Origin of the sequence: Megasphaera micronuciformis F0359, from assembly GCF_000165735.1 — a bacterium.
GTDB classification, from domain to species: Bacteria; Bacillota; Negativicutes; order Veillonellales; family Megasphaeraceae; genus Megasphaera; species Megasphaera micronuciformis.
Genome location: NZ_GL538208.1, coordinates 684,074 through 741,744, shown reverse-complemented (window position 1 = coordinate 741,744; position 57,671 = coordinate 684,074). Strand labels below are relative to the sequence as shown.

52 protein-coding genes and 1 tRNA gene are annotated in these 57,671 nt (G+C 45.4%); 50 read left to right on the top strand and 3 right to left on the bottom strand.

What is annotated here, in order from left to right; translation table 11 throughout:
- Positions 1-452 precede the first annotated feature (452 nt).
- Complete coding sequence (locus HMPREF9429_RS07230; protein ID WP_040774098.1) at positions 453-1,694, top strand: inverse autotransporter beta domain-containing protein; 1,242 nt, start codon at positions 453-455, stop codon at positions 1,692-1,694.
- Positions 1,695-1,755: 61 nt separating this feature from the next.
- Here the strand turns inward: HMPREF9429_RS07230 and HMPREF9429_RS07225 are convergent.
- Both HMPREF9429_RS07225 and HMPREF9429_RS07220 read right to left on the bottom strand, forming a co-directional pair.
- Positions 1,756-1,839 (bottom strand) — tRNA-Leu (locus HMPREF9429_RS07225).
- Positions 1,840-1,887: 48 nt separating this feature from the next.
- The gene (locus HMPREF9429_RS07220; protein WP_006942752.1) at positions 1,888-2,640 is read right to left on the bottom strand and encodes an exodeoxyribonuclease III; all 753 of its coding nucleotides are present in this window, start codon (positions 2,638-2,640) and stop codon (positions 1,888-1,890) included.
- A gap of 140 nt (positions 2,641-2,780) precedes the next feature.
- On the opposite strand from HMPREF9429_RS07220, the gene HMPREF9429_RS07215 reads away from it, so the two are divergent.
- The 33 genes from HMPREF9429_RS07215 to recO all read left to right on the top strand — a co-directional run bounded on the left by HMPREF9429_RS07215 (position 2,781) and on the right by recO (position 36,009).
- Positions 2,781-4,415, top strand: a complete 1,635-nt coding sequence (locus HMPREF9429_RS07215) for a phosphoglucomutase (protein WP_040774389.1) — start codon at positions 2,781-2,783, stop codon at positions 4,413-4,415.
- A 129-nt stretch (positions 4,416-4,544) separates the two neighbouring features.
- Positions 4,545-5,582 carry an MraY family glycosyltransferase gene (locus HMPREF9429_RS07210; protein ID WP_006942746.1) on the top strand — a complete coding sequence of 346 codons (1,038 nt, stop codon included), beginning with the start codon at positions 4,545-4,547 and terminating at the stop codon, positions 5,580-5,582.
- A gap of 28 nt (positions 5,583-5,610) precedes the next feature.
- Positions 5,611-6,756 (top strand): non-hydrolyzing UDP-N-acetylglucosamine 2-epimerase, encoded by a 1,146-nt coding sequence (gene wecB, locus HMPREF9429_RS07205; protein WP_006942744.1) that lies wholly within the window; start codon positions 5,611-5,613, stop codon positions 6,754-6,756.
- A 232-nt stretch (positions 6,757-6,988) separates the two neighbouring features.
- Positions 6,989-7,249 carry an AtpZ/AtpI family protein gene (locus HMPREF9429_RS07200; protein ID WP_006942739.1) on the top strand — a complete coding sequence of 87 codons (261 nt, stop codon included), beginning with the start codon at positions 6,989-6,991 and terminating at the stop codon, positions 7,247-7,249.
- Positions 7,250-7,257: 8 nt separating this feature from the next.
- A complete protein-coding gene (locus tag HMPREF9429_RS07195) occupies positions 7,258-7,647 on the top strand; it encodes an ATP synthase subunit I (RefSeq protein ID WP_006942734.1) in 390 nt (129 codons plus the stop codon).
- A gap of 17 nt (positions 7,648-7,664) precedes the next feature.
- Complete coding sequence (gene atpB, locus HMPREF9429_RS07190) at positions 7,665-8,339, top strand: F0F1 ATP synthase subunit A (RefSeq protein WP_006942728.1); 675 nt, start codon at positions 7,665-7,667, stop codon at positions 8,337-8,339.
- Between the two features lie 30 nt (positions 8,340-8,369).
- Entirely contained in the window at positions 8,370-8,627 is a 258-nt protein-coding gene (atpE, locus tag HMPREF9429_RS07185) for a F0F1 ATP synthase subunit C (RefSeq protein WP_006942727.1), read from the top strand.
- 45 nt (positions 8,628-8,672) lie between these two features.
- Complete coding sequence (gene atpF, locus HMPREF9429_RS07180) at positions 8,673-9,167, top strand: F0F1 ATP synthase subunit B (protein WP_006942726.1); 495 nt, start codon at positions 8,673-8,675, stop codon at positions 9,165-9,167.
- Between the two features lie 6 nt (positions 9,168-9,173).
- The gene (atpH, locus tag HMPREF9429_RS07175; RefSeq protein ID WP_006942725.1) at positions 9,174-9,737 is read left to right on the top strand and encodes an ATP synthase F1 subunit delta; all 564 of its coding nucleotides are present in this window, start codon (positions 9,174-9,176) and stop codon (positions 9,735-9,737) included.
- Positions 9,738-9,739: 2 nt separating this feature from the next.
- Positions 9,740-11,275, top strand: a complete 1,536-nt coding sequence (gene atpA, locus HMPREF9429_RS07170) for a F0F1 ATP synthase subunit alpha (protein WP_006942722.1) — start codon at positions 9,740-9,742, stop codon at positions 11,273-11,275.
- Positions 11,276-11,278: 3 nt separating this feature from the next.
- The gene (atpG, locus tag HMPREF9429_RS07165; RefSeq protein ID WP_006942715.1) at positions 11,279-12,136 is read left to right on the top strand and encodes an ATP synthase F1 subunit gamma; all 858 of its coding nucleotides are present in this window, start codon (positions 11,279-11,281) and stop codon (positions 12,134-12,136) included.
- A gap of 35 nt (positions 12,137-12,171) precedes the next feature.
- A complete protein-coding gene (atpD, locus tag HMPREF9429_RS07160) occupies positions 12,172-13,590 on the top strand; it encodes a F0F1 ATP synthase subunit beta (RefSeq protein ID WP_006942714.1) in 1,419 nt (472 codons plus the stop codon).
- Positions 13,591-13,593: 3 nt separating this feature from the next.
- Positions 13,594-14,016, top strand: a complete 423-nt coding sequence (locus HMPREF9429_RS07155) for a F0F1 ATP synthase subunit epsilon (protein WP_006942713.1) — start codon at positions 13,594-13,596, stop codon at positions 14,014-14,016.
- Positions 14,017-14,271: 255 nt separating this feature from the next.
- The gene (locus tag HMPREF9429_RS07150) at positions 14,272-15,489 is read left to right on the top strand and encodes a MalY/PatB family protein (protein ID WP_006942712.1); all 1,218 of its coding nucleotides are present in this window, start codon (positions 14,272-14,274) and stop codon (positions 15,487-15,489) included.
- Between the two features lie 661 nt (positions 15,490-16,150).
- Complete coding sequence (gene miaB, locus HMPREF9429_RS07145) at positions 16,151-17,563, top strand: tRNA (N6-isopentenyl adenosine(37)-C2)-methylthiotransferase MiaB (RefSeq protein WP_083801180.1); 1,413 nt, start codon at positions 16,151-16,153, stop codon at positions 17,561-17,563.
- A complete protein-coding gene (mutS, locus tag HMPREF9429_RS07140) occupies positions 17,520-20,090 on the top strand; it encodes a DNA mismatch repair protein MutS (protein WP_006942710.1) in 2,571 nt (856 codons plus the stop codon). Before miaB ends, mutS begins: the two co-directional genes overlap by 44 nt.
- A complete protein-coding gene (mutL, locus tag HMPREF9429_RS07135; protein ID WP_006942709.1) occupies positions 20,087-21,970 on the top strand; it encodes a DNA mismatch repair endonuclease MutL in 1,884 nt (627 codons plus the stop codon). The genes mutS and mutL overlap by 4 nt, the downstream gene beginning before the upstream one ends.
- A gap of 1 nt (position 21,971) precedes the next feature.
- Positions 21,972-22,763: a class I SAM-dependent methyltransferase gene (locus tag HMPREF9429_RS07130; protein ID WP_232216655.1), complete on the top strand. Its 792-nt coding sequence runs from the start codon at positions 21,972-21,974 to the stop codon at positions 22,761-22,763.
- Positions 22,760-23,719, top strand: a complete 960-nt coding sequence (gene miaA, locus HMPREF9429_RS07125; RefSeq protein ID WP_006942707.1) for a tRNA (adenosine(37)-N6)-dimethylallyltransferase MiaA — start codon at positions 22,760-22,762, stop codon at positions 23,717-23,719. The genes HMPREF9429_RS07130 and miaA overlap by 4 nt, the downstream gene beginning before the upstream one ends.
- Before the next feature lies 1 nt (position 23,720).
- Entirely contained in the window at positions 23,721-24,968 is a 1,248-nt protein-coding gene (locus tag HMPREF9429_RS07120) for a methionine gamma-lyase family protein (RefSeq protein WP_006942698.1), read from the top strand.
- Positions 24,965-25,507 carry a ribonuclease M5 gene (gene rnmV, locus HMPREF9429_RS07115; RefSeq protein ID WP_006942697.1) on the top strand — a complete coding sequence of 181 codons (543 nt, stop codon included), beginning with the start codon at positions 24,965-24,967 and terminating at the stop codon, positions 25,505-25,507. The genes HMPREF9429_RS07120 and rnmV overlap by 4 nt, the downstream gene beginning before the upstream one ends.
- Before the next feature lie 2 nt (positions 25,508-25,509).
- Entirely contained in the window at positions 25,510-26,364 is an 855-nt protein-coding gene (rsmA, locus tag HMPREF9429_RS07110) for a 16S rRNA (adenine(1518)-N(6)/adenine(1519)-N(6))-dimethyltransferase RsmA (protein ID WP_040774096.1), read from the top strand.
- 50 nt (positions 26,365-26,414) lie between these two features.
- A complete protein-coding gene (locus tag HMPREF9429_RS08910; protein ID WP_006942689.1) occupies positions 26,415-26,960 on the top strand; it encodes a TlpA family protein disulfide reductase in 546 nt (181 codons plus the stop codon).
- A 79-nt stretch (positions 26,961-27,039) separates the two neighbouring features.
- Positions 27,040-27,603 carry an alkyl hydroperoxide reductase subunit C gene (gene ahpC, locus HMPREF9429_RS07100; RefSeq protein WP_006942686.1) on the top strand — a complete coding sequence of 188 codons (564 nt, stop codon included), beginning with the start codon at positions 27,040-27,042 and terminating at the stop codon, positions 27,601-27,603.
- Positions 27,604-27,713: 110 nt separating this feature from the next.
- A complete protein-coding gene (locus tag HMPREF9429_RS07095) occupies positions 27,714-28,385 on the top strand; it encodes a TVP38/TMEM64 family protein (RefSeq protein ID WP_006942684.1) in 672 nt (223 codons plus the stop codon).
- A gap of 120 nt (positions 28,386-28,505) precedes the next feature.
- Positions 28,506-30,236: a B12-binding domain-containing radical SAM protein gene (locus HMPREF9429_RS07090; RefSeq protein ID WP_006942683.1), complete on the top strand. Its 1,731-nt coding sequence runs from the start codon at positions 28,506-28,508 to the stop codon at positions 30,234-30,236.
- Between the two features lie 9 nt (positions 30,237-30,245).
- Positions 30,246-31,196 (top strand): TIGR01212 family radical SAM protein, encoded by a 951-nt coding sequence (locus HMPREF9429_RS07085; protein WP_006942682.1) that lies wholly within the window; start codon positions 30,246-30,248, stop codon positions 31,194-31,196.
- A gap of 10 nt (positions 31,197-31,206) precedes the next feature.
- Complete coding sequence (locus HMPREF9429_RS07080; RefSeq protein ID WP_198005704.1) at positions 31,207-32,172, top strand: PhoH family protein; 966 nt, start codon at positions 31,207-31,209, stop codon at positions 32,170-32,172.
- A 3-nt stretch (positions 32,173-32,175) separates the two neighbouring features.
- A complete protein-coding gene (gene ybeY, locus HMPREF9429_RS07075) occupies positions 32,176-32,649 on the top strand; it encodes an rRNA maturation RNase YbeY (RefSeq protein WP_006942680.1) in 474 nt (157 codons plus the stop codon).
- Positions 32,649-33,029, top strand: a complete 381-nt coding sequence (locus HMPREF9429_RS07070; protein ID WP_006942679.1) for a cytidine deaminase — start codon at positions 32,649-32,651, stop codon at positions 33,027-33,029. Before ybeY ends, HMPREF9429_RS07070 begins: the two co-directional genes overlap by 1 nt.
- Before the next feature lie 4 nt (positions 33,030-33,033).
- Positions 33,034-33,936, top strand: coding sequence for a GTPase Era (gene era / locus HMPREF9429_RS07065; RefSeq protein WP_006942678.1), 903 nt, complete (start codon positions 33,034-33,036; stop codon positions 33,934-33,936).
- An 8-nt stretch (positions 33,937-33,944) separates the two neighbouring features.
- Positions 33,945-35,291, top strand: coding sequence for a hemolysin family protein (locus HMPREF9429_RS07060; protein WP_006942677.1), 1,347 nt, complete (start codon positions 33,945-33,947; stop codon positions 35,289-35,291).
- Positions 35,278-36,009 (top strand): DNA repair protein RecO, encoded by a 732-nt coding sequence (recO, locus tag HMPREF9429_RS07055; protein ID WP_156780722.1) that lies wholly within the window; start codon positions 35,278-35,280, stop codon positions 36,007-36,009. The genes HMPREF9429_RS07060 and recO overlap by 14 nt, the downstream gene beginning before the upstream one ends.
- Here the strand turns inward: recO and HMPREF9429_RS07050 are convergent.
- Positions 35,949-36,485, bottom strand: coding sequence for a transposase (locus tag HMPREF9429_RS07050; protein ID WP_040774083.1), 537 nt, complete (start codon positions 36,483-36,485; stop codon positions 35,949-35,951). The two genes, recO and HMPREF9429_RS07050, sit on opposite strands and share 61 nt — an antisense overlap.
- Before the next feature lie 92 nt (positions 36,486-36,577).
- On the opposite strand from HMPREF9429_RS07050, the gene HMPREF9429_RS07045 reads away from it, so the two are divergent.
- From HMPREF9429_RS07045 to HMPREF9429_RS06970, 16 genes are all read left to right on the top strand, one after another.
- Entirely contained in the window at positions 36,578-37,912 is a 1,335-nt protein-coding gene (locus tag HMPREF9429_RS07045; protein WP_006942673.1) for an MATE family efflux transporter, read from the top strand.
- A 13-nt stretch (positions 37,913-37,925) separates the two neighbouring features.
- On the top strand, positions 37,926-38,471 hold the full coding sequence (yfcE, locus tag HMPREF9429_RS07040) for a phosphodiesterase (RefSeq protein WP_006942672.1): 546 nt from the start codon (positions 37,926-37,928) through the stop codon (positions 38,469-38,471).
- Between the two features lie 123 nt (positions 38,472-38,594).
- Positions 38,595-39,407, top strand: a complete 813-nt coding sequence (locus HMPREF9429_RS07035) for an amidohydrolase family protein (RefSeq protein ID WP_006942671.1) — start codon at positions 38,595-38,597, stop codon at positions 39,405-39,407.
- 35 nt (positions 39,408-39,442) lie between these two features.
- Entirely contained in the window at positions 39,443-40,525 is a 1,083-nt protein-coding gene (locus HMPREF9429_RS07030) for an efflux RND transporter periplasmic adaptor subunit (protein ID WP_040774081.1), read from the top strand.
- Positions 40,525-43,578 (top strand): efflux RND transporter permease subunit, encoded by a 3,054-nt coding sequence (locus HMPREF9429_RS07025; protein ID WP_006942668.1) that lies wholly within the window; start codon positions 40,525-40,527, stop codon positions 43,576-43,578. Before HMPREF9429_RS07030 ends, HMPREF9429_RS07025 begins: the two co-directional genes overlap by 1 nt.
- Before the next feature lie 148 nt (positions 43,579-43,726).
- Positions 43,727-44,767 (top strand): rod shape-determining protein, encoded by a 1,041-nt coding sequence (locus HMPREF9429_RS07020; RefSeq protein ID WP_006942667.1) that lies wholly within the window; start codon positions 43,727-43,729, stop codon positions 44,765-44,767.
- A complete protein-coding gene (mreC, locus tag HMPREF9429_RS07015) occupies positions 44,764-45,690 on the top strand; it encodes a rod shape-determining protein MreC (RefSeq protein ID WP_006942666.1) in 927 nt (308 codons plus the stop codon). Before HMPREF9429_RS07020 ends, mreC begins: the two co-directional genes overlap by 4 nt.
- Positions 45,687-46,196 (top strand): rod shape-determining protein MreD, encoded by a 510-nt coding sequence (mreD, locus tag HMPREF9429_RS07010; RefSeq protein WP_006942665.1) that lies wholly within the window; start codon positions 45,687-45,689, stop codon positions 46,194-46,196. The genes mreC and mreD overlap by 4 nt, the downstream gene beginning before the upstream one ends.
- A 16-nt stretch (positions 46,197-46,212) precedes the next feature.
- Positions 46,213-48,057, top strand: coding sequence for a penicillin-binding protein 2 (gene mrdA, locus HMPREF9429_RS07005; protein ID WP_006942664.1), 1,845 nt, complete (start codon positions 46,213-46,215; stop codon positions 48,055-48,057).
- 16 nt (positions 48,058-48,073) lie between these two features.
- Complete coding sequence (locus HMPREF9429_RS08905) at positions 48,074-49,168, top strand: AAA family ATPase (protein WP_006942662.1); 1,095 nt, start codon at positions 48,074-48,076, stop codon at positions 49,166-49,168.
- Between the two features lie 12 nt (positions 49,169-49,180).
- Positions 49,181-50,287 carry a rod shape-determining protein RodA gene (gene rodA, locus HMPREF9429_RS06995; RefSeq protein ID WP_006942658.1) on the top strand — a complete coding sequence of 369 codons (1,107 nt, stop codon included), beginning with the start codon at positions 49,181-49,183 and terminating at the stop codon, positions 50,285-50,287.
- A 12-nt stretch (positions 50,288-50,299) separates the two neighbouring features.
- On the top strand, positions 50,300-52,183 hold the full coding sequence (locus HMPREF9429_RS06990; RefSeq protein ID WP_006942650.1) for a TIGR03960 family B12-binding radical SAM protein: 1,884 nt from the start codon (positions 50,300-50,302) through the stop codon (positions 52,181-52,183).
- Complete coding sequence (locus HMPREF9429_RS06985; protein ID WP_006942649.1) at positions 52,158-52,865, top strand: TIGR03936 family radical SAM-associated protein; 708 nt, start codon at positions 52,158-52,160, stop codon at positions 52,863-52,865. The genes HMPREF9429_RS06990 and HMPREF9429_RS06985 overlap by 26 nt, the downstream gene beginning before the upstream one ends.
- Before the next feature lie 21 nt (positions 52,866-52,886).
- Positions 52,887-54,326 carry an Rne/Rng family ribonuclease gene (locus HMPREF9429_RS06980; protein WP_006942648.1) on the top strand — a complete coding sequence of 480 codons (1,440 nt, stop codon included), beginning with the start codon at positions 52,887-52,889 and terminating at the stop codon, positions 54,324-54,326.
- A 269-nt stretch (positions 54,327-54,595) separates the two neighbouring features.
- Positions 54,596-56,131, top strand: coding sequence for a glutamate:gamma-aminobutyrate antiporter (gene gadC, locus HMPREF9429_RS06975; protein ID WP_006942647.1), 1,536 nt, complete (start codon positions 54,596-54,598; stop codon positions 56,129-56,131).
- 59 nt (positions 56,132-56,190) lie between these two features.
- Positions 56,191-57,597, top strand: a complete 1,407-nt coding sequence (locus HMPREF9429_RS06970) for a glutamate decarboxylase (protein WP_006942646.1) — start codon at positions 56,191-56,193, stop codon at positions 57,595-57,597.
- The last annotated feature ends 74 nt before the right edge of the window (positions 57,598-57,671 follow it).

Below are 57,671 nucleotides of genomic sequence, written 5' to 3'. Positions count from 1 at the left end.
GATACGTAGCGATTAAGTCTATAACAAAAGATGAGATATAATACCGATTAATCACACATCTATCATATTAAATAAGAATACAATAGTCAACTAAAAAGCATATATAAACAAAAAGGCTCTATAATAAATGTTGGGGTCAGCATCGAACAGGTGCTGACATATTAAAGGGAAATTTATTACCCGTTCTTACCGTAAAACCGATGGTCGCTTCCACGCTCGTATCTTATTGTTGAGCAAAGAAAAGGGCGATGAACACGCGGGCGTTCATCGCCGAGAAAAACTAGTCGGTTAGTTAGCTGCCGACATTTGCAAAAGAGCCGGTTATTTTATGTGAAAATTATCATAACTGTATAGCTTTATTATGCATAATAGTGTTGACTGTACTTGAGTTTGTATATACAATAAGAATAAAATAGGGTTTTATTGTTAATATAATCGGGAGAAGATATACAGTGAAAAAAACTTTAATCATGAAAGCAGCCGTCTTGGGGACTATAGCCTGTTGTTCATTCAGTGGCCTTGGAATAGCGGCGAATATTCAAGAGACGAATGAGATAGGAGTTGGCCGGCCGACAATAGATGAAGCAAAACGGGAAGCTGTTCATTCGACGTGGATGGATCGCACTGATGTGGTTGTAGGTATCGGACCGAAATCTACTGAAGAAACAGCCGGACACAGGTGGCATAATTTTACTTATGATCGACCGTCTATTGTCACTTCGGATAAATCTAAATCCACTGAGTTAAATAAATTCTATATTGAGACCTTACAACCGCTCACTCATTATGATGAAAATTCCAAGAGCGTTGTCTTTGTGCAGGGCCGTATCGGTCGTAGCGGTGAGAAAATATCTTCTAATAAATTAAGTAACTATTGGATTCCGGCTATGCCGGCAGGTACCTTTACGATACATGAACATCAAAAAAACAAAATTGAATCCCTAGGCGTCACGGCGAATGTCGGTGTCGGGTATCGCCGTCTCAGCAAACATGAACATTCTTACGTGGGAGCGAATGCTTTTTATGACCACGCGTTCAAGAATGGCTACAAGCGTATTAGCGGCGGCATAGAATATGTTGCGGGATATAATGAAGTGTATGCCAATATATACCGTAACTTAGGGACTCATAACAGAAAGTATATAGGGTTACACGGTCGAAGCACTGTTTTAGGCGATCCTACAGGATTATATCCCTATGGCATGGATCCCGATACCAGTCTTTATGATTATGCTATAGTTGATTATGAAAATCATTGGAAACTGATAGAAAATGTTGCTGCAAGCGGCTTTGATATCGGCTATGCACGGACCTTTAAAAATGCTCGATGGGCTCGTGTTTATGCGGATTATTATAACTGGCGCGGCCGCTCTGCCGTACGGGTAGGCTATAGAAAATTGGATCGCAGAGAGGCCGTCAGAGGGATGAAATTCGGTGCGGAATTACATATTACCCCGCATCTCACTCTGAATGCAGGTTATCAGACGAATTCACTCCATTTGAACGGACCTTATGCGACCTTAACCTATACCATCGGTACATCCAAGTTTGCCTGGTTCGGCGGAAAACATAGTGACAATGTCATAACAACGGCTCGCTCCAAGATGCTTGATAAAGTACATCGCAGCGATCTGGTCGTCCATGATATTGTCGTGGAAGATTATGATCATGGTGTCGTCGATGTCGGTTTATAGATTCATAAGTTAACGAATTTGATAAAATGAAAAAGCTGTGCCTTATAGGGCACAGCTTTTTTGGTGCGAGTGGAGGGATTTGAACCCTCACGTCATAAGACGCCGGATCCTAAGTCCGGTGCGTCTGCCGTTCCGCCACACTCGCATGCCGGATTTTATTGTAACACGGCTGTTTTCACGGAGTCAAACTATACTATTCGATGACCAGACCTACAGGGCAGTGGTCACTGCCTTCAATATTCGTATAAATAAGAGCTTCTTTTAAGCGACTGTCTAAAGCGGACGAGGTAATGAAGTAGTCTATACGCCAACCGGAGTTGTTCTGTCTGGCTTTAAAACGATAAGACCACCAGGAGTAGACGCCTTCTTTGTCGGGATAGAAGTAGCGCCACGTATCCGTAAATCCGGCAGCGAGAAGTTCGGTCATTTTAGCTCGTTCTTCATCGGAGAAGCCTGCATTTTTGCGATTTGTCTTCGGATTTTTCAAATCTATTTCTTCGTGAGCCACATTTAAATCGCCACAGAAAATGACAGGTTTGGTTCGATTCAATTCGGTCACATAGTTGCGAAAGTCATCTTCCCAACGCATCCGATAATCCAGGCGAGCTAATTCACTTTGGCTGTTGGGGGTGTAACAGGTAATAAAATAGAAGTCTTCAAACTCTAAGGTAATAAGGCGTCCTTCATGGTCATGTTCATCAATATTCATACCGTAAGAGACGGAAAGCGGTTTTATACGCGTAAAAATTGCCGTGCCGCTATAGCCTTTTTTATCGGCATAATTCCAGTATTGTTCATATCCTGGCAGGTCCATTTCTATTTGACCGGCTTGTAGCTTCGTTTCCTGTAGACAGAAAATATCCGCATCCAGTTCTTTAAATATTTCGGGAAATCCCTTTTTCATAACGGCACGCAGCCCGTTGACGTTCCAGGAGATAAATTTCATAGTAGAGTCCTTTCTTTTACAGAACGGTGTGATTTGATATAATACCAAGTATATTTATATTACCATAAGATGTGGTGAATAGTAAGCCTTAAACGGCTTATATAACCGTGTCGAAACGAGATGAAAGGATTGTGGAAAGCGTGTCTGTACATCCCTTGGCGGGACAACGGGTGAGAGCCTGTGATTATCCCGATTTAGAAGAAATAAAAAAAGCTTATAATAAAACGATTCCCTGCATGGATGAACCGGCTCAACGGGTTTCCTTCGGCACATCGGGACATCGCGGTAAAGCTACGGACGGAAGCTTTACGGCTTTACACGTAGGCTCGGTTGTTCAGGCTATCTGCAATTTGCGTCAAAGCTTCGGAGCTTCCGGTCCCGTATTTGTAGGGGCGGATACGCACTATTTGTCCCAACTGGCTTATCAAACGACCTTGAATGTCTTGGCTTACAATAAGATTGCGGCCTGCACGGATTGCGAAGGCGATTTTGTACCGACACCGTCCGTATCGCGTGCCGTTCTTCGTTATAATGAAAAGCGTTCGGAAAAGCGGGGTGACGGTATTATCATAACGCCGTCTCATAATCCGCCGGACTGTGGCGGTATTAAGTACAATCCCGTAAGCGGCGGGCCGGCAGACAGTACGATTACAAAGGCCGTAGAAAAAGAAGCAAACCGCTTGCTGGAAACCGGGTATACTTTGCCGGAAGCGGAAAAACGCCGGGGGGGAAGTTGCATTCCTTATGACTATAAAGGGCTGTATGTAGAGGAACTGTCTCAGGTTATCGATATGGAATCCATAGCCCGGGCGGATCTGCATATTCTGGTCAATGCTCTCGGCGGCTCGGGTATGAATTATTGGCATGCCGTATGCGAAAAGTATCATATTAAGGCCGACTTTATTAATGACAGTTATGACCCGCGGTTCACCTTTATGACCTATGATGCGGACGGTAAGGTGCGTATGGATTGTTCATCACCTTATGTCATGGCCGGCGTCATCAAAGACGGTCGTTCATACGACCTGGTGTTGGCTAATGATCCCGATTATGATCGATTCGGTGTCGTCTGCGGGCCGGAAGGCATGATCGGAGCCAATGCCTTTTTGACGGCTTGCGCTCATTATTTGGGAACCCATCGTGACTTTGCCAAAACGGGTATCGGTAAAACCATCGTAACCACAGAGTTACTGAAAGTTGTTGCCGAAGGACTCCGTGCCAATGTATATGAAGTCCCCGTAGGGTTTAAATACTTTGCTGACCTTTTGTATGAAAAGAAGGTCTTTTTTGCCGGAGAGGAGAGTGCCGGCGCTTCGTTTGTAAAGCGTGACGGCAGTGTATGGACGACGGATAAAGACGGCATCATTATGTGTCTCTTGGCAGCGGAAATAAAGGCCGTTACGGGCTTGTCTCCTCTTTCTTATTATGAAAAAGTTTGTAAACGATTGGGTCGATCTACTTATACGAAACGGTGCGATACGGCCGTATCGAAAGAAGAAAAAATACGTATTGCCGCTTTGGACAAGTCCGATATCGGGGTTGTCAAGTTGGGGAACGCAACTATTACGGACATTGAGACCCGATCTGCTTACGAAAATCTTTCTATAGGCGGTATTAAAATCAGTACGGCTGACGGTTGGATCGCCGCACGGCCTTCGGGAACGGAAGATTTATACAAGCTATACAGTGAAAGTTACCGATCCGATGAAGAGGCGGAGAGTCTTTTGCAAGAAGGTAAGGTACTTATTGACGAAGCTTTGCGTGACAAGAAATAAAAAAGCGGCGGCCTTATGGTATTTTAATAAACACTTGTGCTATAATGACCGTGGACAGAAGTGTATTCTTTGGATGTTCGTTGCTGAAAGCACGGCATTTCAATTATAAAAAGAAAGTAGGCGTGTTCGGTGCTGGCATATTTCGTACCTTTTTTTATCGGTCTGATTGTTTCATACGCGTTGACTCCGGCCGTGAAAAAGCTTGCCGTTCGTGTCGGTGCCGTAGATCGGCCCGAAGCACGTAAGGTGCATACTCATATTATTCCCCGTCTGGGCGGATTGGCCATATTTATCGGATTTATGGCGGCCGTCCTCTTTTCCATGCCCGTATATAAAGAATTTTTAGGCTTTTTATTAGGAGCTACGGCTATTGTGTGCTTGGGGATTTGGGACGACATCAAGAATATACCGGCTAAGGTAAAGCTGACCGGGCAGATTATTGCCGCAGCTATTCCCGTGGCCTTCGGCGTACAGATCGAATGGGTAACCAATCCGTTCGGAACCATTTTAATCATTCCCGAATGGTTGGCCGTACCGGTTACGATTTTTTGGATTGTCGGATTTACCAATACGGTAAATCTTATTGACGGGTTAGACGGCTTGGCGGCAGGGGTATCGGTAATCGCTTCCATTTCCATGTTTTTCATGGCTGTCAGTATGAATCAATATTTGCCGGCTATGATTTTAGTGGCTATGTCGGGAGCTGCCTTGGGATTTTTGCAATATAACTTTAATCCCGCCAAAATCTTTATGGGCGATACGGGCAGCATGCTTCTGGGGTATACTATGGCGGTTGTGGCTGTTCTGGGGCTTGTCAAGACGGCGGCAACGGTGGCTCTTATTGTACCTATCATCGCCTTAGGGGTACCTATTTTAGATACTTTGTTTGCTATTGTGCGTCGCAAAATGAGCGGCGTTCCGATATTTCAGCCCGATAAAGGACATTTGCATCACCGTTTACTGGCTTTGGGGATGACTCAGAAACAAGCTGTTCTCAGCATGTACATGGTCAGTGCGGTTTTGGGATTTGTTGCGATTTTCGTTGCCAATGTAAGCTATAAGACCGGTATTGTTACGGTTATCGCCGTCTTGGCTATTATTATTTATTCGGCCCGTCGAATCGGTGTGTTACGGCGCTCCGACAACACAAACGGCATGAAAAAATAGAAGGGTATACGTCTAAGGAGGCGCTTTCATGATTAAAGTAATGACCGTATTCGGTACTCGACCGGAAGCCATAAAAATGGCTCCTGTCGTATTGGAACTGAAAAAACATCAGGACGAAATCGAGACGGTCGTGGCCGTAACGGCTCAACATCGGCAAATGCTTGATCAAGTGTTGCATTTATTCAAAATCAAACCCGATTACGATTTGGATATTATGTCACAGGGTCAGACTTTATACGACATAACCTCGCGAGCGATGAACGGATTAAAAGAGGTTTTGGAAAAAGAAAAGCCCGATCTGGTTCTCGTTCACGGCGATACGACGACGACCTTTGCCGGTGCTTTGGCTTCTTACTACAGTCAGACTGCAGTCGGTCATGTAGAAGCGGGTCTGAGAACAGGGGATATATATTCGCCTTTTCCCGAAGAAATGAATCGTAAGCTCACAGGAGCTATTGCATCTTTTCATTTTGCACCGACGGAAACGGCTAAAGCCAATCTTTTACGTGAAGGTGTGAACCCGGAAAAAATATATGTAACAGGAAATACGGTTATTGACGCCTTAATGAAGACCGTTCGTCCCGACTACGAGTTTGATGACGAGAAATTGCGCCAAATCGACTTTGAACAGCATCGAGTTATCTTATTAACCACCCATCGTCGGGAAAATCTAGGGGAGCCGATGCGACATATTTATAAAGCTTTACGTTCGGTCGTACAAGAAACGCCCGATGCGGAAATCGTTTTTCCCGTACATCGCAATCCCCTTGTTCGGCAGGTCGTTAACGAAGAACTAGCGGGGGTAGACAGAATCCACCTCATTGAACCGCTTGATTATGAACCCTTTGCCAACCTTATGAGTCGCAGCTATCTGGTGCTGACCGATTCGGGCGGTATTCAGGAAGAAGCTCCGTCTTTGGGAAAACCGGTTCTCGTTTTGAGAAATACGACGGAACGACCGGAAGCGGTAAAAGCGGGAACCGTATCTCTTATCGGAACCAATGTGGATGTCGTATATGAAACGACGAGACGCCTATTGACTGATAAAAAAGCTTATGAAGCCATGAGCAATGCCGTCAACCCCTATGGTGACGGAAGGGCTTCGGAACGGATTGTTCAAGCTGTGCGTTATGTATACAATGAATGCTCCGAACGGCCTGAAGAATTTAAATAAAATGAATAAATATTCAAAACAAATAGTATGATTAAAAGGCGACAAAATGTCGCCTTTTTTAGTACTCTTTACACCTTTAAACCTTAAGAAAAAAAGGGCTAAGCCCATTCGGTTTTGTTGCATTTTATCAAATGGAAGAGTAAAATATACATCAGGTACGGGGTCAATCGATGCGGATATAATCATTGATTTTTACCGTATTCACTGTAGTTGCCGTGAGGGGTAAATATTCGTGGGCCAAGCAACGGAAGACCGCAAAAAATCACAAAAAAGAAGCGACGGCATGTCGACATTACAGCTCGTAGCCGTAGCCGGTTCATTGGGCCTTACTTTATTTGTGAACATTATTGTCGGTATTTTCATTGGACGCTTTGTGGATTCGTATTTTAATACAAGTCCGTTCGGGCTCATGGCATTTGCACTCTTAGGTTCCGTTACCGGGTTTTGGACTTTGTATAAAAAAGCGGGGACTTTGAATGAACGTGGCAAGTAACAGGGGAAATGAAAGGACGACCGGTGGACGTATTTACTTTATATGTTAAAAAAACGGTAATTCGTCTTGCTGTAGGCACCGTACTGGGGGCTGTTGCCGCTTGGGCGGTCGGAGCGGGCGAGTATATTTCCGGATGGATCATCGGTAGCCTGGTCAATCTGTTGTACTTCGTAATGCTCAGCAGTCGGTTAGCGAAATCCGCACGTATGCCGGCCGAACAAGCCTTGGTCTTTATCCGCGGCGGCGTAGTAGTGAGGCTGTTGTTGATTATGCTTGTGCTTATCGTTGTACTGCAATTTCCTCAAATCAGGATTTCCTCCTTTGTGGCAGGTGTCATGATGTACAGAGTACTGATTTTCGGTGAACTTTTTGTCAAGGCGTTACAGCGCATTTTGTAGGAAGGGAGGTGCAGCTTATGGAATTACACGCGGGGCATCATACGGTTGTTCAGTTGTTAGGGTTAAATGTCAATATTGACACCTTGATGATGACATGGATTGTTGCCGCCATCGTTATTGTGGTTACACTGTTGGCGACGCGGGGACGTGCCTTGGTACCGAGCGGTATGCAAAACGGCATGGAAATGATTGTTGAAGCCTTACTTGAACAGTTTAAAGAAAACCTGGGACCTAAATACGGTCAGGTTACATCTGTTCTCTTAACCATGTTTTTGTTCATTTTCTTTGCTAATGAATTCGGTCTGTTACCGAATCCGGGTGTATTATCATCACCTACAAATGATTTGAACACGACCGTAGCATTGGCTTTGGTCGCATCGTTTTTGACACATGCGTTGTATATTCGCAATCAGGGTGCCGGAAAGTATTTCAAACATTTCTTCCAGCCTTTTGTATTGTTCTTCCCCATCAACTTAATGGAAGAATTTACAAAACCGTTGACATTGTCATTCCGTCTTTTCGGTAATATTTTGGCCGGTGAAATTTTGATGGAAGTGCTGTATGAACTGGTACCTGTAGGCGTGCCGCTCATTTGGCTCGTGTTCAGCTTGGTTATCGGTTTAATCCAGGCATTTATCTTTACTATTTTGACAACATCTTATTTAGCTCCGTCGTTCCACGGATCACATTAAATTTTTACATATCTGGGAGGGTTATAACTTATGGAAAAGGCAATTGTTTTGGCATTCTCGGCATTCGGTGCTTGCTTGGGTATTGGTTTGGCAGCTTTGGGCGCGGCTCTTGCCGACGGCAATGCGGCTTCGAAAATGTTGGAAGGTACGGCACGTCAGCCTGAAATGGGCGGCAAGCTCCTTACGAACATGCTTATCTCTATCGGCTTGATTGAATCTATTCCTATTATCGCTGCCGTTATCGCCATTGTATTGGTATTCGCCAATCCGTTTGTAAGTTTACTCTAATTTGAATAAAGAAGTGTTACTTACCGAAACGGGGAGGGAATACCATTGATCAGTATAAACGGTACTTTGCTTTTCCAATTCCTCAACTTCTTTGTTCTGGTCGCTATTTTGGCCAAGTTTGCTTATAAACCGATGTTGAAGGTTCTGGAGGAACGGAGAAACAAGATTTCGTCCGACTTGAACGATGCGGAACAGTCGCGTTTGGCTGCAGAAAAACTGAAAGCCGATTACGAACAACAGTTGCAAACGGCTCAGGAAAAAGCGCAGGCGATTATCGATAAGGCCGTTAAGCAGGCGGAAGCGGAAGGACAGGCGCAACTCGATGCCATCCGTACGCAAATTGCCCGCGAAAAGGAATTGGCACACGCCGAAATCGTCAGTGAACGTGAAGCCGCTCTTCGCGAAATGAGGCAAGAAGTAGTTTCCCTGTCTATGGCTGTGGCAGAAAAATTACTGGAAAAAAATATGGATACGGACATGAACTCCAAATTGATTAAAGAGTGCATGGATCGTATGGATGCGAAACGGATCGCAAGGTAGGCACTTATGATACCTGAATCCGTATACTCAAAATACAGCCAGGCCATGTTTGATATTGCTCAATCGGATAATTCGCTTGATACCGTACTGGCGGATATGAAAACGGTCCGCACGGTAATGCGTGAAAACGAAAATCTCAGAAAGTTTTTGGGCAATCCTCTGGTTACGGCGAAAGCCAAAAAAGAAACGCTTGAAAAGATTTTTGCTTCTTCCGTTTCATCCATTGTTTGCCGATTTCTCTACGTTATGGTAGACCGTCGTCGGGAAGCGGCAATTACGGAAGCTGTGGAAAACTTTATCGATTTGGCTCGGGCCGCACAGAATATTGAAGTGGCCAAAATACGTGTCATTAAGCCGCTAACAGCGGAAGAAGAAACGGCACTCGTGAAGAAGCTGGAAACTATGACCGGAAAGAAAATCGAACCGATGTACTATACGGACCCGTCTATCTTGGGCGGCGTCGTTATACAAATCGGCGATCAGGTTATTGACGGCAGCTTGAAACGACAAATCCGGAATATGGAACACGCCTTATTGCAAGGCAGTGTAGCAAACGAGGTGACGGACTAGAAATGAACATGAAGCCTGAAGAAATTACGGCTATAATCAGAAAACAAATCGAAGACTATAATGTCGAAACGAATGTGGACGACGTCGGTACGGTCCTTGAAGTCGGTGACGGCATCGCTCATATTTACGGTTTGGATAAGGCCATGTCCGGGGAATTATTGGAATTACCTCACAATGTATATGGCTTAGCCTTAAACTTGGAAGAAGATAATGTCGGCGCCGTATTGCTCGGTGAAGACGACTTGATTAAAGAAGGCGATACGGTTCGTCGTACAGGTCGCGTTATGAGCGTTCCTGTAGGTGACGGTATGATCGGCCGTGTCGTAAATCCCCTGGGGGCTCCTATTGACGGCAAAGGCGACATTCAGACGAAAGAAACGCGTCGTATTGAAGTCCAGGCGTCGGGTATTGCCGACCGCCAACCTGTAAAGGTACCTTTGCAGACAGGGATTAAAGCTATCGACTCGATGGTTCCTATCGGTCGAGGCCAACGTGAATTGATTATCGGTGACCGCGGTACCGGCAAAACGGCTATTGCCATCGATACGATTATCAATCAGAAGGATAGCGGCGTTATTTGTATCTATGTTGCCATCGGTCAGAAGGCATCTACGGTAGCTCGTGTAGTTCGCACTCTCGAAGAACACGGCGCTATGGCGTATACCATTGTCGTTGCCGCAACGGCTTCCGACGGGGCACCGCTTCAATACTTGGCTCCTTATGCCGGCGTATCCATGGGTGAATACTTCATGGCCCAGGGCAAAGATGTACTGTGCGTATATGACGATTTGTCCAAACATGCTCAGGCATACCGTGCCATGTCGTTGTTATTACGTCGTCCGCCCGGACGTGAAGCATACCCCGGCGACGTATTTTATTTACATTCGCGTCTTTTGGAACGTGCTGCCAAGCTGTCCGATGAATTGGGTGGCGGTTCGATTACGGCTTTGCCTATTATCGAAACATTGGCAGGCGACGTTTCGGCTTATATTCCGACAAACGTTATTTCTATTACGGATGGACAGATTTTCTTGGAAACGGAATTATTTAACTCCGGTGTGCGTCCGGCTATTAACGTCGGTCTGTCCGTATCTCGTGTAGGTGGTTCGGCTCAGATTAAAGCCATGAAGAAAATTGCCGGCACCTTGCGTTTGGACTTGGCACAGTATCGTGAATTGGCGGCTTTCGCACAGTTCGGATCCGACCTCGATAAGAGTACGAAGGCTCAAATCGACAGAGGCGAACGGACGATGCAGATGCTCGTACAACCTCAGTACCAGCCGATGGCTGTTGAAGACCAGGTTATGCAGATTTACTTAGCCGTAAAAGGCTATCTCATGCCGATTAAGGTTGAAGACGTTGCGGAATTTGAAGAAAAATTCATCAAGTTCATGCATGCTCAGTATCCCGATGTGGGCAGCCACATTAAAGACACGAAGCAACTCGGTGAAGAAGATGAAGCTATCCTCAAGAAGGCGGTTGAAGAATTTATTAAATTGTTCGGCGCCGACCATGAACTCGTTAAAGAGGAGGAATAGTCTATGCCGAGTGCACGCGAGATAAACAGACGGATTAAGTCCGTAACGAATACTCAACAGATTACGAAGGCCATGAAGATGGTATCTTCCGTACGTCTGCGTCGTGCACAGGATCGCGCTTTGGCAACGGCTCCTTTTACCGATAAAATCGAAGCCATGTTGCGTCGATTGGCAGCTGCCGCAAGCGGTGAAGCCGGTCCCCTGTTTGAACAACGGGAAGTAAAACGTACTTGCTATATTGTTGTCGGTGCCGATAAAGGCTTGGCCGGAGCTTTCAGTTCGAATATCAATAAAGCCATGGCCGCTATCGTTGCCGAAAAGGGCAGAGATGCGGTAACCTTTCTCGTGACCGGTCGTAAGCCCGTTGAGTATTTGAAACGCCTTCGTATTACACCTGCCGGCAAGTGGAGCGGGTTTTCGGATAAGCCGCAGTATCATCACGCTCAAACCGTTATGAATGAAGCGGTGAAACGCTTTATGGACGGTGAAGTGGATGAAGTCTGTGTTTTATATACGAAATTCCGTTCGGCCCTGGTTCAGGACGTAACCGTATCCAAGCTGCTTCCTATTGATGCGGATTTGAACGAAGAAGAAGGAGTGAAGGAAGAATATCTTTTTGCTCCCGACAGTAACCAAGTTCTCACATCCTTGGTGCCTACGTATTTGGAAGCCTTTGTCTACAACAGCCTGCTTCAGTCGGCGGCGAGTGAACTCGGAGCCCGCATGACGGCCATGACATCGGCAACGGATAATGCAGGCGAACTGATCGACCGCCTGACGGTTCATTATAACAAGGTACGTCAGGCAGGCATTACGAACGAATTGACGGAAATCGTCAGCGGTGCGAATGCGTTGCAGTAAGATACAAGTATTAAAGTAGAGAGGAGAACCTCTTCATGAGTGATAATTTTGGTAAAGTCATCCAGGTCATCGGCCCGGTAATTGACGTGCGATTTTCTGTGGAAAAAGACTTACCGCCTATTTACACGGCTATCCGCATTACAGGCGGCGAAGGTGATCAGACCGTAAATCTCGTAGCCGAAGTCATGCAGCATTTGGGCGACGATGTTGTCCGTTGCGTTGCCATGAGCTCTACGGACGGTTTGGTGCGCGGTATGGCCGCTGAAAACACGGGTGCTCCTATTCGCGTTCCTGTTGGTCAGGGCGTGTTGGGACGTATTTTCAACGTCCTCGGCGAAGCGGTTGATAAGGTAGACGAACCGGTAAAGGCTGAAGATTATTGGCCGATTCACCGTCCGGCTCCTAAATTTGACGACTTGTCGCCGACGATGGAAATCTTGGAAACAGGGATTAAGGTCGTTGACCTTATCGCTCCTTATGCCAAGGGCGGTAAGATTGGCCTCTTCGGCGGTGCCGGTGTAGGTAAGACGGTCCTTATTATGGAATTGATTCATAACGTCGCAACGGAACACGGCGGCTACTCCGTATTTACGGGCGTAGGTGAACGTACACGTGAAGGTAACGACTTGTGGAACGAAATGAAGGAATCGGGCGTTATCAGTAAGACCGCTTTGGTATATGGTCAGATGAACGAACCGCCCGGAGCTCGTATGCGCGTAGGCCTTACGGGTCTTACAATGGCGGAATACTTCCGTGATAAAGAACATCAGGACGTACTTTTGTTCGTTGACAACATTTTCCGTTTCATTCAGGCCGGTTCGGAAGTATCGGCATTGCTCGGTCGTATTCCGTCGGCCGTAGGTTATCAGCCTACGCTCGGCACGGACGTCGGCGCCTTGCAGGAACGTATTACGTCGACGAAGGAAGGTTCGATTACATCGGTACAGGCCGTTTACGTTCCTGCCGATGACTTGACTGACCCGGCTCCGGCCGCTACGTTCGCCCATTTGGATGCAACGACTGTATTGTCTCGTCAAATCGCCGAATTGGGTATTTACCCGGCCGTCGATCCCCTTGACTCGACATCGCGTATTTTGGATCCTCATATTATCGGGGAAGAACATTACGAAACGGCTCGCGAAGTACAGGCAATCCTTCAAAAGTACAAGGATTTGCAGGATATTATCGCCATCTTGGGTATTGATGAATTGTCGGAAGATGATAAGCTTACGGTTGCACGTGCTCGTAAGGTACAGCGTTTCCTCAGTCAGCCTTTCGCCGTTGCGGAACAGTTTACGGGTCAACCCGGTCGCTATGTTCCGTTGAAAGAAACTATTGCGGGCTTTAAAGAAATTCTTTCCGGTAAGTGCGATGACATGCCGGAACAAGCTTTCTATCTGGTCGGCAATATTGAGGAAGCGTACGAAAAGGCTAAGACTCTGAAGGGAGAATAGTCTATGGAAGAAACCGCTAGAACGCTCCGTCTGGAGGTCATTACACCTGATGCTTCCGTATATTGCGATGATGTAGAGTTTGTTCTTGTGCGCGCTTTAGACGGTGATTTGGGTGTCATGCACGGTCATGCACCCTTAATCGCATCTCTTGACATTTGGCCCCTTACGGTTACCAAAGAGGGAGCGGAAAAGAAGATCGCCGTTGCCAAAGGTTTCATGGAAGTCAATGATAATAAGGTCACCATCGTAACGCCGGCGGCCGAACTTCCTGAAGACATTGACGTAAAGAGAGCGGAAGCTGCTAAACATAGAGCAGAAGACCGCTTAGCAAGCAAGAATGAAAAAATCGACCATGTTCGTGCCGAATTGGCATTGAAACGGGCCATTCAGCGTCTGGATGTAGTAAAGACCTTTTCAGGCCGGTAGTTGCAGATAACTGAATAAGTTGATAGGCTCAAAACGCCGGACAGGCAATGTGAAAGTACATAGTCTGTCCGGCGTTTTGTATACCGTGAAGGCTTGCCGATACATCGTAGCCGTGCGATGTATATAAGTCTATTTGGGTATAAAGTAGCGGTTTTTCACGGTTTTTTGTATGTCGGCATTTTACTTTGACATAGCAAAAATCAGTGTGATATGATGACTTTAAGTTTTAAACTATACTGATTTAGGAGGATTAAAATGAAGTATAATTTTGATGAGATTGTCGATCGTCGGCATACAAATGCCATGAATACGGACGGATTCCGCGGTTATATTTTTCATGATTTTGAAGGAAAAAAGAAGTTCCCTTTTAAGGACGAAGAATTTATTCGCATGTGGGTAGCCGATATGGAATTTGCCATGTGCCCCCATATTATTGATGCCATAAAAGAACGCTTGGATAAGCGAATTCTCGGCTATAGTCAGGTTTTTGAACAGGAATTTTACGACGCTTATAACAAGTGGAGTAAAAAAATGTACGACTGGACTTATGAACGAAAGGATTTTTGCTTTTCTCTCGGTATCATTCCCGCTCTTTATAAGTTGACGGAATTTATTTTGACGGACCACGAATATGCCATTGTTAACACCCCTGCTTACGGATACTTTAAGCATCCTTTAACGTACAACGGAAAACAGGCTGTTTTCAATCGTCTGGTTAAAGATAAAAAGGGCGTTTGGCAAATCGACTTTGAAGCTTTGGAAAAGGCGGCCGCACATCCTATGGCGAAGCTTTTGATTTGGTGTAACCCTCACAATCCGACCGGTCGTGTATGGACGGAAGAGGAATTGAAGAAGGTTGCGGCTATTGTAGAAAAACATAACCTTTGGATTATTAGCGATGAAATCCATTGTGACCTTCTGCGCCAAGGGAAGCGGCACATTCCTATGGCTAAAATTATGCCCGATTATGACAAACTTATTGTTTGCACCTCTGCTTCTAAATGCTTTAATATGGCGGGACTTATGTTTGCGGAAATCCTGATTCGAGATGAAACGTTGAAAGAATGGTATATTGCCTATACCAATTCGTACGCTATGAACGTTAATCCCTTAGCCATTGCGGCGCATCAGGCAGCTTATGAAAAAGGCGGGGAATGGCTTGATCAAATGAAGACCTACTTGGACGGAAACTTCGCCTTTGTTAAGGAGACACTCGACAGGGAATTGCCGGAAACACATTTTGTCATTCCCGATGCCACCTATCTGGCATGGGTAGACTTAAGTGCTTATCTGGCTGACGTAGAAGATATTCCCGAATTCTTCGCCAACAAAGCCGGTGTTCTTCTCGAAGGAGGGGACGCTCTCTTTGTAGACAATGCACAGGGCTATATACGACTCAACCTGGCTATGCCTCGGACCCTCATTGCAGAAGGGCTGAAGCGGATTGTAAAGGCAATTAAGGAAAGAACATAAAGAAGAGTAAACCGCCTGTTTCTCGAGAGACAGGCGGTTTTTGTATGCCAAAGATATGATAAATATTTTTAAATCGTATTTATTTTACAAGAAAGTATTTGAGAGGATGTTTATCAGGATAGATATGAGAAGCAACCCCGTCAGTGATAAAGGGATAGGCAAAGTTTCTTGCAAATTACGTCAAATCAACACACATAAAAATAGCGGAAGTATTCGTCCGTAGCCTTACGCATCATTCCGGGTAACAACCATTCCACTATTATGAATATGGCAAGAATATAAAGCCGCATGCAAATAAAAAATCACCGACCGGTATGCCGCAAACAGGGTGCAATTCCCCTGGTCGGGCTCATACCAAATCAGTGATTATTTTGGTTACAGTATAGCAGATGAAAAGGTTTTATGCAAAACAAAAGGAAGGGTTCAAAGAAATAAATAGTGCAAAAACAATTGTTAAACGGCATTAGGTAATGATTTCCGAGTCGTATAAGAATATACGCTTCATTTAAGGCAGTATACCCGGCTATTTTGATTTGTGGAAGGTAACATAAGTGCGGAGTATCCTTCTTTTCATACTGTCGCAGTCTTCCGTAATATGGTATCATTAAATGTAAAAACGAATTTTAAAAGTATTATAAAAAGAAGGTAACGGAGACTATACATGGATTTATTGGCAAGTAAGCACTATTGTTTAATGACCTACGGTTGTCAGATGAACGAGTCCGATTCGGAACGCTATGCAGGGCAGTTGGAAGAGCTGGGATACACGCCGACGGAAGACCCCGAGTTAGCCGATGTCATTCTTATGAATACGTGTTGTGTACGTGAGACGGCGGAAGACAAGGTACTGGGGAAAATCGGCGAGTTCAAGCATTTGAAGACGCGGAACAAGGATTTGATTTTAGCCGTAACGGGGTGCATGGCCCAGGAATGGCAGGATCGCCTCTTTAAGCGGGCTCCTCATTTGGACCTGGTCATCGGCACACATAATATACATAAGCTCATTGATTTAATCAAGGACAAAGAGGGACAGAAGGAAAGCCACATGTTGGCTACGGAAATGGAAGACAATATATTCCACGCCGTACCGACGAAGCGATTCCAGAAGTTCTTTGCCTGGGTTCCCATTATGAACGGGTGCAATAAGTTTTGTACGTATTGTATTGTTCCGTATGTGCGCGGTCGCGAAGTGAGCCGGCCTTTAGAAGAAATTATAGAAGAAATCCGCAACTTAGCCAAAGAAGGCTATAAGGAAATTACTCTGCTGGGTCAAAACGTCAATTCATATGGACTCGATTTTAAGGACGGTACAGATTTTTCAGCCCTTTTATATGCTATAGAAGACATTGACGGCATTGAACGGGTTCGTTATATGACCAGCCATCCGAAGGATATGACTTTTACCATGATCGACGCCATCGCTCAGTGCAAGAAGGTAGTATCCCATATTCATTTGCCTGTGCAGAGCGGGTCTACGGAACTTTTAAAACGCATGAATCGCGGCTATACGACGGAACACTACGAAGAGTTGGTCTCGTACATTCGAGAAAAGATGCCTCAAGCCGTCTTGACGACCGATATTATTGTCGGCTTTCCCGGTGAAACGGAAGCGATGTTTCAAGAGACTCTCGACTTGCTGAGGCGCGTACGCTACGACATGGCCTATACATTTATTTATTCACCCCGTACGGGAACGCCGGCAGCGACTATGGATAATCAGATTCCTCAAGATGAAAAGAGTCGACGTTTGAAGCGATTAGCTGATGTGCAGAATGAAATCAGCCTGGCTTATAACGTAGAGATGGAAGGCAAGGACTATGAAGTCATTGTCGAAGGACCTACGAAAAATGATGAAAATCATTGGTTCGGCAGGACGCGGGGCAATAAGATGATCATTTGGGAAAACGACGGGACGAGCGCCGTCGGTGATACCATACGAGTACATGTGGATAAGGGACAGACTTGGGTCCTTAAAGGTCATGTCCTGAAACGGGAGGAAGATTGTGGCCGAAGAAATGAAGTTAACGCCCATGATGAAGCAGTATCTGGAAGTCAAGGAGACATGTGCCGATAAACTGCTGTTTTTTCGCTTAGGCGATTTTTATGAATTATTTTTTGACGATGCCTTGACGGCGTCGCGTGAATTGGATTTAACCTTGACCGGCCGTGCCGGCGGCAATAAGGAACGCGTACCCATGTGCGGCGTTCCCTTTCACTCTGCCGATACATATATTGAACGCCTTGTTCATAAGGGCTATAAGGTTGCCATTTGCGAGCAAATGGAAGATCCTAAGTCTGTAAAAGGTCTTGTGAAGCGAGAAATCATTCGCGTCATTACACCCGGTACCGTGACGATGGAGCATGCCGTGGCGTCGAAGAAGAATAACTATATTGCCGCTGTAGGGGAAGAAAATGGCGGCATTCAGCTTGTACTGACGGACGTAACGACAGGAGAAGCTCTGTGGATGGCCTGCGGAGATGACGAAACTCAAGATCGACTTTTGGACATCTTTGCCTTGTATGAACCGGCGGAAGTGGTATATACGAAGGAGTCGGCAATCATTACCTCTTTACGGCGTTTCACTACGGAGCGGCTGAACCATTGTGCTTTTACGCTCTACGAGCTGCAAGGTGATATAGACTATTCCCGAACAGGTGCCGATTATTTTGATGAAGATGCCTTTCAGGCGGCAAAGGAAGCGGCCTATACTATCGGTATCTTGTTATCCTATGTAAAAGAGACGGTGAAGGCCGACGTCTTTCATATCGCCTCGTTGAGGCCTTTGACGACAGAACGCAATATGCTTATTGATGTATCGAGTCTACGCCATTTGGAAATTACGCAGAACGTACGTGACGGTCGCCGCAAGGGAACTCTTCTCGACGTGCTGGACCGGACGAAGACGGCTATGGGCGGACGTTTATTGCGTAAGTGGTTGGAAGCCCCTTTGTTGAATCTTCACGATATAACGGAACGGCAAGACGGTGTAGAGGATTTGGTACGCCATGAAATTATGCGTCAGGACTTGGGCGATACGTTGGATAAGATTTATGACTTCGAACGTATTTTGACACGCATCGGCACGGGTACGGCCGGGCCTAAGGATATGACGGCTTTGCGTGAATCGTTACGTATTCTGCCGGACGTAAAACATATCTTATCACAAGCGGGAGCACCTATTTTACAAAGACTGAATGAATGCATGGATGTTCATTCTTACGTGTACGATTTGCTTTGTCGTGCCGTTAAGGAAGAACCGGCTGCGGTTATTCGTAACGGCGGTGTCATTCGTGACGGATATAATGAAGAATTGGATGAAATTCGCAGCATATCCGAAAACAGTCATGCCTTTTTACGTGACTTGGAAGAACGGGAGAAAGAAAGTACTGGAATTAAGCTGAAAATCGGCTATACGAAGGTATTCGGCTATTATTTTGAAATCTCCCACGCCAATACGAAACCGATTCCGCCTTATTATGTACGTAAACAGACTTTGGTCAACGCGGAACGGTATATTACTCCGGAACTGAAAGATTTTGAAGTAAAGGTATTGACTTCTCAGGAACGATTGACTGCTTTGGAGTATAAACTGTTTACACAGTTGCGCGAAGAAGTTCGCGGCCATATTGCGGCCATGCAGGAAACGGCTCGTGCCGTAGCCGTAGCGGACAGCTTGTACAGCCTGGCCGTATGTGCCAAGGAGAATCGCTACGTACGGCCTGCATTAAACAGCCGTGAAGTCATTCGCATCGAAGAAGGTCGTCATCCCATTATTGAGCAATATAATAAAAACGAACTCTTTGTGCCTAATGATGTTACGCTTAATCATACGGATCACGAAGTTCTTGTTATAACGGGACCCAATATGGCCGGTAAATCGACGTATATGCGTCAGACGGCAGTCTTGATATTAATGGCACAGACGGGGTCTTTTATCCCTGCCGAGAGTGCCGATATTTGCCCTGTTGACAGGATTTTTACGCGTATCGGTGCCAGTGACGATATTTTAACGGGTCAAAGTACGTTTATGACGGAAATGAAGGAAGTATCCTATATTTTAAAACATGCCACGTGCCGCAGTTTGTTGATTTTGGATGAGATCGGCCGAGGTACGAGTACCTTCGACGGTATGTCCATTGCCAAGGCGGTTATTGAATATTGTTTAAAACACGTTCACGCATTTACTCTCTTTGCCACGCACTATCATGAGTTGGTTTCCATGGCGGACGAATCAAGTCTTTTGAAGAACTATACCGTCGCCGTTCGAGAACGGGGCAAGTCCATCAAATTCTTGCGGCGTATTATACCGGGCGGAGCCGATCGCAGTTACGGCTTACATGTAGCTCGTTTGGCGGGCCTTCCCGAAGGTCTTTTGAAGCGTGCCGAAGTTATTTTGGAAGAATTGGAAGGCGGGGCTGCGGCAGTGCCGTCGCGGCAGATCCCCGATGAGGAAGCGACTTATGCGTCATCGGGACTGTTTACAGATGCCGTAACGGACAAGTTGCTTCATGTGGATGTTATGAGTATGACCCCTATCGAAGCCATTTCGTTTTTGCATGATTTGCAACGTGAAGCCAAGAAAGGAAGCGGTATTTCGTGAGCTCCATTATACATGTACTCGATGAAAAAACGGCCAATAAAATTGCAGCCGGGGAAGTAGTTGAACGTCCCTCCTCGGTTATTAAGGAATTGACGGAAAATGCCCTGGATGCAGGGGCTACAACGGTAGAAATAGAAATTGCCGACGGAGGCAGTTCATATATGCGTGTCAGCGATAACGGCAGCGGCATGAGTGAAGAAGATGCGAAAAAGAGTATTATTCGTCACGGAACGAGTAAGATAAGTTCTATTGAAGATATTTTTTCCATTACCTCCTTAGGATTTCGCGGTGAAGCCGTACCGAGTATAGCCGCCGTTTCCGAACTGGTCATGACGACGCGCATGAATGATACGGACCTGGCTTTTCGTATGGTACTGTCGGGCGGTTCCGTTAAAGAAGAAGAACACACGGGTGCTTCCGTCGGTACGACCATGGAAGTGCGCAACTTGTTCTTCAATACGCCGGCTCGAAAAAAGTTTATGAAAAGTGAACGGACGGAAAGTTCGAAGATTTCCGATATTATTACGAAGTTGGCCCTCACTCGTCCGGACGTGGCTTTTACGTTTATTAACAACGGCCGCACGGTCTTACAGACAGGAGGAACGGGGGATGATTTGGAAACGATTGCCGCCATTTACGGCGCGGCTGTAGCCAAGGAAGTATTTCCCGTAACTTATGAAAATGAAAATTTTACGATACACGGCTTTGTCGGTAAGCCGTCCTTATTAAAGAGTACGCGTGCCTGGCAGACATGTATAGTCAATAGACGGGTCATTCACAATGCTGTCGTCTTTAAGGCTATTGAAAACGCCTACCATGCCATGTTACCCAAGTCGGGATATCCCTTTGCCCTCTTGTATGTAGAAACGGATCCGGCAACTATTGATGTAAACGTTCATCCGGCTAAGACGGAAATCAAGTTTGCCGATGAACAGCAGATGTATCGAGCCGTATATCATTGTATTATTATGGCCTTAATGAGTCGGGAAAAGCCCGAACAAATTGCGACACCCGTTAATTTGTCAACGCGCCAAATTGAAAAGGCTGTGCCTGCGAAAGAAGTTGAGAACAGACAGGGAAGCTTTACCTTCTCTACACCCCGAGACGGTGGATTTTCGACTGAGGGGCGAAAAAATAATGGCGGCTCGTTGGAACACGGTTATGTGCCTGTACAACGGCAAGATAAGCCTTATACGCCGGAACCTCATGTAAAAGCGTATGCGGCGGGAGAAGAAAATCCGTTCTCGGCAGTTCGGGAAGAGTTATCGGAGTCGATGAAGGAACATTCCGTTATTCATTTTGACGGTGATGAAGACGTCTTCATTCCCTTGGGAGCCGTAGCGGATTGCTATATTGTGGCGAAGAAGGGTGAAGATTTATATATTATCGATCAACATGCAGCCCATGAACGGGTTCGGTATGATAAATTCTGTAAACGTACGGAAAGTATGCCCAGTCAACAGTTGTTGACCGCCGAGTTTGTCGAAGCCGACAGTAGTGACATGCAACTGTTTTCGGAAAAAGAAGAGGTTTTTCGAGATTTAGGCTATATTTATACGGAGGCAGGCCCGACGACCTTGCGGATGGAAGCGATTCCCGCTGATTTACCTACGTCACATATTGCCGATTCATTGCAGGAAATTTGCCATATTTTACATGAAAGTCCGCAGACGGATAAGGCGACATTACGCCATTCGTCCTTGGCATATTTGTCATGCCACGGAGCGGTAAAGGCCGGAGACACCTTGAATATTCGGGAAATGAAGGAACTGTTGGAAGCCCTCTTCCATACGGAAACCCCTTATGTATGCCCGCATGGACGTCCTATTATCGTTCGCTTTACGCCTGATGAATTGGCAAAGTTATTTAAACGGACTTAAGATGGAAAAGATGCCTGTTTATGTGACTACGTCTTTAAAGGGTGAAGTGTCGCTGAAAGATGAAGCGAAAGCCTGGGCTGATGAGGTCGACGCCCGCTTTTTACCTCGAAGAGGGCGCAAGGAAGAAGAGCTGTACAATCAGTATGAGAACTTGATTATATATACGAATATGGGGCCTGAAATACGGACTGAAGGCGGCAGTCATCACTTTCATCCCAGCATGGCGGAGTTACGTATCCGTCAAATCGATTCGGGTAAGGGTGATCGTTTTCTTGATGCCGTCGCCGCTACTGGTCCCGTTAAGTTTTTGGACTGTACTTGCGGGCTCGGCTCGGATGCTCTCGTAGCCTCTTACGGATTGCCTCGGGGGTCGTGTGTTGATGCCGTAGAGGCATCTCCTTTGCTTGCAAGAGTAACGGCATGGGGATTTTCCAGATATGTACATGAACGTCGGGATGTAACGGATGCCTTACGACATATACAGCTGTCGCACGATACTTACGAGTCCGTCCTTACTTCGATTGAAGATAGGTCGTACGATATTATTTATTTTGATCCCATGTTTACCCGTCCCGTCCAAGAAAGCAGTAATTTTACGCCTTTACGTGACGTTGTTTGTCATGCCCCTTTGACGACGGATATGATAGATTTGGCTCTTTGTAAGGCCGGAAAACGAGTGGTCATTAAGGGACGTGACTTTTCGGAATTAACCGGAAAATATGATAATTTAAAAGTCGGCGGCGGAAGATACAGCCGTATTTCTTATGCCGTATTGGAGTGTAGTCGTAAATGAATGAAATAATCGCCATCATCGGCCCTACGGCCGTGGGTAAGACGGCGCTCAGTTTTAAACTGGCCGAACGGTTTCAAACGGAATTAGTATCGGCCGATGCGTATCAAGTGTATAAGGGCATGGACATCGGTACGGCTAAGGCGACCAAGGATGAGCTGGCAACCTATCGCCACCATCTTATAGATATTATCGAACCGAATGAAGACTTTTCTGCTGCAGCCTTTCAAGAGGCGGCACGGACTACGATTGAAGACTTGCATGAAAGAGGTAAGATTCCCATCCTCGTCGGCGGTACGGGACTGTACGTACAGTCTCTTTTGGAAGGATATGAGTTTAAGGCGAAGCGTCATTCCAAAGAAGAACGGCAGGCCGCTTTGAACCGTATTGCCGCTTTGTCGGAAGATGAGTTGAAAGCGTACATTACAGAAAAAACGGGGTATGAACCTCCGGATTGGCACGAGTTATTGTCCAATTCTCATCGGCTTGTCCGCTTGGTAGGCGCGATTGAAAAGGGCGACGGTGCGGCGGCGGTTATGCCGCAAAAGGCGGGCGGACCGCTTTATCATGCCTTTGTCATCGGCCTATCCTTACCGCGACAGGTCTTGTATGAACGTATCGAAAAGCGTATAGATGCTATGATTGAAGCCGGTTGGATCAACGAGGTACAGCAGTTGTTGCAAGACGGCGTTTCGCCTGAAGCTCAGGCCATGAAGGCCATAGGGTATAAGGAACTGGTCCTGTATCTGGACGGTCAGTTATCGTTAGAGGCGGCGAGCGAGCTTATTAAGAAGAGAACTCGTCACTTTGCGAAGCGGCAAATGACGTGGTTTAAGCGTATGCCGTATATTCGATGGTATGAAAAGGATGATTTTGTAACGGAAGTTGAATTGGCGTCTGCCGTTATTCAAGATATAGAAACTAAATGGGGCTCGAAAGTCGAGCAGAAGGTGAAATAACGTGGATATTGAACAAATCAGACGAGAAGCATTAAAAGAATGTGCCGAACAATTCGAATTGATCGACCATACGGCGTTAAAAAACACGCAAAAGGTCTTGGAAGCTTTTAAAGAAGACCGGCTTTCGGCCTATCATTTTGCCGGATCCAGTGGCTACGGATACAGCGACATAGGTCGGGAAAAGCTCGACGAAGTGTATGCCGGAGTATTTAAGGCTGAAAAGGCTATCGTCAGACCCCATTTTGTATCGGGGACTCATGCATTGGCTACGGTGTTATGCGCTCTCTTGGAAAAAGGAGACCTGCTTGTTTCTTTAATCGGTGCTCCTTATGATACGATGCAGGGAGTCATCGGTTATGCCAGAGACAGTCGCAATTCTTTAAAAACCAAGGGCGTATATTATGAAGAGGTGCCACTGAAGGACAATACATATGATTTGGAAGGTATTCGTCGAGTCGTGTCAGAACGTAAGCCTAAAGTGGTGCTTTTACAACGTTCGCGCGGATACAGCTCTCGTCCGTCTTTACGTATAGAAGATATTCGTAAGATTTTAGAGATTGTACGCGAAGCAAGTCCTCAAACTATTTGCTTTGTCGATAATTGTTACGGTGAATTTGCGGCAGAGGAAGAACCGCTTGAGGCGGGAGCGCACATTATTGCCGGATCGCTCATTAAGAATCCCGGCGGCGGTTTGGCTCCGACAGGCGGATATATCGCCGGTCGTGCCGATTTGGTGGAAAAGGCCGCCGATTACTTGACAGCACCCGGATTAGGCGATGAATTGGGGTCTTATACGCCGGGATACAGGCTCTTTTTCCAAGGTCTTTTTATGGCGCCTCACGTGACGGCACAGGCTATTAAGGGCGCTGTTTTTGCCGCTGCCGTATTTGCCCGACTGGGTTTTGACGTAGCGCCTAAAGCATCCGAATTTAGGTGTGATTTAATTCAAACGGTCTCGCTTAGGAATCAGCGCAATATGGAGCTCTTTTGCCGGGGCATTCAGAGTTTTTCGCCTGTCGATGCTCACGTTACACCTATTGCCGACGATATGCCGGGATATGCGGATAAAATCATTATGGCCGCCGGTGATTTTGTTCAAGGTTCGTCTATCGAACTGTCTGCAGACGGACCGATTCGTGACCCGTATATGATTTACTTGCAAGGCGGTATTGTTTTGGAACATAATATTCTCGCCGTATTGGCGGCGGCTCGCTTTATTGCTGAAGAAGGGGACGGCATTACATTATGATTAAGGAAGTAATCGTCGTAGAAGGTCGGGCCGATGAAGCGCGCATTCGGGCCTGCCGGATTGAGGCTGATACTATTCGTACGGACGGCTTTAATCTGCTTCCTCATACGTTGGAAGCAATCCGGGCGGCTTATGAAAGACGGGGAATCATTATTTTAACAGACCCCGACGGGGCGGGTGAACGCATTCGTAAGTACTTGACAGATAAATTTCCTCTGGCTAAGCATGCCTTTGTGCCGCGAAAAGAGGCCATTGCCAATGATGACTTGGGCATTGAGCAGGCGAATAGAGACTCTATTTTACGGGCTCTGGAACAGGCACGATGCCTTCAGTTCGAACCGCAACATGAGTTTACTCTTGCCGATTTATCGGAAAACGGCTTAAACGGGACGACAGACGCTTCCGAACGACGGTCATTTGTGGGAGCTAAATTGGGAATCGGCTACGGTAATGCTAAACAATTTTTGCGCCGCCTTAACGGCTACGGCGTGACAAGAGATGAATGGAATGCCGCCTTGGCGGCCTTGAATGAGGGGTAATGATGAAAGGGACAGTCATTGCGAATCCCGACGTGGTTCGCTACATTGTAAAACGCTTTAATTTACGAATGAGTAAAAAGTGGGGTCAGAATTTCCTGATTCGTCCCGACGTGGTTAAGAATATAGCTATAGCCGCAGATATAGGTGAAGGTGATGAAGTCCTTGAAATAGGACCCGGTATAGGTACGCTGACACAGGCTTTGGCGGAAACGAAGGCGTCTGTAACCGCGGTAGAAATTGATGATCGCCTTTTGCCTATTCTGGACAAAACACTGGAAGATTACGAGAATGTTCGGATTATTCACGGCGATATTTTGAAAATAGATATAAATAAGGAAATGAATGAGCGCTCTTTTACGGTTTGTGCCAATCTGCCGTATTATATTACGACACCCATTATTATGCGACTTTTGGAAGAACGGTTACCTATCCGTAAGATGGTAGTTATGGTGCAAAAGGAAGTTGCCGAACGGATGACGGCTAAGCCGGGAAGTCGTATTTACGGAGCTTTGTCCGTGGCCGTCCAGTACTATACGAAGCCGCGCTGTGAATTCGATATTTCACCGCAGTCTTTCTTGCCTCCGCCGGCTGTAACGTCGACAGTGGTAAGTATGGAAGTACGGACTGAGCCAGCTGTAGCAGTGAAGGATGAAAAGCTTTTCTTTAGAGTTGTGAAGTTTGCTTTCGCACAACGGCGTAAGACCTTATTAAACGCGTTAAAAGGCGGCGGGGTTCCGACAGAAGAGGCTTCTTGCATGCTGGAAACGTCCGGCATAGACGGGAGTCGTCGCGGCGAAACGTTAAGTTTACAGGAATTTGCGAGTATTGCCGACAGCTGGTATGAATTGACACATTAATTCCGGACGCCCCTTACGGGGCGTTTGTATATTTTAAGAAAGGAACGGCCATGAGAAGCGAAAAACGTAAAAATATCATATTTTTCGGTTTGGCTTTCGTATGCATGGTTCTATTGTTCGCTTGGTGGCCGGGGAAGGATCCCGCACGGATAGATATGGAAGGCCGTAAGGATACGGCTGATCTGATTCGTTCGGAAACTGAAGTATTGGCTCCCGATATTTTGTTGAAGACCCGAAGCGGAGAGATTGTCAGACTGCGTACCTTGTATAATGAAAAGCCTGTGTGCCTGTATTTTTGGCATCCGTGGACGGAGTATTCAAAAGAAGGCTTGAATACCTTAGAAGCTGTGAAAAAAAAGACCGGTGATTCTGTTTATACTTGCGCTGTTATGACAGACGGAACAGCAGATGACGGTTATGCATACATAGACTTTAAGAAGTATGATTTCCTGTCATATCATACAGATATACGCTCATGGCGGGAGCTTATTATTAAATCACCGCCGGTATGGATCATTATTGATAAAGGCGGACGTATTAAGGACAAGGCAGATAGCCTTACGGAGTTGCAAATTTTAACAAGTCTTGCTAAATAAGAATTATTATTGACATTGTCAAAAACATCCTTTATACTCGGATTATGATAATTAATATCAATTAAAGGAGGTAAAGACTATGTCTCTTAACGGAAAGAAAGTAACCGATTTTTCATTACAGGCCTATCAAAAGGGTGCTTTTAAAGAAATTACTTCTCATGCTTTGGAAGGGAAGTGGAGCGTTTTCTTCTTCTACCCTGCCGATTTTACATTTGTGTGCCCTACGGAATTAGGCGATTTACAGGATAAGTATGAAGATTTTCGCAAGATAAATTGTGAAATTTACTCCGTTTCCTGCGATACACACTTTGTCCATAAAGCATGGCATGAATCGTCAGCTACGGTCGGTAAGGTGGAATTTCCCATGATCGGTGACCCGACGGGTATTTTGGCCAAAGATCTGGACGTATATATCGAAGATGCGGGACTTGCAGAACGGGGAACCTTCGTCATTAATCCGGAAGGCAAGGTCGTTTTATATGAAGTAAGTGCCGGCAATATCGGCAGAAATGCAGATGAATTGTTGCGTAAAGTACAGGCTGCACAGTTTGTTCACCTTCACGGTGACGAAGTGTGCCCGGCAAAATGGAAACCGGGCAGCAAGACCTTAAAACCGGGATTCGACTTAGTAGGAAAGATTTAATAAACTTTATAAGACCCGCATCGATAAGATGCGGGTCTTTCTGTGTATCGACAAGAAATGAGAGGGGAAGTATAATAGACGATATTACTATAAGTATTTAAGGAGTAAGTATGAAGCAATATAACGGCATAACGGAACGGCAGATGCAAATCGGTGCCTGTCTGATTATAGCCCTAATCCTCGGCAGTATACACTTGGCCCTGCCCGGCTTTTACAGTACCTTGATTACCTTGGCTATGGACGGGAATGTGCCGGGGTTGCAGGCATATATCCTTTCGTACGGATACCTTTCTATGGCCATCAGTATACTCATGATTTTGTTGACGAATATGACGGGGCTTCCGTCGTTGCCGCTTCTCATTGTCAATGGTCTTGTTTTCGGTCTTATTCCGGGTATTATCGTCTCGTGGATTGGCGAATTTCTCGGCTGTACGGCAGGCTTTATTGTCATGCGTACCGTCTTTCGCAGTACGGCTGAGCGTATTATTGCCAAGAGCGATAAACTGAGTCGTATTGACGGATACAGTACATTTCGCAATGTTTTTATTGCCAGAGCTTTGCCGTATACACCCAATGTATTGTTAACGGCACTTATCGCCTCAGGGCGCATTTCCTTTTCGGATCATTTGGGAGCCACTTTCCTGGGAAAACTTCCGGCTGTAGCTATTGAGGTTTGGCTGGGGCATGATTTGGTTTATATTACCGAACATCCGGGGCGATTAGCCGTGGTCGTTCTTATTTGCCTTGCAGGTGTCGTCATATATCGGCGTAAAAACAAATAACTTTGGCATTAAAGAGGCGGAAATTCTGCCTCTTTTTCATTCCGTAAAGGTATGATTTGCAGTATAATAATAAAGATAAGTGCTCACGTTTTCAGTAGCGACGGGAGGATTACCTGTTACATGAAAGTGTTATTAGCCGCCTTAAATGCAAAATTCGTGCAATCGTCATTGGCCTTGCGATATTTGCAACTGGCCTGTAAAGAACGGGGACTGACGAATACGGAAACGGCGGAATATACCATAAATCACAATTTATACGATATTGTAGGACGCATTTATGCTCACCGTGCCGATGCGGTAGGGCTTTCTTGTTATGTTTGGAATATTGAAATGACCTTAAAAACGGCTCGACTCATACATGAGGTCCTTCCGTCTTGCAAAATTTTTCTCGGCGGCCCGGAAGTGTCGTATACGGCCGAGGAGGTATTGAAGGAACACGATTATATTGATTGTATAGTGCAAGGTGAAGGTGAAGAAGTTTTACCTCAGTTAATTCAGTCGTGGGAACAAGGAATTGAAAGACCCCAACTGACAGGGGTTCTTTTTAGGAACGGGAATACCCTTGAAGGGTCAAAACAACTTTGTGAGGTAGCCGATTTAAATACCCTGCCTTTTCCTTACGAAGGGGAAGACTTTTCGAAACTTTCGCATAAAATAATTTATTACGAAAGCTCCAGAGGATGTCCCTTTCAATGTCAGTATTGCTTATCAGGTATGAGTCAAAGTGTGCGATTTCGCAATACCCGTACCGTCATAAGTGAGTTAAAGCGCTTTATTGCTGCCGGAGTTAAGCAAGTAAAGTTTGTGGATCGGACCTTTAACTGTAATCCCGAGCACTATCGGACATTGTTGCACTTTTTTGTATCCGTACCGGAAGATATTAACTTTCACCTGGAAATCGAACCGGGATTGTTGACCGATGAGGATTTGGAAATTTTAAAAGCGGCCCCACCGGGGCGCATACAAATGGAGATGGGAATTCAGTCTACTTATGAGCGAACCCTGGATGCCGTGCGTCGGGTCAACGATTGGCCTCGTATTGAGAAAGTTATGAAGACCTTGCGTGATTATCAATCGGTGCATCTTCATTTAGATCTGATTGTCGGGTTGCCTTATGAAACGATGGAGCATTTGCAGCAGTCTTTCAATGAAATTTATGCTCTGAAACCGCATGTGCTGCAAATAGGCTTTTTGAAGCTTCTTAAGGGGTCGGGTATACGGAATCGCTTTGCAGAAGATTACCGATTTGACCCGGACGGTCCGTATGAGATATTAGAAACCGCTTGGTTGTCTTTTGGTCAAGTACGACGAATGAAACGGTTTGAGGATGTATTCGAACGCGTTTATAACAGTAATAAATTTACGGATTTTCTCGACTATGTCGTGCCGTTTTACGAAAGCCCCTTTGTTTTTTACGATGAGGTGACGACCTTTATTGACAAGATCCACGGTGATGAAGGTTTATTGTCGGATCGCACGCTCATTGACTTGTTGTATGATTTTGTTCAGGGTTCGGAAAAAGTCGGGGAGATGGATAAGGAAACGGCTGTCGAACTGCTCGATTTCAATGTGCGAATTTCTTTTGCCTTTCGTTTGCAACCGGGATTTATCGAAAAAGCCTGTCATCGCAACGAATGGGATGCGGTTTTTAGGAATGAATCGTTGATGAAGACCTATTACGATGATTATCGATTTACGAACATGCGTGACATAAAGCGAAGGTATCAACTGTGGCCTTTGTCACCTGAAGCGGCGCAAGTGATAACGGGAAAGTCTTTTGGCAGGGCTGTACGGGTTATTGCCAGACAAGAGAAAAAGGGAGTTTCAAGGCATGTTATCGATAAGCCTTAGAGGAGGATTATGGAAACACCTTACAGAATGTATTCGTCGTACTTAAAGGAACGGTACGGCGAGAAAGTATATAAGTTGCCGGTCAGCATTCCCGATACCTGTCCCAATCGGGACGGACGGTTAGGTACGGGCGGGTGTGCTTTCTGCGGGGCCATCGGGGCGGGATATGAAAACCTGCCTGCCTCCGTCACCATTGAAGAGCAACTGAAGACTAATAAGGAACACATAGGCCCTAAGTATAAAGCCGAAAAGTTTATTGCGTATTTTCAGAATTTTACCAATACGTATGTACCGGTCGATTTGTTCCGTGAGTATTTGGAAGCGGCCTGCCTACCCGATGTTGTCGGCCTTGCCGTAGCGACCAGACCGGATTGTCTGAACCGGACGTACCTGGATATTATGGATGACGTTCGGCAAAAGCACGGTGTCGATATTACCGTAGAATTAGGCCTTCAGACCGTCAATTATAAAACATTGGAACAGATCAACAGGGGACACGGCGTAGCCGAATATATCGATTCTCTAATGATGCTGAAAGACTATGATTTTCGCAATTGTACCCATGTTATTATCGGCCTTCCCGGTGACGACGAGGTCGATACTGTTGAAACGGCAAAGATTATTTCAGCGTTGCCGACTCATGAAGTAAAGCTGCACGCTTTGTATATCATTAAAAATACGCGTATGGCACAGTGGTATAAGAACGGCGAAATCAGTCTGATTACAGTAGAAGAGTACGTAAACAGGGTTATTTCGTTTCTGGAGTACTCGCGCAGTGATTTAGTATTTCAACGCCTCATCGGCAGAGCTCCCGAAGAAGCGACCGACTTTTCGAACTGGAGCATGGGGTGGTGGCGAATTCGCGATATGATTGAATCGGAAATGGCGACAAGACAGACCTTCCAAGGTCGTAAATGTGATTATTTGGGCGGTAAAGCAGTCCGCCATTTCGGTAAATAAGGAGATTATGTTGGCAGAAAAAATATTTAATTTTTCCGACCCTTCCGAAGCCAGACATTTGATCGGGATGCATGACGAATTGTTGCAAACTATGCGTCAAGAGTTTCCGGCCTTGGCTTTATCGTCGCGGGGTCAGGACTTATTTATAAAGGGACCTGAAGAAGAAGCAAACATCTTGGAAAGTATGCTCTTGCACTTACGCGCTCTCGATAGGGACAAGGTGTATGCGACGACACAACAGGTGCGCTATATTACGAAGCTGGTGCGCGACGGAAAAAGCGATCTCGTAGAAATGATGCACGAGGATACGATTGCACTTTCCGATAAGGGGCGTCCCGTCAAACCGAAGACGCTGGGACAAAAGGCATATGTTGATATGATTCGTAGGCATGCCGTTACCTTCGGTATCGGGCCGGCCGGCACGGGAAAAACCTATTTAGCTGTTGCCTTGGCGTCGTATTACTTGAAAAATCGTGAAGTAGACCGTATTATATTGACTCGACCTGCCGTAGAAGCAGGTGAAAAACTAGGGTTCTTACCCGGCGATTTGCAAGAAAAAGTCGACCCGTATTTACGACCTCTGTACGACGCTTTGTCCGACATGTTCGGTCTTGATACGGTGCAGAAAATGCTGGCTCGAAATATTATAGAAGTAGCCCCTTTAGCGTACATGCGCGGCCGGACTCTGGAAGAATCGTTTGTTATTTTAGATGAAGCTCAAAACACGACGAGAGAGCAGATGAAAATGTTCTTAACGCGTATGGGAAATCATTCACGTATGGTTATTAACGGTGATATAAGTCAAATAGACTTGCCCGGGAACGTTCCGTCCGGATTGATTGAAGCCGTACGTATTTTGGAAGCCGTACCCGGGGTAGGGGTGATGCGTTTTTCTGATATTGATGTAGTGCGTCATGATATGGTAGGACGTATTATCAGGGCTTATGAAGCGTATTATAAAGAACAGGAGGCATAATGCATGAAGGTTCGCATTACTTATGAAAACAAGGCGACGGAAAAAAAAGAATATGAAAATATTATCGAGTCGGTTTGTAAAGAAGGAGCATATATTTACGGGTTGGATGAAGACGCGGAGCTAAGTGTCGTACTTTGTGATAATGCATATATTCATGAGCTCAATAAGACATACAGAAACATAGATCGTCCTACCGATGTCTTGTCTTTTGCTTTAAATGAAGGTGAAGAAGAAGGCTACGACGGACCGGACACTAAGCTTCTCGGCGATATTGTTATTTCTCTCGATAAGACGCGGGAACAGTCGGAAGAATACGGACATTCATTTGAAAGGGAACTGGCCTATCTTACTGTTCACGGTATGTTGCATATCTTGGGATATGATCATATGACGGACGAAGATAAGGCGGAAATGAGAAAAGAGGAAGAATTCGTATTACATCGACTCGGCTTTGTCAGAGAAGGAGAAGAATTGTAATGAGACCTACAGATGAAGCCCTTGTTAGTGCGGCGCGGCAGGCAAAAGAAAAGGCCTATGCTCCGTACTCGCATTTTTCCGTAGGTGCGGCTGTAGATGGCGATGACGGAAAGGTATATACGGGATGTAATGTGGAAAACGGCTCATACGGGCTGACATCCTGCGCTGAACGAAATGCCGTTTTTGCCGCCGTTGCGGCAGGTTGCCGTAAGATTCACAGTGTAGCCGTTGTAGCCGATGAGGACTATACGTTGCCTTGCGGTGCTTGCCGTCAGGTCTTGGCAGAGTTTTCAGCGGAACGTATTATTTTAACGGCCAAAGACGGACGATACAGAGTTGTGAAGGCAACGGAGTTGTTTCCTCAGCCTTTTTCGCTATAGGAGGATGAAGATGAAAGACCAATTTAAATCGGGTTTCGTTGCCGTTGTAGGCCGTCCGAATGTGGGTAAATCGACGTTGATTAACCGTATTATTCGACAAAAGGTAACTATCGTATCCGATAAGGCTCAGACGACACGCAATAAAATTCTTTGCATTCATACGGATGATGAATGCCAAATCATTTTCCTCGATACGCCGGGGATTCATAAGCCAAAGCACAAGTTGGGACGCTTTATGGATGATGCGGCTTTCAGTGCCTTGCACGATATTGATGCGGCCGTATTTCTTGTAGCCGCCGATGAAAAACGCGGCCCCGGGGATATGTTTGTCCTAAATAAGGTTAAAGACGCAGGGGTACCCGTCTTCTTAGTTATTAATAAAACGGATAAGGTGGATAAGAAAAAAATTCCGGCAGTTATTGCGGATTATTCGCAACTCTATGATTTTGCAGGTATCATTCCCGTATCGGCCTTAAACGGTGATAATGTGGATATAGTAACGGACGAGTTAAAGAAGATCTTGCAGCCGGGCCCAAAATATTTTCCCGATGATATGATTACCGACCAGCCCGAACGGCTATTAGTTTCTGAAATTGTTCGGGAAAAACTTTTGCGTGCTACCCGTGAAGAAGTTCCTCATGCCGTCGCCGTCTTTACGGAAGAAATGGCTAAACGGGACAACGATAAAGTGTATATACGCGTTACCGTTTATGTAGAAAGGGAATCTCAGAAGCGAATTGTTATCGGCAAAAACGGTGCCGTACTGAAAGAAATAGGCCGCTATGCACGGACGGAAATAGAACAGCTTTTGGGTTCGAATGTTTTCTTAGATATATGGGTAAAAGTAAAGCCCGACTGGCGTAATAAGGCAGCGGCTTTGAATGAATTCGGATATAAGGACGAATAAGGAGAAGAATGATGACGGAAGACCAAATCGGTGTCTTGGCAACTTGTTGTATAATTTTTTTACTCGCCTTGGCCGTACATGCTTTTTTTGTAGTCGGTAAATTTGCTTTCGTGCAACTGCGCAAGGAAACCCTTGAAGAAGTGGTACGTGACGGTGAAGAACAACTGAAAAAAGTCTTGCCCTGTTATGATAATACGGGTATTTTTCTCAGCATGGCTCAGGTGGGCGTATCGCTTTCGGCCTTTACGGCAGGAGTTGTTCTATTGTATTTACTTACGTGGACGTATATGAGTGCGGAAGTTATCGTTCCCTTTCCCGGAGCTTATGTTATTTGCCTATTTATCGCCCTTGTGTATACCGTTCTTTTTTGGGTTTTAGGTGAGCTGGTACCGAAATCCATCGGAATGCAGGTTCCTGAGAAGTCTCTCCTTTTTGCGGGGCCGATCATTTACGGACTGAGCCGGATTTTCTATCCGTTTCTGACTATAGGCATGAAACTGGGACAGCGGGTTTTGAGCGGTCGCTCTCTTGACGTGACCAATGAAATAGATATGGCTCATACGGAAGATGAAATTCGCATGCTTATTACGGCCAGTCATAAGGAAGGAAAAATTGATAAGCTTGAAAGCGAGTTAATTGACAATGTTTTCGATTTCTCCGATTTATTGGCCAAAGAAATTATGATTCCCCGTCAGGATATTATTTGTCTGTATGCCGAAGAAAGTATGACGGAGAATCTGACGACTATCAATCATTCGCGACATACGCGGTATCCTTTATGTGAAGAAGACAAAGACCATGTTCTGGGCTTGGTTCATATTAAGGATGTCTTGGATTTGCGTATTAATCGTCGCAACAACTTGAGGCTCATCAATCGGCCTATTTTGAAGATTCCCGAAATCATGCCTGTAAGTAAGTTACTGCAACTCATGAGGGCACGACGTACGTATTTGGCTATTGTTGTCGACGAGTACGGCAGTACGGTCGGTTTGGTTAGCTTGGAAGATATTATGGAAGAGCTGGTCGGTACGATTCGTAATGAACATACGGCAGAGAAAGAAGAAATTCAGCCCTTAGCTGACGGAGCCTATGAATTTGCGGGAACGGTCCTCCTTGACAATGTGGAAGAATTACTTCATATTCCCGTTGAAGAAGATCGGGATGTAGATACAATAGGCGGGTATGTATTTGACTTATTGGGTCATACGCCGGAGGTTAAGGATGAGGTAACCATAGGTAATTATGCCTTCACTGTTTTAGAGGTACAAGGCTTCAGAATTGTTCGACTCCGAGCCGTACCGATCCCTCAAGAAGCGTCGACGGAAGAAACGGAGAATGAACATGAATCCGACTGAGTACGGGTTCGCCGAATCCTTTGACGGTATTATTCTCAATGTGCAGAAACATCCGTCAGGAACGAGATTGATTACCGTATTTACGCTACAAGCCGGTCGGGTACGTGTATTTGCAAGTGGCGGAGGCCGAAAAAGAAAAAACGGCAATCCTTTTTTTCAATTTGCGCGGATTGCATTTGAAGCGCGCCGTAAAGATAATACGTATACCATGGGAGAATATGAATGTCGTAATGCGAAAGCATTGATGAACCTGGATTGGAACACCTATGCATATACACAAATTTTGGCGGAAATCGTTACCTCCCTATTTCCGGAGGGGGAGCGGGATGAAGAGGTATATCAGTTGCTGAAAGCGTATGCAGAGACCATCGATTATAAAGACGTACGAACGGCGACTATTATTGCCGGTTGGCAGTTAATTGCCTCTGCCGGATTCTTTCCCGATATCGACCGGCTTTTCGTATATAGGAAGGGAAGACTTGCTAACGGACTACGCCGGTTTTTTCTATCCGATAAAAAGGAAGACGGCTTGTTACCGGAACGATTGAGTCCGTCTTTGCTCAACCAATGGAAGTCCGTATGTACTTATACATGGCGAGATGAGCCCTTGCGTTTAACGGCCGGAGCTTTGCAGTATTTGGAAGAATTTTTATATTCTTATACTGTCCAATGTTCCGAGCGGGAATTGAAGTCCTTGTCAGCTTTAACTTTTTCCTGATTGTGACTGTAAGGTGCAGACGATTCGGCTACGTACAGGCGGTCATAAGGCCAGTAGGCGTAATGAACCTTTAAGTTTAAACAGGCTGTACGAAAGGCCAAGTCTGTACGTAATTCTTCGACTAAAGAGTCGTGAGCCGAAATAGTCAAACCGGTAGATAAACGGCGTTCCAGAAGGCTTCGGCAATAGGTTATGAACCGGGTAATATCCGCTTTTTTGCCGCCTTTAAGAGTGATGACCAAGTGTATATGATTGGGCATAATAACATACTCTGCCAGGTTTATGTCCGCATGCTTTTCTTTAATTTCTTCCATGAGTGCCGCCGCTTTTTCGCCGAGACGGGTCGGTTGCCAATAAGGGCCGCCCAGGCCGGTGACAACTTTTCCGAATAAAGGCTGTCTGTGAGAAATACAGAAAGTAAAAAAATACATTTTTTCATTGTGCATAACCCTTTCTTGTGTTCTGTAAGTTGTCATATGAATCACCCTTTTTTATGATGTAATACAATGATTGGATTTTATTTAAAATTTCGTTAAAGTGAGATTAAAAGATTTTGACAGGAGGAGCTATGGTTCGTAATATGACGGAAGGCAGTCCTATGAAGCTTATCATAGCTTTTACGATACCCTTACTCATAGGTAACTTGTTTCAACAGTTTTATAATATCGCCGATATTATCATTGTCGGCCGATTTATAGGCGTACATGCCTTAGCCGCCGTGGGGGCGACGGCACCGTTGTTTATGGGACTGTTAGCCTTGACAATAGGGTTGGCATCGGGATTTACGGTTATTACGGCCCAACGATTCGGTGCAGGTGATGAAGCGGGTGTGCGCCATTCAGCGGCGACGGCGGCCATGCTGTCGGCTGTTATTACGCTTATTCTCATGATTGCTTCGGGGCTTCTCATGCCGAAAATTCTACAGCTCATGAATATTTCCGCCGAACTGTATGATGACGCCTATCATTATGTCATTATCGTTTCCTACGGTCTGGCAGCCACGATGATGTATAATCTTTTGTCTTGTATTTGTCGGGCCTTGGGTGACAGCCGTACGCCTTTGTACTTTCTTATTTTATCGACCTTGTTAAATGTAGGCTTGGCTATTTTATTCATCGTTGCCTTTGATTGGGGGGTTCCGGGTTCGGCGATAGCTCTTGTCGTGTCGCAGGGAATTGCCGCTTTTTTATGTCTCTTTTACATGCGCATTAAGTTCCCCTTTTTACGACTTTCACGAGAAGACTGGCGCTTTGATTCGGCCTTTGCCAAAGAACACTTAAAGGTGGGTATGCCCATGGCACTACAATTCTCTATTATTACGTTGGGGATTATTGTCGTTCAGGCCGTATGCAATACTTTTGAAGCTGAAACGATAGCCGCTTTTATTTCGGCTACGCGTATTGAACAAGTGGCTATGCAACCTATGATATCTTTCGGTATAGCCATGGCCGTTTATACGGCTCAGAATTACGGTGCTCGCAAGTTCGACCGTATTCGTAAGGGCGTGCGGCAATGTTCGCTGCTGTCATTCGGGCTGTGTGTGTGCGCCGTTGCTTTAATGTACTTTTTCGGCATTGAAATTATTTCCGGGTTTACGACCGATCCGGATCAGTTCCTTCTCGATCAAGCGGCCTTGTATTTGTTGTTTACCGTACCGTTTTACTTTTTCCTGGGACAGCTTTTTGTGTATCGTAATGCACTGCAAGGAATGGGAATTGCTATTGTTCCCTTATTGAGCAGTATTTTAGAACTCGTCATTCGTAGCGGTTCCGCTTTGCTTTTGGCGGATAAATGGGGCTATCCCGGCTTGTGTGCTGCCAGCCCTGTTTGCTGGGTGGCGGCTTGCCTGTTTACGACAGGATGTTATTTCTATTTCAGTAGACGGCTGTTTGCTGAGAAATAAGAAGGTGTAAGGCATGAAATACGTAATCGCTTCGGATCTTCACGGATCCGCTTTATATACCCAAAGACTCTTGGAGTCTGTAGAAAGAGAAGAGGCTGACCGGTTGTTACTTTTGGGAGATTTACTTTATCACGGACCGCGTAATGACTTACCGACAGGTTATGATCCGAAGGAAACGGCCACCTTATTGAATAAAAAGAAGAATATGATTTTTGCCGTTCGCGGCAACTGTGAGGCCGAGGTGGATCAGCAGGTTTTGGAATTTCCCGTCATGGCGGACTATGCCGTTTTTGTTGAAGGAACTGTTAAAGTTTTTGCGACTCACGGGCATCTGTATAATGAAAATCATATACCGCCATTGACTGAAGATTTTATTTTTTTGCATGGGCATACACATATCCCTCGGTGCGAACGACATGGCGGTCTTATATATATGAATCCCGGGTCCGTATCCATTCCCAAGGGAGGCAGCGAGCGATCTTATATACTTTGGAATGAAGTCGAATTCACGTTAAAGACACTCGAAGGAACTGTCTTGGCACAGTATATGAAAAAATAGGCAGAGCGGAGAATGGATACATACATTCCGGGCTTTAAAAGTACGGTACAATAGCGATACTCGAAAACTATCTTCAGTATTCGCATAAATGCTGTAAAAACGGCAGAGAGAAGGTTAAGTTTTATGAAAATCATTGACGCACATTTTCACTTCGCCTCGTTTCCGGGGTTTGACGAACTGGCTGTCGCGGCAGGCCATGAAAATACGGCGGACAATTTGCGCAGATCTTATGCAAATACGGGAATTGTACACGGCATTGTTATGTCAAACGTGTCTCTTGACCCGAAAGATCACCACTATCCCCAATTTATGAGTTATTGCATCGGTCTGGATCGATTTGATACGGATAACCGATCCATAGAAGAGCAAGCCGCTTTAGTAGAAGAAAATTTAAAACGTCCCGAATGTGTGGGTATTAAATTATATCCCGGATATAATCATTTTTATGTTTATGAAGATCGACTTCGGCCCTTTTACGACTTGGCTGTAAAATATGATAAACCGGTGGCTATTCATACGGGTCTGACGGCGACGGAACGGGGACTCTTGAAATACAGCCATCCGTTCACCCTTGACGAAGCGGCCGTTAAGTATAATAAGGTTCGATTTGTCATGTGTCATATCGGCAATCCGTTTCTTGCCGATGCCATTGCCGTAATGGAAAAAAATCCGAATGTCTCAGCCGATTTATCAGGCTTATTGGAAGGCAGAATACCTGACTTTGATAGGTTCTTATACGAAAAATACGGGTATATACGTCGTCTTTATGATCTTTTTTCTTACATCGGTTGTTATGAACGATTTATGTTCGGTACCGATTGGCCTTTAGCCAATTTACTGGACTATGTTAATTTCGTTAAAGTCATCATTCCCAGAAGTGCTTGGGACGATGTGTTCTATAATAATGCTGTGCGGACGTACGGATTGAAGTTGTAAGCGAACTGTGGCGAGAACGTATGACGGAGGTATATATGAAACGCAGGGGAAAATATTATGTTCTGTTAGTATCAGTCATTTTAGCAGTAACTTTTGCTTCAGGTTGCGGGAATAAGGAAGAGGCGCAAAAGCCTCGATTGGTGAAAACCGTAGTTGTAGGAGAAGGGCAGGCACAAGACGGGGCTCAATATACGGGGACGGTCAAGGGGCGCTATGAGAGTCATATGGCCTTTCAAATCGGTGGACGCATAACGACTAAAAATGTTCAGTTAGGTTCTGTCGTCCATGCGGGAGACGTATTGATGACTGTCAATCCTCAAGATGCACAGCAAGGAGTAAACCGTTCTCAAGCAGCATTGAGTGCTGCACAATCACAATTGGATTTGGCACGGGTCAATTTGGAACGATATGAATCTTTATACTCGCAGGATGCGGTCAGTGCGGCTACACTTGACCAGTATCGTAACGCCTATGATCAGGCGGCGGCTCAGTACAATCAGGCGGCAGCGGCTGCAGCTACATCGGAAAACAGCCTTTCTTATACGAGCCTTACGGCTGACGCGGATGGAGTTATTGCTGCCGTATCGGCCGAACCGGGGCAGGTTGTAGCTGCCGGACAGACTGTTCTGACCTTGGTAAAAGGCGGCGATATGGAGGTTTCCTTTAATGTACCGGAAAACAGAATTAAAGATTTTTCCGTAGGTAAGAACGTCAGTGTATCTTTCTGGGCCCTCGGTAAGATGAACGTTACGGCCGCCGTAAGGGAAGTAGCTGCTGTAGCCGATCCGACTACGCGTACGTATAAGGTTACAGTAACCTTGCCGTCAGACGTGCCGGGGGTACAGTTGGGGATGACCGCCACCGTTACGGACAGTAAATCCGTCGGTAGCGGTACGGATTGTATCTTACCGCTATCGGCTATCTATCAGACCGGAAATACGCCTCAAGTGTGGGTTGTCGGTAAGGACCATACTGTTTCTCTGCAAAACGTAAGTATTGAAACCTTTGATGATAACCGCGTGGCGGTTAAGGGTCTTAAAAACGGAGATACGGTTGTTACGGCCGGTGTTCAGCTTTTGTCGAACGGCCAGATTGTGCGAACGGAAGGTGACGAATAATGCGTAACCTGACGGAACTGTCTCTGAAAAATAAGACATTGGTTTGGTACTTTATTGTCGTTATCGCGTTGGCAGGTATTTTTTCATACATGAAGTTGGGGCGTATGGAAGATCCGACTTATACGGTGCGAAAGATGGTTGTAACCGTTGCCTGGCCGGGAGCGACAGCTCAACAAATGGAAGAACAGGTTACAGATAAATTGGAGAAAAAGCTTCAAGACACTCCGCATCTTGACTATATTCGAAGCTATTCTAAACCGGGGCGTGCCGTTATATTCGTTAATTTGGACGATAAAATAGATTCGGCTCAGGTCCGGTCTGTTTGGCAGGAAGTACGTAACTTGGCTGACGATACGAAACGTACCTTACCTGAAGGCGTATACGGACCGTATTATAACGACCATTTCGACGATGTATACGGTTCCGTATATGCTGTAACGGGAGACGGGTATTCATACGAAGAATTGCGACAAAAAGCCGAAATGCTTCGCCGAGAAATGCTTAATGTTCCCGATGTGGGGAAGGCCGAAATTGTCGGGGAACAGTCGGAAAAGGTTTACATAGAAATAGAAAATGCAAAACTGGCATCCTTAGGTATTTCTCCTACGGCTATAGCCGAGGCGGTTAAAGGGCAAAATGCGGTGACGCCGACAGGTATGATTGATACAAAAACGGATAACGTGTATTTGCGCCTTACAGGAACCTTTGACGACATAGATGCCGTTCGAAACCTGCCTGTTAAGGGTGGAAATGCGATTTTTCGTCTCGGCGATATTGCCAAGGTGGAGCGAAAGTATACGGAGCCGGCAGACCCGAAAATGTTCTTTGACGGAAAGCCTGCTATAGGTGTGGCTGTTTCCATGAAGGACGGCGGCAATATTCTTACCTTGGGTGAAAATCTGAGTAAGGTTGTAAAATCCGTGGGCGAAGACTTACCGGTAGGTCTGGAAATAAAGCAAGTATCGGATCAGCCGGCTGTAGTTAAAGACTCTATCAGTGATTTTGTCGGCACTTTGAGAGAGGCGATTATTATTGTCCTTATTGTCAGCTTCCTCAGTTTGGGCTTGCGTACGGGTATGGTCGTCGCCTTTTGTATTCCCTTGGTGCTTACCGGTGTATTTTGCATCATGGAGATTGCCGGCATTGATTTACACAAAGTTTCATTAGGAGCTTTGATCATCGCTCTCGGCTTATTGGTTGATGATGCGATCATTGCCGTGGAAATGATGAGTGTCCAACTGGAGGCGGGTAAGTCCCGTACGGAAGCGGCGTGTGCCGCTTTTAGAGAGACAGCTAAGCCTATGTTGACGGGAACTCTCGTCACTTGTGCCGGATTTATTCCCGTAGCCTTTTCCGAAGGTGCGGCTGCGGAATTTTGTAAGGCCCTCTTTCCGGTGATTACGGCGTCTCTTGTTATCTCGTGGATTGTATCCGTCATGGTGGCACCTTTGTTCGGGTATTATTTGATTAAAGTTAAGGATAAGGCGGGCGAAGCGGATAAGCCTTCCATGTATGATAATCGCTTCTACCGTACATTTAGACATGTTTTGCAAATCTTTCTTACTCATAGAAAAACGGTTCTTTTGGGGACAGTTTCCGTATTTCTCCTGTCATGCGGTTTGCTGACCTTAGTACCGCAAGAGTTTTTTCCGCCGTCATTGCGTCCTGAAATTATAGTCGAAATGACCTTGCCCGAAGGATCGTCTATAGCGGCGACGGAGAAAGAAGCTAAGAAGTTTGCCGCTTTTTTAGATAAGCAAGACGGCCTGATAAAAGACTATTCCTTCTATGTAGGGGAAGGAGCTCCACGTTTTGTTTTAACGACAGAGCCTGTGTTGCCTGCAAGCAACTATGCACAGTTTGTTGTCGTTGCCGCTGATACTGAGAGTCGGAAAGAGTTGGCAGGGCGAGTAAAAAAGGAACTGGCCGATCATGAACCGAATGTGCGCAGTAATATCAAGTATATTCAAACGGGACCGCCGTCGGACTATCCCGTTATGCTACGCTTATCGGGGCAGAATATAGATAAGGTCAAGACTTATGCGCAAAAAGTTGCCGATATATTACGCCAAGATTCGAATTTAACGGATGTTCATCTTGATTGGGAACAAAAGAGTAAAATCGTGAAAGTCGACTTGGATCAGAATAAACTACGTTATTTGGGCATTTCCGGTGCCGATGTATCGAAAACGCTTTATACGGAGTTGAGCGGGGCGACTATTGCCGAATACTATGCAGGCGATAAGACAATCGGCATCCAGCTGCGTCTCGATCCGAATAGCCGCAGTGACTTAGCAAGAGTAAAAGATGTGGTTATTCCTACACCTAACGGATATGTACCGTTGGAACAGATAGGTAAGCTTTCGTACAGTGCCGAAGACGGAACCATTTGGCGTCGTAATTTGAAACCGACCATTCTCATTGAGGCCGATACCCTTTCAGGAACGGCTAATAATGCGACAAAACAGGCATATGACGAAGCGTCGGCGGTTAGAGAGTCGTTGCCTTTCGGGTATAAGTTGGAAAAAGACGGATCCTTGGAAAATAGTGAAAAATCATTAAAATATTTATTGGCCCCCGTACCGGTCATGATTTTTATCATTATGACGCTTCTCATGTTCCAGCTTCGCAATGTTAAGAAAACAGCTCTTACATTGATAACGGCTCCGCTGGGAATTATCGGCGTTTCTATAGGGATGCTTTTATTTAATGAATCTCTGGGTTTCGTAGCTTATTTGGGGATTTTAGCCTTAGGCGGTATGATTATCCGCAATTCGGTCATTCTGATCGATCAGATTCAAAAACACGAGGCAGCCGGAGAGTCACCGTGGGATGCTATCGTAGATTCGGCGATTATGCGTTTTCGGCCGATTATGTTGACGGCGGCAGCTGCCATCTTGGGTATGGTGCCTTTAATGAGGAGCGCTTTTTGGGGCCCTATGGCTACGGCCATTGCATCCGGCCTTTTAGTGGCTACCATTCTGACTCTTTTGGTACTGCCTGTCATGTATGCCTCTGTTTACAAGATAAACAAGGACTCGAAAAGGGAATAAGGTAAGTGAAAATGCGGTATCGCCTTATGGGAGGGATACCGCATTTTTCGCCGAAAATCGCCGCTTGTAACGGCTGAATGTATTCACGGTCAGCCCTCTTTGTGGTAAAATAAATAACGACTGTAATTATTGTAGGAAGGAATCGATTATGGCGTCTATTTTTTCGCCCTTAACTAAAAATATAGGCATAGATTTGGGTACTTGTACGACACAAGTATACGTGGAAGGCCGCGGCATTGTTCTTTCCGAACCGTCCGTTATTGCGACGGACGAGCGGAACCAGAAGGTAGTGGCTGTCGGACGTAATGCGGAAAACTTACTGATTCAGTCTCCGGAAGTTGTGAAGATTCACAGACCTCTCGTAAACGGAGTTATTGCCGACTATTCGGTAACCAGTACGCTTTTAAATTACATCCTGAGTCGAGCTGTACGCACGGTACAGCGTGTACGGGTGAATCTCGGGGTTCCGGCCATTGCTTCGGATGTAGAAAAAAGAGCTGTACTGGAAGCTTTGTACAGAGCGGGGGCCAAGGAAACGAGTTTGATTGAAACGGGAGCGGCTGCCGCTATCGGTGCCGGGCTTCCCGTCTTGGAGCCGACAGGCAGTATGGTCGTTGATATTGGCGGCGGTACGACAAACGTAGCGGTCCTTTCTTTGGGCGGTATTGTCGTATCCGAAGCGATTCATACGGGCAGTATCGAACTGGATGAGACATTGCGTGATTATTTACGAATGAAATACGCTGTCGTTACGGACGATGCAACGGTAGAAGAAATGAAGATTTATAACGGTTCTGCTATTTTACCCATAGAAGACAGACATTTTTACTTTACAGGCCGCGGTTTGGATGACGGGTTGGAACGGGAAGTGTCTTTAAAATCCAGTGAGATTTATGAAGTCATGGGGCGGCCTTTGCTTAAGATTATCGAATTGATTCGTCGTACGTTAAAAGAAACGCCGCCCGAGTTGGCAGCCGATATTATGGAGCAGGGTATTGTCCTCACCGGCGGCGGATCTTTGCTAAAGGGACTTGACCAGTTGGTTGCACAGGAAACAGGCGTTCCCGTCATGGTGGCAGCTGAACCGGAAACGGCAGTAGCTAAGGGTGCTTACACGGCATTGAAAAACAGGCAGAAATTTGATTCGTTAATTCAAGGTGTTCAGACCATTTATAAAAGGAGATTTTGACATTGTTTTCCTTCGGTAAGAGAAGCGTTATTGCCGCTTTCGCCTTATTTTTAATAATTGGGGTTGTCGGTTGGGCTTGGCGCAGCCATAATTCCATTCCCTATGTAACGTCACCGTTGCAGACTGTAGTCACACCTTTGGAAGAAGGGGTGTCGTGGATTGCCGATCGGATTTCTTCAATCAGCCGCATTATTGATATTAGTATGAAAAATCGTATTGAATGGGAACAATTGGAAAAGGAAAATGCCGGCCTGCGTGAAAAAACGGTGGATTATGATGAAATTACGGCGGAAAATACGAGATTACGTAAACTTCTCGGTTTCCGTGAAGCTCATAAAAATTTGCAACTCGTAGCAGGCCCCGTTATTTCTCGCGACTACGGTACTTGGACTAATACGATGATTATCGGTGTCGGTGAAAACGAAGGTATTAAAGAAAATATGGCTGTTATCACGCCTGACGGTGTTGTAGGTTTTATCAGCGATGTTTTTCCCTCATCGGCAAGAGTCCAGCTTTTAACGGATCCGAGAACGAGTATAGGTGCTATTGTGCAAAGAGCCGAATCGCGAGTTGCGTCGGTAGTCCGAGGTAACGGCAATATGCCGACAGAGCCCCAATTTGTCAATATTGCCAAAGATGCGGACATTCTGGAAGGAGATAACCTCGTCACGTCAGGTTTCGGTACCATTTATCCTAAAGGGTTGTACGTAGGTAAAATCGTATCTGTTCATTCCGATGATTCGGATTTTGTAAAATATGCGGTTATTCAGCCGGGCGTCGATTTTTCTAAACTGGAAGAAGTCTTTGTCATTACCGGTACGACCGGTAACGGCGGCTACGATAAGCCGGGTGTAGCCCCTAAACTCGTCCCTCAAACGCAGCGTGACAAGGTCGAAGGGGTCAAGGGAGCGGCGGCGCTATGAGAAAGACATATTGTATTATTACGGCTCTTGTCGTCTTTATTTTGCAAAGCGTTGTTTTGCCGAGAGTTTTTAACGGTATAGTACAGCCCAATCTGATTTTGCTCTTTGTGATCATCGTTTCCCTGCGTTTCGGGCAGAGAAAGGGAACGGGGGTGGCTCTTTTGGGCGGCTTTTTACAAGATGTTGTTATCGGTAACTTTTTCGGTATCCATATTTTACCGTATTTATTGGTTGCCGCACTTAGCAGTTACTTGGGGCGGTCCTTGGAGAAAGATCAGTATATTTTACTTGTACTGTTGGTACTGTTTATTACGGAAGCCTACCTGGTGTTTACGTACCTCGTTTTGTCTCTGTCGGGACAATTCGTTTCTTTCATTCCCTACTTGGCACAATATAGTGTTCCTTTGCTTGTATCGCACGGGATTTTAGCCCGTTTTGCGGACCGGATTGTGCGAAAAATGTATAGGGAAGACGCATTTTTCGGATTTATGAGTTTTAACAGATAGAAGGGGACCCGTATTCATGCTGGAAGCACTTCTTAAAAAAAAGAATAATGACGGGCCTTTTCGCTATGTATACAGTGCGGTTGTCATTGTTTTTCTCGTTTTAATAGCCCGTCTTGTATGGTTGCAACTTTTTCAGGGCGATTACTATAACTCATTGGCTGAAGGGAATCGTTTGAGGGCTATTCCTTTAGCGGCTATGCGCGGTGTCATGTATGATCGGAACGGGCAAATTCTCGTCGGATCGCGGCCGAGTTTTATGGTCACCTATGTACCGACTCAAGGCAAGATGACTGTCGAAGAAGCAGATAAACTGTCCCGTTTGTTGAACATGCCTGCAGATAAAATTTTGGAAAAGGCCGGTAAGGTCAAAAACTCATACGTGCCTACCGTCTTGGCTCAGGACTTGACACCGGACGTAGTTACGAAGGTAGAAGAACGGCGTAACGAATTGCCCGGTATTTCCGTAGACGTGCAGCCCATTCGCTACTATCCGTATGATATGATGGCGGCTCAGATTTTCGGCTACGTCGGACAAATTGATGAAGACGATATGGAGAGACTCAAAGGTGAAGACGGGGTGTCCAATGTGACACAAATCGGTCGAGCCGGATTAGAGTCATACTATGACGACGTTTTGCGCGGTAAAGACGGAAGTCGCCAAGTAGAAGTCGATGCATCGGGCAGTCCCGTAATGGAAGTGGAAAGAAAGAACCCTGTTCAAGGGCATAATATTCATTTGACCTTGGATTTAAACTTACAGACGGCTTTGGAAAAGGCTATGGATGCTCAAATCGCTCAGGGAATCGGTGTCAGCGGTATTGCGGCTGTAGCCGTCGATCCCAATACGGGGGCCGTTTTGGCCATGGCCAGCCGTCCGGCATACAATCCTAACTGGTTTACGCGCGGAATTACGGAATCGGAATGGAAGCAAATAAACGGAAATCCCAATCATCCGATGGAAAACCGTGTTATTGCCGGTGAATATCCGCCCGGATCGACTTTTAAGTTGATTACCGGGGCTGCTGCCTTGGAGCTGAAAAAAATCACACCGGATGAGATGATTTTCGACTCCGGTAGACATTGGCTTGTCGACATGAGAAATGCCGGCGGTGAAGCTTTAGGATGGATTAATTTCACCGAGGCTTTAGCAAAGTCGGATAATGTCTATTTCTACGAATTGGGACGTCGAGTAGGCATCGATAAGCTTGCCGAATACGCTAAAATGTTCGGCATGGGTCAAAAGACGGGAATCGCCATGCGCGGTGAAGCGGCGGGCCTCGTTGCCAGTGAAGAATATAAAGAAAAAAATTACCACCAGGATTGGTACTTGGGGGATACTTTCAATTCCGCTATCGGCCAGGGGTTCCAGTTGGTTACGCCCTTGCAGGCGGCTATGATTGTCAGTGAAGTTGCTAACGGCGGCATTCAATACAAGCCGTTCATTGTCAGCCGCATTGATAATCTTGACGGTACGCCTTACAAGATTTTTGCACCTGAGCAAACGGGTACCTTGGAAGTCTCCAAGTCTACACTGGATTTGATTCGAGAAGGTATGAGAAACGTGGCGGAAGAGTCCGGTACAGCCGGTTCTTTATTTGCCGGGTTTCCTGTGCAGGTAGCCGGCAAGACCGGTACGGCCGAAAACTTCAGCGGTCGTGATCACGGTTGGTTTGTTGCGTTTGCACCCTATGACCATCCGCGTATTGTCATTGCCGTTTTGACGGAACAGGGCGGCTTCGGTGCCTCATCGTCAGGACCTATTGTTCGTGCCATGTTGGAAGAGTTCTTCCATATCGGTACGGCAGATAGTCAAAATAAAGATACGGCAGAGCCGACACAAGCTTCTGGCCGTACGCAATAAAAAGGAGGAAGTATTCATGTCTCATGTCATAGCCGTCGCTTCCGGTAAAGGCGGAGTCGGAAAGACTTTGATAACCGCTTCGCTGGCCATTGCTTTGCGTCGTCGCGGATACACTGTATTGGCTGTCGATGCCGATATGGGAATGCGCAACCTGGATCTTCTTCTGGGCGTACAGGATGAAGTGTTTTTTGATGTTTACGATGTTATGAAAAAACGTTGTAAGGCCGCGGATGCTCTTGTTCACGTAGGTCCGGCCGGTGATTTTTTGGCAGCCAGTCAGAAAAAAACGTGGGAAAAGGCAGACCCGAAAGATTTTGTCCGCGTCATTTCACGCTTAAGCGAAAACTATGATTATGTACTTATCGATTGCCCGCCCGGACGAGACGGTGCTTTTAAGAGCGCCACGGCTGTAGCTGAAAAGATACTTTTTGTCGTTGAGCCGTCATGGACCTCTTTACGAGATGCTGCAAGGGTCATGCAGTATTGTCATAAGAAAAAACATACTTCAAATCACGTGCTGTTCAATAATTTCTATCGGAACAGACCGGGGTATTTAAATGTAGAAACTATGGCGGCCGTTTTATTGCCTCAGTCAGTAGTCGGTGTATTGCCGCATGACGAATTTATTCATGCTGCCGCACAGGAAGGGACCTTGGCCGATATAGGTGAAGGAAATCCTTTCTTTTGTGCTTTGTCGGCCACTGTTCGTTGGCTGGAGACGGGTGATGAGCCGGCAGGTGCCGATTGGAATCCGTATTTACCTCACGGCGACGTCCTGGACTGCATTTTTACGGATGAAGAAGCAGCTGTATCGTCGATGCAAAGACCGGTCCCTTCCTTCGTAACTCACGAATTGTCTAAGGCGGCGGCTTTTTTAGATGAAGACGCAAAGACGGCTTTTGTTTCCGATTCTGAAGAAAAAGAAGTGCCTGAAGCGGTAGAAGAGGAAAAAATGGAAGAACGCCGTCATATTTCGGCAGCCGTTAATGCTGTAGCGGATGAGGCGGCTTCAGTTGTGGAAAAGATGCTCGAAAAAGGACGTTTGCAACGTACTTTAACGGTTCGCAAACGAGCCGGAGAATCGCGTCAATGGCGTATACGGCGTCGCTAAGGGAGAATAACGGTGTTATTTAAAAGACAGTGGAAACATATAGATAAGGTATTGGTGGCGGCAGCTGTACTTATTGTAGCCATCAGTATCTGTATTATCGGCAGTGCCACACATATTAATAAGGGTGCTATTAACTACGATTTTGTGGCTAAACAGGGCGGGGCTTTTATTGTCAACTTATTGCTGGTTCTCTTTGTTTGTAATTATGACTATACGAAGTTGCGGCGTATTGCTAAACCCTTGTATGTCATCAATCTGCTCATGTTGGTGGCCGTTATGTTTTTAGGAAGATCCGCTCTTGGAGCCCAGCGATGGATTCAAATCGGGCCGCTTACATTGCAGCCGTCCGAGTTTTCCAAGCTCATTATGATTGTGTGTATGGCTGCCTTGCTGGCCGATCGTATCGGAAAGCTCAATACGTGGAGAGAGATTATTCCCTTCGGGTTATGTGTGGGCATTCCGTTTCTTCTTGTATTAAAACAACCGGACTTGGGAACCAGTCTTGTATTCTTGGCAATTGCCGTAGCTATGCTTTTTGTCAGTCGCATAAGGTTGAAACTTCTGCGTAATATTTTTATTGCCGCACTGTGCCTCGCGCCTTTCGGATGGTACTTTATGAAAGACTATCAGAAGTCGCGTATTATGGTTTTTTTAGACCCTAATGCAGATCCCTTCGGAGCCGGCTATCATATCATTCAGTCAAAAATAGCTATCGGTTCGGGAATGCTTTTCGGCAAGGGACTTTTCAAAGGGACTCAGAGTCAGTTGAATTTTTTGCCTGAAAATCATACGGATTTTATTTTTTCCGTTATCGGTGAAGAATTGGGCTTTTTAGGTTGCCTCTTTTTACTTTTTTTATATTTTGTACTCATTTACAGGGCTTTGCTTACGGCCAAGGAATGTAAGGAACCTTTCGGAATGCTATTGGTTACGGGTATCGTAGCCATGTGGACTTTTGAAATACTCGTCAATGTCGGTATGACTTGCGGTATTATGCCTGTTACGGGTATTCCTTTACCCTTTATGAGTTACGGTGTCAGTGCTTTGACTACGAATATGATGGCCCTGGCGGTAGTATTGAGTGTCCATATGCGACAACAATCGGCAATTTTTTTATAGACGGAGAATAACGTGCAAATACAGATAGATCCCATACTATTAAGTAAGGTACAAAAGCCGGCCCGATATGTGGGTGGAGAATGGAACAGTGTAGTAAAAAATCACAATGATGTGGATTTTACGGTTGCTTATTGTTTCCCGGACGTTTATGAAGTGGCTATGAGTCATTTGGGACTCAGAATTTTGTATGCCCTCTTGAATAAACGCGGTGATACGGCAGCGGAACGGGTTTACGCCCCGTGGCCGGATATGGAAGAATTAATGCGTAAAAAGGGGTATCCCCTTTATTCACTGGAAACGAAGACAGCTGTTCGCGACTTTGATATGGTCGGATTTACGCTTCAATATGAAATGAGTTTTACCAATATTTTGAATATGCTGGATTTGGCGGGGATTCCCCTGCTTGCAGCGGAACGAGGGGAAGAAACTCCTCTTATTGTTGCCGGGGGACCTTGTACGTACAATCCGGAGCCTTTGGCCGACTATTTCGATCTCTTTTGTCTCGGCGAATCGGAAGAATCGGTCCAATTATTGGCTGATACGATAATTGCTTGGAAAAAAGACGGTAAGCCGGGCGGGAAAAAGGGTCTATTGAAAACATTGGCCACACAAAAGGGGAATTACGTACCCGCTTTTTACGAGCCTCACTATGATTCGGAAGGGAATTTTCTTAACTTAATCCCTACGGAAAAAGAAGCTAAGACACGCATTGAAAAATGCGTTATTGCCGATGAAGAAACGGTTTTTTATCCGACGGAACCGATTGTACCGAATATTGATATCGTTCATAATCGGGCTGTTCTTGAACTCTTTCGCGGTTGCAGTCGCGGGTGTCGTTTTTGTCAGGCAGGAGTTTTGTATCGTCCCGTAAGGGAAAAAACACCGAAGCATTTGGCGGATTTGGCTGAACAAATAGTTAAAAATTCCGGATATGATGAAATTTCTCTCATGAGTCTGAGTTCTGCTGACTATTCGCAACTTCCCGAATTGGTCGACTTACTGTTGGAACGCTTTAAGGGAAAGAAAGTTAGCGTCAGTCTGCCGTCATTACGAGTCGACAGCTTTTCCGTCGATATTGCCAAAAAAGTTCAGCAGGTTCGTAAAAGCGGCCTGACCTTTGCACCCGAAGCGGGAACTCAACGCCTGCGTGATGTAATTAATAAGGGTGTTACGGAGAAAGACTTACTGGATGCTTGCGAAAATGCCTTCCAAAACGGTTGGTCGACAGTCAAACTCTATTTCATGATGGGCTTGCCGACGGAAACGGATGAAGATTTGGCAGGAATTGCCGACTTGGCTTATAAGGTTTTGAATTTGTATCGCAAGGTGACGGGAAAGAATAACGGAAAGGTTACGGTCTCCGTATCCAGTTTCGTACCTAAGGCTCATTCGGCCTTTCAATGGGCACCTCAATGCTCCATTGAAGAAATAGAACGAAAGCAGCAGTATATTAAGGGCCTTATTCGTGATAAACACATTTCTTATCATTATCACGATGCTCGTACGGGGCGCATGGAGGCAGCCTTTGCCAGAGGCGACAGACGATTGGGTAAGGTTCTGTATTATGCGTGGAAAAAGGGTTGTAAGTTCGACGGTTGGACTGAGATGTTCGATTACGATAAATGGAATGAGTCTTTTGCAGACGCCGGTCTTGAGGTAGATTACTTCGCATCCAGGCAACGAGGAGAGCAAGAACCCTTCCCGTGGGATCACATGAGTGCCGGTGTGGCTAAAGCATACTTGCTCAATGAGTGGAAGAAAGCCCATGACGAAGAGCTGACAGATGATTGTCGCCGTAAACGATGTACGGGTTGCGGTGTCTGTCCCAATTTAGGCGTTCATATTATAGATTTGAAAGCAGGTGACGGCAATGGCAAGACTACGTTTAGCTATTAAGAAGGACAAGGCCTTGCGCTTTTTGTCGCATCTCGATTTTGCCCGAGCCGTTCGTTATGTCGTAATTCGAGCCGATTTACCCGTACAATACTCGGAAGGTTTCAATCCTCATATGAAAATAGCTTTTGCTTCCGCTTTGGGTGTAGGTGTGGCGGCGGCAGAAGAGTACATGGATATAGAATTGGCTGAAACAGTAGATGTGGAAGATGTAAAACGGCGTATGAATGAAAAGGCTCCCGAAGGGTTTGCCGTTCTTGAGGGGCGTTATGTATCCGATAAGGCACCGAAGCTTATGGCTATAGCCAATTATGCCGAGTATCTTTTGTCCGGTCCTTTAACGGAATCTATAGAAGAAGACGTAATCAATCGTCGTCTTGCTATGTTTAACAAGGCTGAAGAAGCGGTGTATGAAAAATATTCACCGAAAACACGCAAAACAAGATATATTAATGTAAAAGACCATGTATTGGAACCGATTACGGCACAAATAGACGGATCGGACATACACTTGCGTGTACGCATTTATCAAAACGAGTCGGGTGCCGTAAAGCCCTCTCAAGTGTGGGAATTATTAGCCCGGCAATTCGATATTCCCGTTGACCCGACCCTGATGCTTGCCGAAAGAACGGGCCTATGGTCGCGACAAAAGGGAGAGAATCGAACTTTGTTCGAAATGCCGTAATACGAAAGTTGGCGATGTGCTATGAAATTATTGGTTGCCGATGTTATTCCGGAAGAAACGCGAATGGCCGTCATAGAAAACGGAAAATTGACGGACTATGCAGTGGAACGAAATGACGAAGCACATATTGTTAATCATATCTACAAGGGTGTCATACAGAATATCCTGCCTGCCATGCAGGCTGCTTTTGTCGATATAGGTCGTAAAAAGAACGCCTTTTTATATTTAGGGGATTTATTTCCCCGTGCGGCGACAAAAGAAGAAATCCAACAGACCCATATTTCCGTAGGGCAAAGCGTACTTGTACAAGTAGTTAAAGACGAACAACCCATGAAGGGAGCCAAGGTGACGGCCAATGTCAGTATTGCCGGTCGTTACGCCGTCTTAATGCCTACGGTAGATTACGTAGGCGTGTCCAAAAAAATTCAGGACGAAGAGGAAAGAAATCGCTTGCGAACTATTGTCAGTGCCGTTAAGCCCGAAGGTATCGGTATGATTGTAAGGACTGTCGCAAAAGACGTATCGGAAGAAGAATTAGCGGCAGATTTACACTACTTATTGCGTACATGGGAAAGTATAAGGGCACGTTATAAGACTACAAGAAAGCCGAAGCTTTTATATCGCGAAGCGGATCTTTTGATGCGTATGATCAGGGATTACTGTACGGATGATGTAAATACTGTCATTGTAGATAATAAAGACGCTTATGAACGTTTGAGCTCTTTTTTTTCGGAAGACGAAATAGATAGAGAGCGCTTGATTTTATATGAAGGAGAAGATCCTGTATTCGACTATTATCACATTGAAGATGAGTTACAGAATGTTATGTCCAGGCAAGTTATGTTGCCTTCAGGAGGAACTCTTATTTTCGATCATACGGAGGCTTTGACGGTCATCGATGTCAATAGCGGTAAATATGTAGGTAACAGCACCCTTGAGGAAACACTCTTTCATGTAAATCGCGAAGCGGCGGTAGAAATTGCAAGACAGTTGCGATTGCGCGATATAGGGGGCATCATTTTAGTGGACTTTATCGATATGCCCCGGTCCGACAGGAGAGACGAACTTTTGCGTATTTTGCAGCGTGAAACGGCGGCCGATAGGGCGAGAGTTCATGTATTCGGCATGACGGCCCTGAATCTCGTGGAAATTACACGAAAAAAATCACGGCAAAGTATCCATTTATCTCAATTTTCTCCTTGTACCGTTTGTGGCGGTACAGGTGTTTTGGCCTCTCCTGAATCGGTGTATATCCAAATCGTTCGTCAATTGCGCCATATGATGAAAGTACATCCTATTAAGGGTGATATTTTGATTAGTGCTCATGCCGATGTTTTGGCCCTGTTTAAGGATAAGAAACGAAAAGAGTCTTTGGAAAGAGAGCTGAACCGTTCCCTGTATTTTGAAGACAGTCATCATGCAAACAGAGAGGTTTTTTCCGTATTTTCAAAAGCTGAGTAAGTAATAACTGTAAATACGACAACTGTATGAATAAGATAGAATGCTTAAACCCCCTTTACCGAAGAAGCGGTAAAGGGGGTTTTGTATGGCAAAAATATATGGAAAATAAAATATGTGCATAAACAATCTGAATAATACGTAAATATTCGAAAATGTAAATTGATAATTTACATATTTATGCTTGAATTTAAAAAAAAGCGAACTATAATAGGGGCAAATAAAGGAGGTGAGGAAAAAGGAAGAACCGTAATACGAAAGGAGTGATTAAAATGGGAACCGGTTCTCATGATATGAAAAAATTATCTTTATTCGGTTTTTTCGCCTTAACAGCATCTATGGTGTTAACCGTGTACGGGTATCCGACCTTTGCAACATCTAAACTGCATCTGCTCTTTTTTCTGGTTTTGGGCGGAATATTCTGGTTCTTACCTGTAGCCTTGTGTGCTGCTGAAATGGCAACTGTCGACGGTTGGAATGATGACGGCGGTGGTATTTTCAGTTGGGTAGGCAATACGTTGGGCGAAAGATTCGGGTTCGCGGCTATTTTTTTCCAATGGTTTCAAATAACCGTAGGATTTGTAACGATGATTTACTTCATTTTGGCGGCTCTGTCGTATGTAATCGGCTGGAATGAGCTGAGTGAAGATCCGATAGTTAAATTCAGCGGTGTATTACTTATCTTTTGGATTTTAACGATTTCACAATTCGGCGGAACGAAGTATACGGCCAAGTTGGCTAAGTACGGATTTGTCATAGGGATTTTATTTCCGTCCGCCTTACTTTTTATGTTGGCAATCGCTTATATAGCAAATGGCGGTATTTTACAAATTCAATTTTCGTCGGATTCTCTAATTCCGGATTTCTCAAGATTAAATACATTGGTTGTATTTGTTTCCTTTATTCTGGCATACATGGGAGTTGAAGCTTCGGCTTCGCACATTAATGAATTGGAAAACCCTAAGAGAAACTACCCGTTAGCAATGTTTGTCTTAGTCGTTACAGCCATTGTCTTAGATGCAGCCGGCGGGTTATCCGTAGCAGCCGTCGTTCCTGCTAAGGAGTTGTCCTTAAGCGGCGGTGTAGTGCAAGCATTCCGGTTCTTGTTGTCACACTTCAGTCAACATGCTTCGTTACTTGCCAAGATTATTTCCTTAATGATTGCTCTGGGGGTTATGGGGGAAATCAGTTCGTGGGTTGTCGGGCCGTCAAGAGGTATGTTCGCAACGGCTCAGCGGGGAATACTTCCGAAGTTCTTCCGTAAAATTAACGATGCAGGGGTGCCTGTTCCTTTAATTATTGTCCAGGGCCTTGTCGTTACTGTTTGGGACGCCGTTCTTACTTTCGGCGGAGGCAGCAGTAATGTTTCCTATTTTGCCGCCATGGCCTTGACGGTTGTTATCTATTTGGTAGGGTACTTACTCTTTTTTGCGGCGTACCTGGTTCTAATCTTTAAGAAGAAAAATTTAAAGAGGACCTATGAAGTTCCGGGCGGACTTTTCGGAAAAGTACTTATTTCTACTGCAGGACTTCTCGTGTCGGTATTTGCTCTCTTTATTTCCTTTATTCCGCCCAGTGCCTTACCGGCTTCGTCCAGTCGGGCATATTTAAGCGTCTTGGTTATCAGTTTTATTATGGCGCTTATCATTCCCTTCCTCGTATATGAAATTCATGACAAGAAGGGGAAAGAAACAGTCTCCGATGGCCCGAGACATTTTACGGCAGGTGATATTAATCGTGCCGTACCGCCTATGGCTCGAGGCGAACACCATATTGTTGAAAGTCGGGAACATGTATTAAAGCATTAAGTGTTCTCGTCGTTAATATATACATTAAATACAAGTCGTATTTATTGAAGGAGGAGTTTATGATGGCACTTTACGGCAAAAAAGATCAGGAAGAACACGATACTCTGGATCCCATTTTCGGATCGCTTAGTGAAGAACAGGATTTGCCTAAATATCAATTAAATGAAACCCCCGTGGAACCCAGGATTGCTTATCAGGTAATTAAAGATCAACTCTTAGATGAAGGAAATGCTCGCCTGAACTTGGCAACCTTTTGCCAAACTTATATGGAACCGGAAGCTACTAAGCTGATGAGTGAAACGTTGGAAAAAAATGCCATAGACAAATCGGAATATCCGCGTACGGCGGAAATTGAAAATCGTTGTGTGAATATGATTGCCAGCTTGTGGCATGCGTCACCTGACGAATCGTATTTGGGAACATCGACAGTCGGCTCTTCCGAAGCTTGCATGCTCGGCGGCATGGCTATGAAATTTGCATGGAGAAACAGAGCCGAAAAATTAGGGCTTGATATAAAGGCTAAAAAACCGAATCTAGTTATTTCTTCAGGGTATCAGATTTGTTGGAAGAAGTTTTGCACTTATTGGGATATTGAAATGCGTACCGTACCGATGGATATGCAACATCAATCCTTGGATATGGAACGCGTTATGGATTATGTAGATGAATATACCATAGGTATTGTAGGCATTATGGGTATTACGTATACAGGGCGTTACGACGATATTAAAAAGCTGGATGCTTTGGTGGAAGAATACAATAAGCACACGGACTATAAGGTATACATTCATGTAGATGCCGCTTCGGGCGGGCTGTATACTCCCTTTATGGAACCGGATATTGAATGGGACTTCAAATTGAAGAACGTCGTATCTATCAATGCATCGGGGCATAAATACGGTTTGGTCTATCCCGGTATCGGTTGGGTGCTGTGGCGTGATAAGTCTTTCTTGCCGGAAGAATTAATCTTTAAAGTAAGCTATTTGGGCGGTGAAATTCCGACAATGGCTATTAACTTTTCACGCAGTGCGTCTCAGATCATCGGTCAGTATTATAATTTTGTTCGTTACGGTTATAAGGGTTTTCATGAAATTCATAAGCGGACTCATGATGTGGCCGTATATTTGGCGAAGGAAATTGAAAAACTCGGCCTCTTTGAAATCATTAATGACGGCAGTCAGTTACCGATTGTTTGCTATAAACAAAAGAATGGTATCAAGTGCAAGTGGACTTTGTATGACTTAGCCGATCGCTTAGCCATGACGGGGTGGCAGGTACCTGCTTATCCGTTACCGGCTAATCTGGAAGATGTAGAAGTACAGAGAATTGTCGTCCGCGGTGACTTCGGTATGGGTATGGCTCACGATTTCATTGAAGATCTGAAGAGAGCTATTAAACAATTAAATGATGCACACCTTCTCTTTCATAAAGAGAAGGAAAATAAGAAATACGGTTTTACACATTAAGCAATCGGAAGAAAAAGATAACAGGCGTATCTTGTCTGTTATCTTTTTTTGTACGTATATAAAAAAGACGCCCC

What these genes read in the sequence shown, in the direction of transcription:
- ahpC (WP_006942686.1), top strand. Translation starts at nt 27,040, where the DNA reads ATGTCTCTTAACGGAAAGAAAGTAACCGATTTTTCATTACAGGCCTAT.
- atpB (WP_006942728.1), top strand. Translation starts at nt 7,665, where the DNA reads ATGGAATTACACGCGGGGCATCATACGGTTGTTCAGTTGTTAGGGTTA.
- mreD (WP_006942665.1), top strand. Translation starts at nt 45,687, where the DNA reads ATGAGAAAGACATATTGTATTATTACGGCTCTTGTCGTCTTTATTTTG.
- HMPREF9429_RS07030 (WP_040774081.1), top strand. Translation starts at nt 39,443, where the DNA reads ATGAAACGCAGGGGAAAATATTATGTTCTGTTAGTATCAGTCATTTTA.
- HMPREF9429_RS06980 (WP_006942648.1), top strand. Translation starts at nt 52,887, where the DNA reads ATGAAATTATTGGTTGCCGATGTTATTCCGGAAGAAACGCGAATGGCC.
- HMPREF9429_RS07090 (WP_006942683.1), top strand. Translation starts at nt 28,506, where the DNA reads ATGAAAGTGTTATTAGCCGCCTTAAATGCAAAATTCGTGCAATCGTCA.
- atpG (WP_006942715.1), top strand. Translation starts at nt 11,279, where the DNA reads ATGCCGAGTGCACGCGAGATAAACAGACGGATTAAGTCCGTAACGAAT.
- HMPREF9429_RS07130 (WP_232216655.1), top strand. Translation starts at nt 21,972, where the DNA reads ATGGAAAAGATGCCTGTTTATGTGACTACGTCTTTAAAGGGTGAAGTG.
- HMPREF9429_RS07045 (WP_006942673.1), top strand. Translation starts at nt 36,578, where the DNA reads ATGGTTCGTAATATGACGGAAGGCAGTCCTATGAAGCTTATCATAGCT.
- atpE (WP_006942727.1), top strand. Translation starts at nt 8,370, where the DNA reads ATGGAAAAGGCAATTGTTTTGGCATTCTCGGCATTCGGTGCTTGCTTG.
- HMPREF9429_RS06985 (WP_006942649.1), top strand. Translation starts at nt 52,158, where the DNA reads ATGGCAAGACTACGTTTAGCTATTAAGAAGGACAAGGCCTTGCGCTTT.
- mrdA (WP_006942664.1), top strand. Translation starts at nt 46,213, where the DNA reads ATGCTGGAAGCACTTCTTAAAAAAAAGAATAATGACGGGCCTTTTCGC.
- yfcE (WP_006942672.1), top strand. Translation starts at nt 37,926, where the DNA reads ATGAAATACGTAATCGCTTCGGATCTTCACGGATCCGCTTTATATACC.
- HMPREF9429_RS07020 (WP_006942667.1), top strand. Translation starts at nt 43,727, where the DNA reads ATGGCGTCTATTTTTTCGCCCTTAACTAAAAATATAGGCATAGATTTG.
- miaA (WP_006942707.1), top strand. Translation starts at nt 22,760, where the DNA reads ATGAATGAAATAATCGCCATCATCGGCCCTACGGCCGTGGGTAAGACG.
- HMPREF9429_RS07070 (WP_006942679.1), top strand. Translation starts at nt 32,649, where the DNA reads ATGAGACCTACAGATGAAGCCCTTGTTAGTGCGGCGCGGCAGGCAAAA.
- gadC (WP_006942647.1), top strand. Translation starts at nt 54,596, where the DNA reads ATGGGAACCGGTTCTCATGATATGAAAAAATTATCTTTATTCGGTTTT.
- HMPREF9429_RS07150 (WP_006942712.1), top strand. Translation starts at nt 14,272, where the DNA reads ATGAAGTATAATTTTGATGAGATTGTCGATCGTCGGCATACAAATGCC.
- HMPREF9429_RS07155 (WP_006942713.1), top strand. Translation starts at nt 13,594, where the DNA reads ATGGAAGAAACCGCTAGAACGCTCCGTCTGGAGGTCATTACACCTGAT.
- HMPREF9429_RS07025 (WP_006942668.1), top strand. Translation starts at nt 40,525, where the DNA reads ATGCGTAACCTGACGGAACTGTCTCTGAAAAATAAGACATTGGTTTGG.
- rnmV (WP_006942697.1), top strand. Translation starts at nt 24,965, where the DNA reads ATGATTAAGGAAGTAATCGTCGTAGAAGGTCGGGCCGATGAAGCGCGC.
- recO (WP_156780722.1), top strand. Translation starts at nt 35,278, where the DNA reads ATGAATCCGACTGAGTACGGGTTCGCCGAATCCTTTGACGGTATTATT.
- atpH (WP_006942725.1), top strand. Translation starts at nt 9,174, where the DNA reads ATGATACCTGAATCCGTATACTCAAAATACAGCCAGGCCATGTTTGAT.
- HMPREF9429_RS07220 (WP_006942752.1), bottom strand. Translation starts at nt 2,640, where the DNA reads ATGAAATTTATCTCCTGGAACGTCAACGGGCTGCGTGCCGTTATGAAA.
- atpA (WP_006942722.1), top strand. Translation starts at nt 9,740, where the DNA reads ATGAACATGAAGCCTGAAGAAATTACGGCTATAATCAGAAAACAAATC.
- HMPREF9429_RS08910 (WP_006942689.1), top strand. Translation starts at nt 26,415, where the DNA reads ATGAGAAGCGAAAAACGTAAAAATATCATATTTTTCGGTTTGGCTTTC.
- HMPREF9429_RS07085 (WP_006942682.1), top strand. Translation starts at nt 30,246, where the DNA reads ATGGAAACACCTTACAGAATGTATTCGTCGTACTTAAAGGAACGGTAC.
- atpD (WP_006942714.1), top strand. Translation starts at nt 12,172, where the DNA reads ATGAGTGATAATTTTGGTAAAGTCATCCAGGTCATCGGCCCGGTAATT.
- HMPREF9429_RS07050 (WP_040774083.1), bottom strand. Translation starts at nt 36,485, where the DNA reads ATGACAACTTACAGAACACAAGAAAGGGTTATGCACAATGAAAAAATG.
- HMPREF9429_RS07095 (WP_006942684.1), top strand. Translation starts at nt 27,714, where the DNA reads ATGAAGCAATATAACGGCATAACGGAACGGCAGATGCAAATCGGTGCC.
- HMPREF9429_RS06970 (WP_006942646.1), top strand. Translation starts at nt 56,191, where the DNA reads ATGATGGCACTTTACGGCAAAAAAGATCAGGAAGAACACGATACTCTG.
- HMPREF9429_RS08905 (WP_006942662.1), top strand. Translation starts at nt 48,074, where the DNA reads ATGTCTCATGTCATAGCCGTCGCTTCCGGTAAAGGCGGAGTCGGAAAG.
- era (WP_006942678.1), top strand. Translation starts at nt 33,034, where the DNA reads ATGAAGATGAAAGACCAATTTAAATCGGGTTTCGTTGCCGTTGTAGGC.
- HMPREF9429_RS07035 (WP_006942671.1), top strand. Translation starts at nt 38,595, where the DNA reads ATGAAAATCATTGACGCACATTTTCACTTCGCCTCGTTTCCGGGGTTT.
- mutS (WP_006942710.1), top strand. Translation starts at nt 17,520, where the DNA reads ATGATGAAGCAGTATCTGGAAGTCAAGGAGACATGTGCCGATAAACTG.
- wecB (WP_006942744.1), top strand. Translation starts at nt 5,611, where the DNA reads ATGATTAAAGTAATGACCGTATTCGGTACTCGACCGGAAGCCATAAAA.
- HMPREF9429_RS07195 (WP_006942734.1), top strand. Translation starts at nt 7,258, where the DNA reads ATGAAAGGACGACCGGTGGACGTATTTACTTTATATGTTAAAAAAACG.
- ybeY (WP_006942680.1), top strand. Translation starts at nt 32,176, where the DNA reads ATGAAGGTTCGCATTACTTATGAAAACAAGGCGACGGAAAAAAAAGAA.
- rsmA (WP_040774096.1), top strand. Translation starts at nt 25,510, where the DNA reads ATGAAAGGGACAGTCATTGCGAATCCCGACGTGGTTCGCTACATTGTA.
- miaB (WP_083801180.1), top strand. Translation starts at nt 16,151, where the DNA reads ATGGATTTATTGGCAAGTAAGCACTATTGTTTAATGACCTACGGTTGT.
- HMPREF9429_RS07060 (WP_006942677.1), top strand. Translation starts at nt 33,945, where the DNA reads ATGATGACGGAAGACCAAATCGGTGTCTTGGCAACTTGTTGTATAATT.